The sequence below is a fragment of the Rodentibacter caecimuris genome, from assembly GCF_001019715.1.
GTDB classification, from domain to species: Bacteria; Pseudomonadota; Gammaproteobacteria; order Enterobacterales; family Pasteurellaceae; genus Rodentibacter; species Rodentibacter caecimuris.
In genome coordinates this window covers 1263643-1320921 of sequence record NZ_BBXJ01000001.1, presented here as the reverse complement: position 1 = coordinate 1320921, position 57279 = coordinate 1263643, and the positions used below count along the sequence as shown (strand labels likewise).

At 38.2% G+C, this 57279-nt stretch carries 58 protein-coding genes and 3 pseudogenes (1 of these 61 only partly in view); 37 read left to right on the top strand and 24 right to left on the bottom strand.

Features of this window, described 5'->3' with window-relative positions; all coding sequences use genetic code 11:
• Window positions 1–273: 273 nt before the first annotated feature.
• The 22 genes and pseudogenes from PNEUHYL_RS06510 (at window position 274) to PNEUHYL_RS06415 (ending at window position 18080) form a co-directional block, all read left to right on the top strand.
• On the top strand, window positions 274–921 hold the full coding sequence (locus PNEUHYL_RS06510) for a KilA-N domain-containing protein (protein ID WP_059366394.1): 648 nt from the start codon (window positions 274–276) through the stop codon (window positions 919–921).
• Window positions 922–1119: 198 nt separating this feature from the next.
• Window positions 1120–2943 (top strand): ClpP-like prohead protease/major capsid protein fusion protein, encoded by a 1824-nt coding sequence (locus tag PNEUHYL_RS06505; RefSeq protein WP_418066644.1) that lies wholly within the window; start codon window positions 1120–1122, stop codon window positions 2941–2943.
• Window positions 2944–2948: 5 nt separating this feature from the next.
• Window positions 2949–3200 (top strand): annotated as a pseudogene (locus tag PNEUHYL_RS06500) (capsid cement protein); the annotation flags it as partial.
• Entirely contained in the window at window positions 3193–3492 is a 300-nt protein-coding gene (locus tag PNEUHYL_RS06495; RefSeq protein ID WP_059366392.1) for a hypothetical protein, read from the top strand. The pseudogene PNEUHYL_RS06500 and the gene PNEUHYL_RS06495, both read left to right, overlap by 8 nt.
• A 3-nt stretch (window positions 3493–3495) precedes the next feature.
• Complete coding sequence (locus PNEUHYL_RS06490) at window positions 3496–4026, top strand: phage tail protein (protein WP_059366391.1); 531 nt, start codon at window positions 3496–3498, stop codon at window positions 4024–4026.
• Between the two features lie 8 nt (window positions 4027–4034).
• A complete protein-coding gene (gene gpU, locus PNEUHYL_RS13740) occupies window positions 4035–4259 on the top strand; it encodes a phage minor tail U family protein (RefSeq protein ID WP_255204540.1) in 225 nt (74 codons plus the stop codon).
• Between the two features lie 47 nt (window positions 4260–4306).
• The gene (gene gpU, locus PNEUHYL_RS13735) at window positions 4307–4444 is read left to right on the top strand and encodes a phage minor tail U family protein (RefSeq protein WP_255204539.1); all 138 of its coding nucleotides are present in this window, start codon (window positions 4307–4309) and stop codon (window positions 4442–4444) included.
• 3 nt (window positions 4445–4447) lie between these two features.
• Entirely contained in the window at window positions 4448–5104 is a 657-nt protein-coding gene (locus PNEUHYL_RS06480; protein WP_059366390.1) for a hypothetical protein, read from the top strand.
• 273 nt (window positions 5105–5377) lie between these two features.
• The gene (locus PNEUHYL_RS06475) at window positions 5378–5785 is read left to right on the top strand and encodes a hypothetical protein (protein WP_059366389.1); all 408 of its coding nucleotides are present in this window, start codon (window positions 5378–5380) and stop codon (window positions 5783–5785) included.
• 44 nt (window positions 5786–5829) lie between these two features.
• The gene (locus tag PNEUHYL_RS06470) at window positions 5830–6057 is read left to right on the top strand and encodes a DUF4035 domain-containing protein (protein ID WP_059366388.1); all 228 of its coding nucleotides are present in this window, start codon (window positions 5830–5832) and stop codon (window positions 6055–6057) included.
• 69 nt (window positions 6058–6126) lie between these two features.
• Entirely contained in the window at window positions 6127–6519 is a 393-nt protein-coding gene (locus PNEUHYL_RS06465) for a type II toxin-antitoxin system RelE/ParE family toxin (protein WP_059366387.1), read from the top strand.
• Window positions 6503–6805: a helix-turn-helix domain-containing protein gene (locus tag PNEUHYL_RS06460; protein WP_059366386.1), complete on the top strand. Its 303-nt coding sequence runs from the start codon at window positions 6503–6505 to the stop codon at window positions 6803–6805. Before PNEUHYL_RS06465 ends, PNEUHYL_RS06460 begins: the two co-directional genes overlap by 17 nt.
• Before the next feature lie 28 nt (window positions 6806–6833).
• The gene (locus tag PNEUHYL_RS13440) at window positions 6834–7010 is read left to right on the top strand and encodes a hypothetical protein (protein WP_157888082.1); all 177 of its coding nucleotides are present in this window, start codon (window positions 6834–6836) and stop codon (window positions 7008–7010) included.
• 55 nt (window positions 7011–7065) lie between these two features.
• Window positions 7066–10341, top strand: a complete 3276-nt coding sequence (locus PNEUHYL_RS06455; protein WP_059366385.1) for a phage tail tape measure protein — start codon at window positions 7066–7068, stop codon at window positions 10339–10341.
• A gap of 139 nt (window positions 10342–10480) precedes the next feature.
• Window positions 10481–10645, top strand: coding sequence for a hypothetical protein (locus tag PNEUHYL_RS06450; protein ID WP_255204537.1), 165 nt, complete (start codon window positions 10481–10483; stop codon window positions 10643–10645).
• A 55-nt stretch (window positions 10646–10700) separates the two neighbouring features.
• Window positions 10701–11315, top strand: a complete 615-nt coding sequence (locus tag PNEUHYL_RS06445; protein ID WP_059366384.1) for a tail assembly protein — start codon at window positions 10701–10703, stop codon at window positions 11313–11315.
• 251 nt (window positions 11316–11566) lie between these two features.
• Window positions 11567–15298 (top strand): TipJ family phage tail tip protein, encoded by a 3732-nt coding sequence (locus tag PNEUHYL_RS06440; protein WP_059366383.1) that lies wholly within the window; start codon window positions 11567–11569, stop codon window positions 15296–15298.
• The gene (locus tag PNEUHYL_RS06435) at window positions 15295–15675 is read left to right on the top strand and encodes a hypothetical protein (protein ID WP_059366382.1); all 381 of its coding nucleotides are present in this window, start codon (window positions 15295–15297) and stop codon (window positions 15673–15675) included. The genes PNEUHYL_RS06440 and PNEUHYL_RS06435 overlap by 4 nt, the downstream gene beginning before the upstream one ends.
• Window positions 15676–15678: 3 nt before the next feature.
• On the top strand, window positions 15679–16563 hold the full coding sequence (locus tag PNEUHYL_RS06430; protein ID WP_059366381.1) for a hypothetical protein: 885 nt from the start codon (window positions 15679–15681) through the stop codon (window positions 16561–16563).
• Between the two features lie 123 nt (window positions 16564–16686).
• A complete protein-coding gene (locus PNEUHYL_RS06425) occupies window positions 16687–16950 on the top strand; it encodes a hypothetical protein (RefSeq protein ID WP_059366380.1) in 264 nt (87 codons plus the stop codon).
• 189 nt (window positions 16951–17139) lie between these two features.
• A complete protein-coding gene (locus PNEUHYL_RS06420; RefSeq protein ID WP_059366379.1) occupies window positions 17140–17337 on the top strand; it encodes a hypothetical protein in 198 nt (65 codons plus the stop codon).
• A gap of 125 nt (window positions 17338–17462) precedes the next feature.
• Window positions 17463–18080 (top strand): hypothetical protein, encoded by a 618-nt coding sequence (locus PNEUHYL_RS06415; RefSeq protein ID WP_059366378.1) that lies wholly within the window; start codon window positions 17463–17465, stop codon window positions 18078–18080.
• A gap of 211 nt (window positions 18081–18291) precedes the next feature.
• Here the strand turns inward: PNEUHYL_RS06415 and PNEUHYL_RS06410 are convergent, their stop codons facing one another.
• The 3 genes and pseudogenes from PNEUHYL_RS06410 to PNEUHYL_RS06400 form a co-directional block, all read right to left on the bottom strand.
• Window positions 18292–18615 (bottom strand): HI1450 family dsDNA-mimic protein, encoded by a 324-nt coding sequence (locus tag PNEUHYL_RS06410; protein ID WP_059366377.1) that lies wholly within the window; start codon window positions 18613–18615, stop codon window positions 18292–18294.
• 87 nt (window positions 18616–18702) lie between these two features.
• Window positions 18703–19418: pseudogene (locus tag PNEUHYL_RS06405) on the bottom strand (ABC transporter six-transmembrane domain-containing protein).
• A 160-nt stretch (window positions 19419–19578) separates the two neighbouring features.
• Entirely contained in the window at window positions 19579–20808 is a 1230-nt protein-coding gene (locus tag PNEUHYL_RS06400) for an MFS transporter (RefSeq protein WP_059366376.1), read from the bottom strand.
• A 171-nt stretch (window positions 20809–20979) separates the two neighbouring features.
• Between PNEUHYL_RS06400 and PNEUHYL_RS06395 the strand changes: the two genes are divergently transcribed.
• From PNEUHYL_RS06395 to PNEUHYL_RS06385, 3 genes are read left to right on the top strand one after another with little or no spacing between them, the layout of a single operon-like run.
• Window positions 20980–21693, top strand: coding sequence for a FadR/GntR family transcriptional regulator (locus PNEUHYL_RS06395; protein ID WP_239689732.1), 714 nt, complete (start codon window positions 20980–20982; stop codon window positions 21691–21693).
• Window positions 21686–22756 (top strand): Gfo/Idh/MocA family protein, encoded by a 1071-nt coding sequence (locus tag PNEUHYL_RS06390; RefSeq protein ID WP_059366375.1) that lies wholly within the window; start codon window positions 21686–21688, stop codon window positions 22754–22756. Before PNEUHYL_RS06395 ends, PNEUHYL_RS06390 begins: the two co-directional genes overlap by 8 nt.
• 20 nt (window positions 22757–22776) lie before the next feature.
• Complete coding sequence (locus tag PNEUHYL_RS06385) at window positions 22777–23880, top strand: Gfo/Idh/MocA family protein (protein WP_059366374.1); 1104 nt, start codon at window positions 22777–22779, stop codon at window positions 23878–23880.
• A 299-nt stretch (window positions 23881–24179) separates the two neighbouring features.
• On the opposite strand, the gene PNEUHYL_RS06380 is transcribed toward PNEUHYL_RS06385, so the two are convergent.
• From PNEUHYL_RS06380 to PNEUHYL_RS06360, 5 genes are all read right to left on the bottom strand, one after another.
• Window positions 24180–25316 (bottom strand): IS1595 family transposase, encoded by a 1137-nt coding sequence (locus PNEUHYL_RS06380; protein ID WP_059366373.1) that lies wholly within the window; start codon window positions 25314–25316, stop codon window positions 24180–24182.
• A 314-nt stretch (window positions 25317–25630) separates the two neighbouring features.
• Window positions 25631–27133, bottom strand: coding sequence for a hypothetical protein (locus PNEUHYL_RS06375; RefSeq protein WP_059366372.1), 1503 nt, complete (start codon window positions 27131–27133; stop codon window positions 25631–25633).
• 2 nt (window positions 27134–27135) lie between these two features.
• Window positions 27136–29313: an HsdM family class I SAM-dependent methyltransferase gene (locus PNEUHYL_RS06370; RefSeq protein WP_059366371.1), complete on the bottom strand. Its 2178-nt coding sequence runs from the start codon at window positions 29311–29313 to the stop codon at window positions 27136–27138.
• A gap of 1 nt (window position 29314) precedes the next feature.
• A complete protein-coding gene (locus PNEUHYL_RS06365; protein ID WP_059366370.1) occupies window positions 29315–29560 on the bottom strand; it encodes a hypothetical protein in 246 nt (81 codons plus the stop codon).
• A 37-nt stretch (window positions 29561–29597) separates the two neighbouring features.
• Entirely contained in the window at window positions 29598–29933 is a 336-nt protein-coding gene (locus tag PNEUHYL_RS06360) for a helix-turn-helix domain-containing protein (protein ID WP_018356035.1), read from the bottom strand.
• Between the two features lie 106 nt (window positions 29934–30039).
• Between PNEUHYL_RS06360 and PNEUHYL_RS06355 the strand changes: the two genes are divergently transcribed.
• Complete coding sequence (locus PNEUHYL_RS06355; RefSeq protein ID WP_059366369.1) at window positions 30040–31056, top strand: IS1595 family transposase; 1017 nt, start codon at window positions 30040–30042, stop codon at window positions 31054–31056.
• A 180-nt stretch (window positions 31057–31236) separates the two neighbouring features.
• On the opposite strand, the gene PNEUHYL_RS06350 is transcribed toward PNEUHYL_RS06355, so the two are convergent.
• The 5 genes from PNEUHYL_RS06350 to PNEUHYL_RS06335 all read right to left on the bottom strand — a co-directional run bounded on the left by PNEUHYL_RS06350 (window position 31237) and on the right by PNEUHYL_RS06335 (window position 38069).
• Window positions 31237–32361, bottom strand: coding sequence for an IS1595 family transposase (locus PNEUHYL_RS06350; RefSeq protein ID WP_059366368.1), 1125 nt, complete (start codon window positions 32359–32361; stop codon window positions 31237–31239).
• A 983-nt stretch (window positions 32362–33344) separates the two neighbouring features.
• A complete protein-coding gene (locus PNEUHYL_RS13730) occupies window positions 33345–33995 on the bottom strand; it encodes a hypothetical protein (protein ID WP_239690359.1) in 651 nt (216 codons plus the stop codon).
• Window positions 33967–35961 carry a DEAD/DEAH box helicase gene (locus tag PNEUHYL_RS06345; protein ID WP_239690360.1) on the bottom strand — a complete coding sequence of 665 codons (1995 nt, stop codon included), beginning with the start codon at window positions 35959–35961 and terminating at the stop codon, window positions 33967–33969. Before PNEUHYL_RS06345 ends, PNEUHYL_RS13730 begins: the two co-directional genes overlap by 29 nt.
• 10 nt (window positions 35962–35971) lie before the next feature.
• The gene (locus PNEUHYL_RS06340; RefSeq protein ID WP_059366367.1) at window positions 35972–37591 is read right to left on the bottom strand and encodes a site-specific DNA-methyltransferase; all 1620 of its coding nucleotides are present in this window, start codon (window positions 37589–37591) and stop codon (window positions 35972–35974) included.
• Window positions 37592–37733: 142 nt separating this feature from the next.
• Complete coding sequence (locus tag PNEUHYL_RS06335) at window positions 37734–38069, bottom strand: helix-turn-helix domain-containing protein (RefSeq protein ID WP_059366366.1); 336 nt, start codon at window positions 38067–38069, stop codon at window positions 37734–37736.
• Window positions 38070–38175: 106 nt separating this feature from the next.
• Between PNEUHYL_RS06335 and PNEUHYL_RS06330 the strand changes: the two genes are divergently transcribed.
• From PNEUHYL_RS06330 to PNEUHYL_RS13435, 4 genes and pseudogenes are all read left to right on the top strand, one after another.
• Complete coding sequence (locus tag PNEUHYL_RS06330; RefSeq protein ID WP_059366365.1) at window positions 38176–39210, top strand: IS1595 family transposase; 1035 nt, start codon at window positions 38176–38178, stop codon at window positions 39208–39210.
• Entirely contained in the window at window positions 39210–39644 is a 435-nt protein-coding gene (locus PNEUHYL_RS06325; protein WP_059366364.1) for a hypothetical protein, read from the top strand. Before PNEUHYL_RS06330 ends, PNEUHYL_RS06325 begins: the two co-directional genes overlap by 1 nt.
• Before the next feature lie 236 nt (window positions 39645–39880).
• Window positions 39881–40468 (top strand): annotated as a pseudogene (locus tag PNEUHYL_RS06320) (zeta toxin family protein); the annotation flags it as partial.
• Between the two features lie 31 nt (window positions 40469–40499).
• Window positions 40500–40670 (top strand): hypothetical protein, encoded by a 171-nt coding sequence (locus tag PNEUHYL_RS13435; protein ID WP_157888087.1) that lies wholly within the window; start codon window positions 40500–40502, stop codon window positions 40668–40670.
• A gap of 92 nt (window positions 40671–40762) precedes the next feature.
• Here PNEUHYL_RS13435 and PNEUHYL_RS06315 read toward each other — a convergent pair whose 3' ends face one another.
• The gene (locus PNEUHYL_RS06315) at window positions 40763–41146 is read right to left on the bottom strand and encodes a hypothetical protein (protein ID WP_059366362.1); all 384 of its coding nucleotides are present in this window, start codon (window positions 41144–41146) and stop codon (window positions 40763–40765) included.
• 153 nt (window positions 41147–41299) lie between these two features.
• Here PNEUHYL_RS06315 and PNEUHYL_RS06310 point away from each other — a divergent pair, with 153 nt between their 5' ends.
• From PNEUHYL_RS06310 to PNEUHYL_RS13725, 3 genes are all read left to right on the top strand, one after another.
• Window positions 41300–41770, top strand: coding sequence for a hypothetical protein (locus PNEUHYL_RS06310; protein ID WP_059366361.1), 471 nt, complete (start codon window positions 41300–41302; stop codon window positions 41768–41770).
• 151 nt (window positions 41771–41921) lie between these two features.
• On the top strand, window positions 41922–42728 hold the full coding sequence (locus PNEUHYL_RS06305; protein WP_204378672.1) for a S49 family peptidase domain-containing protein: 807 nt from the start codon (window positions 41922–41924) through the stop codon (window positions 42726–42728).
• Window positions 42729–42788: 60 nt separating this feature from the next.
• A complete protein-coding gene (locus PNEUHYL_RS13725; protein ID WP_255204533.1) occupies window positions 42789–42911 on the top strand; it encodes a hypothetical protein in 123 nt (40 codons plus the stop codon).
• A 31-nt stretch (window positions 42912–42942) separates the two neighbouring features.
• Here the strand turns inward: PNEUHYL_RS13725 and PNEUHYL_RS06300 are convergent, their stop codons facing one another.
• The 3 genes from PNEUHYL_RS06300 to purR form a co-directional block, all read right to left on the bottom strand.
• The gene (locus tag PNEUHYL_RS06300) at window positions 42943–43446 is read right to left on the bottom strand and encodes a hypothetical protein (protein WP_059366360.1); all 504 of its coding nucleotides are present in this window, start codon (window positions 43444–43446) and stop codon (window positions 42943–42945) included.
• A 119-nt stretch (window positions 43447–43565) separates the two neighbouring features.
• On the bottom strand, window positions 43566–46205 hold the full coding sequence (gene ppc / locus PNEUHYL_RS06295; RefSeq protein WP_059366359.1) for a phosphoenolpyruvate carboxylase: 2640 nt from the start codon (window positions 46203–46205) through the stop codon (window positions 43566–43568).
• A 173-nt stretch (window positions 46206–46378) separates the two neighbouring features.
• Window positions 46379–47395 carry an HTH-type transcriptional repressor PurR gene (gene purR, locus PNEUHYL_RS06290; protein ID WP_059368832.1) on the bottom strand — a complete coding sequence of 339 codons (1017 nt, stop codon included), beginning with the start codon at window positions 47393–47395 and terminating at the stop codon, window positions 46379–46381.
• A 366-nt stretch (window positions 47396–47761) separates the two neighbouring features.
• Between purR and dapD the strand changes: the two genes are divergently transcribed.
• Complete coding sequence (gene dapD, locus PNEUHYL_RS06285) at window positions 47762–48589, top strand: 2,3,4,5-tetrahydropyridine-2,6-dicarboxylate N-succinyltransferase (RefSeq protein WP_059366358.1); 828 nt, start codon at window positions 47762–47764, stop codon at window positions 48587–48589.
• 74 nt (window positions 48590–48663) lie between these two features.
• Here the strand turns inward: dapD and tehB are convergent, their stop codons facing one another.
• From tehB to metG, 4 genes are all read right to left on the bottom strand, one after another.
• Window positions 48664–49524 carry an SAM-dependent methyltransferase TehB gene (gene tehB / locus PNEUHYL_RS06280; protein ID WP_059366357.1) on the bottom strand — a complete coding sequence of 287 codons (861 nt, stop codon included), beginning with the start codon at window positions 49522–49524 and terminating at the stop codon, window positions 48664–48666.
• 35 nt (window positions 49525–49559) lie between these two features.
• The gene (locus tag PNEUHYL_RS13575; RefSeq protein WP_239690343.1) at window positions 49560–50048 is read right to left on the bottom strand and encodes a multicopper oxidase domain-containing protein; all 489 of its coding nucleotides are present in this window, start codon (window positions 50046–50048) and stop codon (window positions 49560–49562) included.
• 84 nt (window positions 50049–50132) lie between these two features.
• The gene (locus PNEUHYL_RS13570) at window positions 50133–50498 is read right to left on the bottom strand and encodes a hypothetical protein (protein WP_059366355.1); all 366 of its coding nucleotides are present in this window, start codon (window positions 50496–50498) and stop codon (window positions 50133–50135) included.
• 226 nt (window positions 50499–50724) lie between these two features.
• Entirely contained in the window at window positions 50725–52773 is a 2049-nt protein-coding gene (gene metG, locus PNEUHYL_RS06270) for a methionine--tRNA ligase (protein WP_059366354.1), read from the bottom strand.
• A 154-nt stretch (window positions 52774–52927) separates the two neighbouring features.
• Between metG and apbC the strand changes: the two genes are divergently transcribed.
• The 3 genes from apbC (at window position 52928) to PNEUHYL_RS06255 (ending at window position 56053) form a co-directional block, all read left to right on the top strand.
• On the top strand, window positions 52928–54040 hold the full coding sequence (gene apbC, locus PNEUHYL_RS06265) for an iron-sulfur cluster carrier protein ApbC (RefSeq protein ID WP_059366353.1): 1113 nt from the start codon (window positions 52928–52930) through the stop codon (window positions 54038–54040).
• 100 nt (window positions 54041–54140) lie between these two features.
• The gene (gene add, locus PNEUHYL_RS06260; protein WP_059366352.1) at window positions 54141–55169 is read left to right on the top strand and encodes an adenosine deaminase; all 1029 of its coding nucleotides are present in this window, start codon (window positions 54141–54143) and stop codon (window positions 55167–55169) included.
• A gap of 176 nt (window positions 55170–55345) precedes the next feature.
• A complete protein-coding gene (locus PNEUHYL_RS06255; RefSeq protein ID WP_059366351.1) occupies window positions 55346–56053 on the top strand; it encodes an SIR2 family NAD-dependent protein deacylase in 708 nt (235 codons plus the stop codon).
• 112 nt (window positions 56054–56165) lie between these two features.
• Here PNEUHYL_RS06255 and PNEUHYL_RS06250 read toward each other — a convergent pair whose 3' ends face one another.
• From PNEUHYL_RS06250 to PNEUHYL_RS06240, 3 genes are all read right to left on the bottom strand, one after another.
• Window positions 56166–56465 (bottom strand): putative quinol monooxygenase, encoded by a 300-nt coding sequence (locus tag PNEUHYL_RS06250; RefSeq protein WP_239690344.1) that lies wholly within the window; start codon window positions 56463–56465, stop codon window positions 56166–56168.
• A gap of 80 nt (window positions 56466–56545) precedes the next feature.
• On the bottom strand, window positions 56546–57088 hold the full coding sequence (locus PNEUHYL_RS06245) for a KdsC family phosphatase (protein WP_059366349.1): 543 nt from the start codon (window positions 57086–57088) through the stop codon (window positions 56546–56548).
• Between the two features lie 9 nt (window positions 57089–57097).
• On the bottom strand, window positions 57098–57279 hold the 3' portion of the coding sequence (locus PNEUHYL_RS06240) for a KpsF/GutQ family sugar isomerase (RefSeq protein ID WP_059366348.1). The gene runs 754 nt beyond the window's last position; 182 of the gene's 936 nt are visible here — the last part of the coding sequence; its start codon lies off the right edge, out of view; it ends in the stop codon at window positions 57098–57100.

Here is a 57279-nt window from a genome sequence, read left to right as displayed (position 1 = left end):
TATTCTTCTCAAGCTCTTAAAGAGCTAGGTCTCAAAAGCCTTTATCAGTATCGGTATTCACCCCGTTAGCGTGATTTTTTTGTATCTAAAGCTTGTGATCTCTTTCTCTTTACCACAATATTTAACGATACAAAAACAACAATGTAATCAATGATCGACAGTGCGACTAATACAACACCCGAAAGGGGAATACGTCCGCTGGAATACTGACCAGTTTTGAGCTGTCGATCACCCTAACTCAAAATTAGGGCTTCTATTCAGAAGGAAATCAGTATGTCAAATTTAACTATCCTTAATACTAAAATTCGTTCCTTAGATGGTCTTTTTTCTTTAAATGATCTTCACGTTGTATGTGGTAACGATCCTAAACATCGTCCTAATCAGTTTATGCGCCTTGATACAACACAGGGTTTAATTGCTGAAATTGATCGTTCCGCAAATTCTCAAAACTCTAAAAATAGCGATGCGCAGATCTGCGCATCGGTCAAAATTGTCCGTGGCGGTCGCAACCCTGAACTTCAAGGAACGTGGGTGTGTGAGGCATTAGTCCTAGCCTATGCAACTTGGATAAGCCCTAAATTCCACCTAATCGTCTTGAGAGCATTTTTAGCAATGCACCGGAACGAGCCGAAACAGCTTGCCTTGCCGGAACCGGATTACCGCATTGATCATATTTCTCAAAGCGAAGAAGCATTAGCCCTATTTATCAGAATGTATAGCTTTTGTTTCCAAGCGCACGAAATGCAAGAAAAATTACGTGGCACGAACATTCCAAAACAAATGGAAAATGAGATTGGCGGGCAATATCTTTACAATTTCAAATATCCGCTTGAACAAACAATGGCGAAAGCCAAACAGTTTATTCAATCCAATACTGAACGATTGGCATTAGTCAAAGCCTTTCAGCAGTTACTAGATTAAAATTCAACCAAAACTGACCGCACTTTTATGTGTGGTTTTTTATTATCAGGAGAAAATAAATGAAATCTTGGTTTTCCATTAAAGCCGCTGCCAAGGATACGGCCGACATCTCAATCTATGATGAAATCGGTTTCTGGGGCGTAACAGCACAACAATTTTCTAAGGAATTAAAAGCCTAATAACCTGAAACAAATTAATTTGCATATCCACTCGCCCGGTGGCGATGTATTTGACGGTATTGCTATTTACAACTTACTGAAAAATCACCCGGCTAATAAGACCGTCTATATCGACGGTCTTGCTGCCTCTATGGCGTCTGTTATTGCCATGGTCGGGAATGAAGTCATTATGCCTGAAAATGCCATGATGATGATTCATAAACCGTGGGGGATTCAGGGCGGTGATGCCGAAGATATGCGTAAATATGCAGATTTACTCGATAAAGTCGAAAATACGTTGATTCCTGCGTATGCCGAAAAAACAGGTAAAACACCTGAAGAACTTGCAGAAATGCTTTCAGCGGAAACTTGGCTAAACGCAAAAGAATGTGTTGAACAGGGTTTCGCCGACAAACTCGCCGAGCCACTTGTGACAATGGCTTCTATTCAATCAAAAAAACTAGAGGATTACTCAAATATGCCAAAAGCAATGAAAGACATGTTGTTTAAGCCACAAGGCAACGCCAATACCCAAACAGTGGCAAAAAGCGATGAACCAAAACAAGTGCAAGCACAAGTCGAAAAACCGGCTGCTGCTGTCGATAATACGGCACAAGTACAAGCGGCAATGGCACAACGCAACCAAACTATTCAAGCGGTGTTTGCGCCGTTTAACGGACAATTTAACGATTTATTAGTGGAATGTTTGGGCGATGTCAATATCACCGCTGAACAAGCCAAAGATAAATTACTGGCAAAACTCGGTGAAGGCACCACGCCAAGCGTCCCACAAAGCCATATCCACGCGGGCAACGGAAATCTTATCAGTGATAGTGTAAAAGCCTCATTACTTGCCCGAGCCGGTCTTGAAGAAAACCAAAAAGACAACGCTTACAATGCAATGACCTTGCGTGAGCTTGCCCGTGCGTCATTGGTCGATCGTGGTGTGAGCGTACTCAATTACAACCCAATGCAAATCGTCGGCATGGCGTTTACCCATTCCACTTCTGATTTCGGACAAATCTTAATTGATGTAGCGCATAAATCCGTGTTGAAAGGTTGGGCTGAAAGCACTGAAAACTTTGAGCAATGGACACACAAAGGCACCTTAACCGACTTCCGTCCGGCTTATCGTGTGGGCTTAGGGGGCTTTGATAGCTTGCCAATGGTGCGTGAAGGGGCAGAATATACTTACGTGACCTTGGGTGATACCGGTATGCACGTTTCCCTTGCCACTTACGGTGGATTGTTCAGCATTACCCGTCAGACCATCATCAATGACGATATGAATATGCTGACCGCTATTCCGTATAAACTCGGACAAGCGGCACGCGCGACTATTGCCGATTTGGTCTTTGCCCAATTAACCGGTGATCCGGTAATGAGCTACGACAACAAAAAATTGTATGACGCAGCGCACAAAAACACGCTAACCGGTGGGAAAATTGATATTGCCACCATTGATAGCGCCATTCAGTTAATGAATGCGCAAAAATCCTTTGACGGCAAACAGCTTGCGATTGAACCGGATTTATTGTTGACACCGACCGCACTTTACACCAAAACCAAACAAGTGTTAGGTTCAAGCTCAGTAGAGGGGGCGGATATTAATGCGGGCATTATCAACCCGTTACAAAATATTGTGCCGGTCACTAAATCCCAACGTTTACAGGCACACAATGCCAAACAATGGTATCTCATCAATAAAGAGGCGATTGAGGTCAGCTACTTAAACGGTGTGGAAACCCCGTTTATCGACCAACAAACCGGCTTTACTGTCGATGGCGTTACTACCAAAGTACGTATTGATGCCGGTGTAAATGTATTAGACCACCGCGGCATTGTACGTGTAACCAACGCTTAACCCATGTCGTCGTACTGAACGATTTAATCGCTATTGCGGTAACGGATATTGACAACAAAGCAACCGGTACAGGCATTGTCGGCGGGGTATGGCGTGTTAAAGCCAAACAAGCGGATGACATCAAACAAGGTGCAGTGTTGTACTGGTCGGATGCCGACGGTGCAACGCTTACTGCAGGCGGTAACAAACGCCTAGGCATTGCGTGGACGGATTCTGACACGGCTTCGGCGGAAGTGGATGTGAAAATCAATGCCTAGCCCGTTTGATAATGCCCTAACAAAGGCGGATAGCGTGATAACGGAGGTTATGCTGTCCGTTTTTTTGATTAATGGCAAACGCTATAGAGCGGTATTGGATGAATCACCTAACCTAATGGGCGATAGTTATCGTGATGATCACCTGATAAATGGTACAACCCGCACACTGACGCTTTTTAAAAGATCGGGTTATAAGCCGAGATTGGGTGATGTGGTGACACAGCGAGGGCAAAGCTACATTGTGCGTAGTTTTAGTTTTGTGGACGATCTAATCGTATTGCAATTGGAGTAATAAATGGGTGCGAAAGTTACTGGACTTGAACAGCTTACTGCCAATATTCAACGCTTATCGAAACAAACTGTGCCAAAAAGTGTCGCCAAAAGTATTAATAAAGTGGCAAGAAAGGCGATGAAAAATGGCACTAAAACGGTTTCCAAGCAGGTTAATGCCCCGGTGAAATTAATCCGTAAACGCGTGCAACTTAAACAGAAAGCCACCTCAAGAATCCCTGTCGCTAAAATTAGTGTTAATCGGTCGAATTTACCGCTGATACGCTTATTGGAAGATCCAAGGCGAAAGGTGATCGCACGGCAGGGGCAAATCAAAATCGGCAAACATCGCATTCAACGTGGATTTATTCAAACGTTAAAAAACGGACGAATCCATGTCATGCAACGACAAGGCAAAGCCCGTTATCCGATTGATGTCGTAAAAATTCCCCTCTCAGGGCCTTTGACGCAAGCTTTTCATGATGAACTGAAAGATTATCAAGAACAAGTGAAAGTGGAACTGGTAAAAGAATTAAGCCGTGTTTTTCATAAATAGGAGAAAAAATGCTTGTTCATCAAAAAATAAGACATCAAATTGTTGAATTACTGAAACCTCAAATCACCGGTGTTCAACATTTTTATTCCGGTCGCCCGCTCTTTATTGACATTGATCAGGATAAATCGGCGATTGCCGTATTTATTGATGATATTCAATGTGATGAATTGACCCTTTGTTCGCACGAGTGGGAAGCGTCTTTAAATATCGCCATTTATCTTAAACATCGGTAGGCGAGGATGAATTAGATAATATTGCCGAACAAATCAAAAATCGTTTAATGACGGCGATCGAAAATGACGAATTGCCAAGTCAATTAAATGAAATCACCTTGTCAGGTTATACCTACGAGCAAGACCAAACCAACCGCACTTGGTTCGTCGCCAATGTGCGTTATCAAATTAAATATGAGGATTAAATTATGGCAACAAAAACCACGCCTTTCCAAGGCACAAAATTTTATCTTGGTGTCGGACACACCGAAGAAAAAGCGATTACCGCTTGTACCGTCAAACCCAATGCAACCATTACCGCTGCCGGACATGGTGCTAAAACAGGGGATTTTATCAAAGTAAGTAATCTTGGTTCGCTTGACGGTTACTATCCGGTTAAATCCACAACGGCTGATAAAATCACCTTAGCCGATGAGGTGAATTGGAGCGGAAGCGATCAACCGACTGATTTTACCTCTGCCAAAGTGTCAATTGTGAGATGGTCATCTAATTTCTGTGCGATTAAACAGATTGAAGGTGACGGCGACACCTTAACGGAAGAAGACATTACCACAATGTGTTCGGAAGGCACGGAAACCGAAGCGGGCGAAATTGAATATGGTTCAATTAAATTGACTTTCTTCTATGCGCCGGCAACCACCATGCAACAAGATTTGCGTCAAAAATTCTACGCTAAAGAAACGTTCCCGTGGATGATGGTGTTGAAAAATGAGCAAGGATCGCTTTATGGCACCGGGTTTATTCAAACCTCGCCAAATTTCAGTGGTGAAGTAAAAGGCAAATTTGAATCAGGTGTGACGATTAAAAAATCGAAACGTGATTATTTATTGCCGGTCAGTGCATAACCCAAAGTGCGGTTAAATTTGACCGCCTTTTACGAAAAATAAAACCCGAGGAGCAGCCACTCTTCGGGTTTATTCATTCCGATTAAGAACAATTTAAAAGGAATAATTTACAGTGGAAATTATAACCAACCTTCTTCCTTTATTCAAGGAGCAAGCTATGCAATATGGATTATGGGAAACGACCTTAGCCTATTTAGTGTTAGGTGTATGTTTCATTATCGCTTGGCGACTTCCAAACATTATTAATTCAATTAAAAACAAAGGTGAAAAACAATGAATTTACGTGAAAAACTTTTAGCCAATAAACCCAAAGTAAACAAAATCAAAATTAATGGTGATGATTATTATATCCGTGAGTTTACTGTTGGTGAGGCAAATCAAGCAATTTACGGTGCGCAACAAGAATTAATCAAAATCGCACGTACACAAGGGATTGAACTCAATTTTGACGATGAAACGGAACTTACAAAACAGCTTGCACAAGTTTACGATCCTTATCGTTTACCACGTGCTTTGGCTCAACGCCTATGTGATGAAAACGGCAATAACTTATTCAGTCCTCAAAATGAGGAAGATTTGAAAGCGTTATCTGAATTGGATAAGTCAGTGTATGAAGAGCTGAATAATGCAATTGCGGAGCTTGAACCAAAAAACTCACCAACCGAAGAAAGTTCCAAATAAACCTCTCGCTTTCTCTCGGTAAAACCCTAGAGGAAATTGAGCAAATGCCAGAACGCCATTTGGCAGAATATGAGCTTTTTTATCAAGAGCAGCCTTTCGGGCTTTGGCGCGAAGATTATCGCACTGCTCAAATATCCCATTTATTAGCCATAATAAACCGTGATTCAAAATCAAAACCACCCGAATTGTCAGATTTTATGCCGTTTTATCGGGATAAAAGTGAGGGTGAAAATGAAGATGACGGTACGGCGGAATATTTAGCGAATCGATAAATTATTCATTGCTTTTTGATTGTTTATAGATTGCAATTTATATAAGTAATAAGGAAAGGTAGTTACTGTATGAAGCAAGAATGGGAAATCATTTTACAAGACCCACTTTTGAATTGGTTTGAATCTTTAATAGAAGAGGATTTATTAAAAATCTACGCTGCACTTGAATTATTATCAACAGAAGGTCCACAGCTAGGAAGACCTTATGCTGATACTATTCAAGGCTCAAAATATCCCAATTTAAAAGAATTGCGTGTACAGTCTAAGTTATCGGTATTTCGTTTGTTTTTTATTTTCGACCCTATTAGACAAGCTATTGTGTTGTGTGGTGGATATAAAAAAGGCAAAAAAGGCAAAAAAGAAAAGCTTTTTTATAAAGAGATGATCGCTTTAGCAGAACAAACTTACGATAATTACCTTTCTACATTTTCACAGGAGCAAGAAAATGAGCGTAAAATTTAAAGAATTGATGAATGGGCTTCCGGCTGAAAAGCGCGCTGAAGTCAAAGCTATGGCTGAAGAAATGCGTATGGAGTTACAATTACATCGCATTCGTGAAGAATTTGAAATTTCACAACAGCAAATGGCAGAAGCGTTAAATATTAAACAACCGTCGGTTGTAGCTTTAGAAAAAAGAGGAAATGATATTAAGTTATCATCGGTTAAACGTTATGTAGAAGCGATGGGCGGTGCATTAAGTTTATCCGTTGAGTTACCTACAGGGAAAACGGTGACTTTCAATCTTTAAGGGTAGGGCGTGAACTAAGGAGGAGCATATGTACGGAGCATTATTAGAGCTACTAGATGTTGGCACCAATGTACGCTACTTCATTGGGGCGATTATTGCCGAACTGTTAATACTTACTTTCGGTGTTCCTTTCCTTATTCGAAAATTTGCTCCAAAGGATAAGCAACAGGCTATACTGGATTGGTATTTTTGGCGTAACCGTTAATTAATTATAAATATTTGAAAGCTCGCAATATGCGGGCTTTTTTATTGGAGTAAATATGTCCGATCAATTAGGAAAATTAGGCATTCAATTAACACTTGATCAAGTCCGTTTTCAGCAAAATTTAGAAAGAGCGCAAAATAAGGCTCGGCAATTTTCCTCACGAACAGTGCAATATTTAAATAATATTGAAAAAGCTGCCAAAAACTTAAATAACTTAAGTCGATTGAATTTTTGGAGTGGTCTTGCCGGCGGTCGCTTAGTTGAATTGAAAAATTACGCTGATAGTTATACGGAAATTAAAAATCGTCTGAATCTTGTTGAAAGTGCCGGCATAAATGCAAGCCGTGGTATGGAATCGGTTTTTGATATTGCATTACGTACAAACCAAAGTATTAGTGCAACTTCAACGGTTTATCAAAAATTTGCACAAAACGCCTCATCTTTAAAAATCAGTCAAGAACAAGTTGCCTCTCTCACTGAAACCGTTTCAAAAGCGGTGGCGATTTCCGGTTCAAGTGCCGCATCGGCAGAAGCCGCAATCACTCAATTTGGTCAAGCATTAGGTAGTGGTGTTTTACGTGGTGATGAATTTAATTCCGTGATGGAGCAGGCACCCGGATTAGCGCAAGCACTTGCCCGTGGGCTTGGGGTGACAACCGGTGAACTTCGTGAAATGGCTAATGACGGAAAGCTTACAATGGATGTGCTTATTCCCGCACTTGAGAAAGCAAAATCTACAGTAGATGCTCAATTTAGCACACGTGTTTTAACGATTTCTGCGGCATTTGAGAATCTGAATACATCTGTTACAAAATGGATAGGCGAAACGGATCAAATGTTTGGTATAAGCCGTCGCGTTGCAGATGTAATTAATGGTTTAGCAGGTCATTTAACCACTCTTGCGGCAGCTGCGACAAGTGTTGGTGCGGCATATAGTATTAATAAAATTCGTTCATTTATTTCTGAAAGCAATGCGCAAGCCAATGTTGCGCTTAAGGCTGCACAGGCAGAAGTTGCAAGAACAGCAGCGTTGAGACAAGAAGCGCAAGCTGAAATGAGCTTGATCCAAATTAAGATCGCTCACGCTCGTACAGAAGCAGAATTAGTTTCTGCAAAACAACTTGCTGAAGTTCAGAGTAGAAAATTGACGAATGCCATTAATATGGAAGCGGCAGCACAGCGAAATCTTGCTATTGCCCAAAAATCAGCAAATATCGGTAATCGGGCATTAGGCGCAGCATTGGGATTTGTTGGTGGACCTGTGGGCGCTACAATTATTGGTATTACGGCTCTTGCCGGCGCCTTTTATGAATATTCACAAAAAACCGAACAAGCACGACAAGATTCCCTCGCTTTTGCCGATTCGCTTGATGTAACGGCTGAATCACTCAAAGCAATGACGGGTGAGGTACTAGGCGGAATGAAAGCCAAGTTAGAACAATCAATCGGAGTGCAGCGTGAGGAATTAGCTAAGCTACGTGATGAATTGGCAAAACTCGAACAGCAGGCTAAAAATTCCGCTCGGTTAATGTCTGAACATGGTCTATCAGACAATAAGACTATCCTTGAAGCTTACAATAAGCTGCTACAAGAAGTTGCCATTAAAAAAGGTGAAGTATCCGCAGCAAATCAAAAGTTGGAAAAATCGGAACGGAACCTTGCAACAATTACGGAGCAAGTGCCGGTAGCCGAACTTAATTCAAAACTCAAAGAGTTATTGCCAAGCCTAGATTTATCAAAAGTAAATATTGATAACGTAGGTTTTTCTCTGGAAGATTTAAACCGTATTTTCCCCTCTGCTGAAAGCGGAACGGTGTCTATTACAAGTGCGGTTGAAAAAATGGGCGCAATGGCATTACTGGTTGCAGGGCAGTTTGATGCCTTAGGGTTATCAATCCAAACTGCATTAAGTGATAAAGCACAGAATATCATTGATCGCCAAAATCGTCAGATTGCGATTAATAATGCCAAAACACCGGAAGAAGCAAGACGATTAAAAGCTGAAGATGCTGCAATCAATGCCGGCTTTAAAAAAGGAACGGCTGATTATGATGCGGTATATAACAACTCTTATGAGTTGTTTAAGTCTCAAGAGGATAAAAAAGAGCGTGACAAAGCAAAGAAGAAAGGCGCTAAAACCGATTATGTAAAACAATACACCGAGCAGCTCACCCAAATGCAACAACGTTTGGCGGAATTAAAAGCCAATGCTCAAGATATTGCGCTATTCGGTCAGCCAAGCCAATATCAAGAGGTGAATAAGCTCACGCAAGATATTGCTGCCAACGGTGAAAAATATGCGCACTTTGGCACAGAGGGGTTAGCCAAACTAAAAGAAATGGCGGCAAAGATTGATTCAACCCAACAAAAAGTGGCAATTAATCAATTTACTTATGACAACACCGAAAAATTAGAGGCGATGGAGTTTGAATTAACTTTGCTTGGTAAAACCCGTCAAGAGCAAGAATTAATGCAATATAACCATCAACTCGATCTTGAAGCGGCAAGATTGAAAATTGGTATGAGTGAAGAAAACATTGCAAAACTTGATGAGGAAATTGCGAAATTAAAAGCACGCCGTGCGGAGATTCAAAAACAGAATGAAGAATCTCGAGGAAGTGCAATGATAGGATTTCAACAAGGTATGCAAACCATTGAAGATCAAGTTTCCAATGTCGCGGGTAATATCAGCAACCTCACAGTAACTGCTTTCAATAATATGTCGGATGCGCTTACTGATTTTGTAATGACCGGAAAAGCTGATTTTAGAGGAATGGCAGTATCAATCATGAGGGATATATCCAACATGATTGTAAAAATGATGTTATTTAATGCTATTAAATCAGCTGCTAACGCAGTAGGATTTGGTTTCTCTGGTGGTGGAGTTGTAGGTTCGCCGGATATGCGCTATGTCGGTGGGTTAGTTGGATTTGATGGAGGCGGATTCACTGGATTAGGTGGAAAATATACACCTGCGGGTATCGTTCACAAAGGTGAATATGTTTTAACGAAAGAGGCAACTTCTCGCATTGGTTTAGATTATTTAAATTATCTTAATTATGGGAATGCATTTCGTGGACGTGGATTTGCAAATGGCGGGGGAGTAGGCGTACCTCGTTTGCCTCAGGTCAATTACGAGGCGGGGCGTGCTTCCGGCAATATCTCGGTGAAAGTGATTAATAACGGTGAGCCGATGGATGCAAACGTAACGCAGAAACAGCGCAACGGACAGATGGAAATCACCGTCGAATTAATGCGTCAAATTGCCCGTGCCGAATCAAATGATGTGATTCAACAAAATATGCGTGCCGGCGGTATCTTTGCCCGCTAATTCAGCCACAAAAAACAAGCCCCGAGTAACCGTTAATTACTTGGGGCTTTTTATTTACCCATTAGTAGGAATGAGTAATAAATTACAATGAAGTATATCAAAACAAAGTTAAAAATTCATCTTTTAAGCCCACAGTATCGTGAGCGAGTATGGCTCAATGTTACGCCGACATCAACCGCTAATTCAAAAGCTCACTGCCGACTTTAAAGTCGAAATGTGGGGCGATGAAAACTGGAACCGAGTTCTTCCAACCATTCGGGATAACGATATTCTCAGACCAAAGCACCGACTAGGCGGATTCTAAAACTTATTCAAAACCGACCGCACTTTCATGTGCGGTTTTTTTATGGAGAGAAAAAATGGTCAAAGTTAGATTTTACGGTGCCCTTAAACAGTTTGGCACTGAATTTAATTTAGAGGTAAACAACACGGCAGAAATTGTCCGAGCATTAACAAGTCAAATTCCAAATTTACGCCAATTTTTACAACAAGGCTTATTTAAAGTGCGTATTGGTAAAGATTATCTTGATAGCCGCTATTTAGAAAAGGGGATGTTCTATCAGTTAAAAGAGGGAATGTCAGTTTGTTTTACACCAGTGCTAAAAGGATCGAAAAAAGCGGGATTATTTCAAACCATCGTTGGTGCGGTAATGGTTGTTGTAGGTTACGCAATGTCTTGGACGGGTGTCGGGGCAGTAGTAGGTAATCTTGGTGTTGGGCTTTTGCTTGGAGGGGTATCTCAAATGCTCACTAAAATGCCTTCAATGCCGGGCATGGGAAACGAACAAGAAAAGAAAAATTCAACATCATTTTCTAATCTATCTAATATGGTAGCACAAGGAAAACCAATGCCGTTGGCTTATGGGCGAATCAGAACGGGAGCATTGATTATTTCACAAGGTATTGAAACGATGGATGTTGATGTCGCACCGCCGGAGCAAAATCAAGGCAGACGCAGATTTGGCGTAAGGTAGACGAAAAAACTTAACTTAATATAAAACAAACCCCGAAAGTTTGCCGCTTTCGGGGTTTTTCATATCCACTTACTTACCCTAAGAGGACATAAACTTTGGATAATTTTACAACAATCATTCCTTTTATCAAGGAGTTTATAATGGAATATGGTTTCTTACAAACAATTCTAGGTGTTGCTTTTCTTATTTTTATTTGGCGTTTGCCGAATATTCTTGCCGTGATTAAAGATTGGAAAAAATAGGAGTGAATTATGGGTAAAGGCGGCGGTGGCGGACGTACACCGGTTGAAGCAAAAGAAAGCGGACGCAGTAAGCAGCTTGTCAAAATCGTTGAAATTATTTCAGAAGGGGAAATTGCAGGCTTAGCAGACGGGATGAAATCCGTCTATCTTGATAATACCCCTATTCAAAATCAGGACGGCTCTTACAATTTCAGCAATGTTCAACTTGAAGGGCGGGTAGGTTCACAGGTTCAGGATATTATCTCCGGTTTCAATACGTCAGAAAAAGAAATCTCGGTTGGCACACAAGTGCGGAAGACAACACCGATTACCCGCACGATAACAGATAGCAAAGTCTCCCGTTTACGTTTAACCCTTGGTGTTCAATCACTGTTCCAACAAAACGATCAGGGGGATACGAACGGTGCAAGTGTAAACTTAACGGTGTATATCGGCAATCAGCACTATCCAATAACGATTAGTGGCAAATACAGTTCACAGTATTTACAGCAACATACCTTTTCCGATTTGCCTGCGATGCCGTTTACGATTCGTGTTGAACGAAACTCAGAGGATAGCAAATCACAGCGATTGCAAAATAACACGGTATGGGCGAGTTACACGGAAATTATCGATACGGAATTTACTTATCCGAACACGGCGTTAATCGGGGTGAAATTTGATTCGGAATATTTCTCGAATATCCCGAATCGCACTTATGATGTCAAAGGGATTAAGGTCAAAGTACCGTCAAATTACGATCCGAAAACCCGACAATATCGCGGTATGTGGGACGGCACCTTTAAACTGGCGTGGTCGGATAATCCGGCTTGGGTGCTTTATGACATTGTGACCAACAAACGCTATGGCTTGGGACAACGTCTAGGGGAGTTTGGCGCAGATAAATGGGCGTTGTACCAAGCGGCGCAATATTGCGATCAATTGGTGCCGGATGGCTTTGGCGGTGAAGAACCTCGTTTTACCTGTAATGTGTGGTTGACTGAGCAACAGGCGGCTTATGATGTGATCAATGATATTTGTTCGATTTTCCGTGCAATGCCGGTATGGAATGGGCGAGAACTCATGGTCGTAATGGATCGTCCGTCCGATCCGGTGTGGACTTACACCAATGCGAATGTTGAAAACGGTGAGTTTACTTACACCTTTTCAGCCAAAAAAGCCCGTCATAATGCGATCCAAGTGGAATATGCAGATAAAGACAATGCTTATGAAAAAACCATTGAATATGTATCAGATGATGAGGCAATCCGAAAAAATGGTTTAAACGTGAAGAAAATCACTGCATTTGGTTGTACTTCCCGTGGCCAAGCACACCGTACCGGCTTGTGGTTATTACAGACTGAAAAACTGGAAACCAAAACCGTGACGTTTACTGTCGGAACGGAAGGGTTAATGCACATACCGGGCGATATTATCAAGGTGGCAGATATTGATTATGCCGGCACCAATATCGGTGGGCGGGTATTAAACATTGACGGTAGGAACGTCACGTTAGATCGTGAAATCGACATCACGGCAAATAGTTACTTTACCTACATCAATGCACAGGCAAAACATCAAGATATTAAAATTTTGTCAGCAAATGGGGCGGAAATCACCCTCGATACTGAACCGACAGGCTTGACGGAATATGGGGTTTGGTCGCTCACCACGCAACGAATCAATACGCAATTATTCCGTGCCTTAAGTGTGAAAGAGCAAGACAAAGGCAAATATACCATTGTTGCTTTACAACACGAGCCACAGAAAGAAGCCATCGTTGATAACGGGGCGGTTTTTGAACCGAAAGCGACCAGTATCCTTGTCGTGCCGAAAGTCAATGATATTCAAATCCTCACCAATCCGGACGGCAGTATTGGCATTAATGCTGATGTTAGCGGCGGAAACGGCTTGGTGAAATACGATGTGCTTATCTATAAAGGCGACAACCTCTTTGAGGTACGTCTTGGATTAAAATCACCGGAGCTTGATTTAAGCAACCTTACCAATGGCGAGTATCTTGTCGTGATTCGTGCAAGAAATGACAAGGGGCAGCTACTTAACGAACGTACACAAGAGTTTATTGTTGATCGCCCTCCTGCACCAACCGGTGTGCGGACAACAGGCGGTTTAGGCAATATCACGCTTGAGTGGGATTGGATAAATGACGCGACAGCTACAGAGATTTTTGCAGCAGAAACGGACGATATTCAAACTGCAAAACGTATTGCAAAAGTCACCGCTCGAATGTACACCCACGAAGTGGGCGCAAAACAAGTGCGTTACTATTGGTTACGTCATACCCGTGGCATTAATGTCGGCCCGTTTTATCAACAATCCGGCTTAAGGGCGGAAAGTGCGGTCGATATTGACGAAGAATTAGCGCTGCTTAATGAAAAGTTGTCACAAAATATCATCAATGACGTGATTGATACCGCATTGCCGGCACGCAATCTTGAGCTAATCAAAACGGTGACGGGATTAAACGTTAATGAGTTTGCAGGCTATAACCAAGTCCATAACACCACTGACGGCAAGTTATACACGTGGAACGGCACAAAATACGTTGATAATAGTGTGGATGTTGGAAAACTACAAATTCCCACTAAACAGCTCACAGGAACGATTGGCGCACAACAAATCGCTGCAAATGTTATCGGCACTCAGCACTTAGGTGCAAATGTGGTAACGGCTGACAAAATAGCAGCAGACTCAATTAGTGCCGCTGCATTACAAGCCGGTGCAGTGCGGGCGAATCACGTTGCAGCAGGTGAGCTAACGGCGGATAAATTGGCGATTGGGTTGGGTGGGAATCTCTTGTATAACCCGATTTTTGCGAATAATGGTAATGGTTGGACGATGTATGTTGATTCCGCCAATATGGATAATGCGGATTGGACTTTTAATAATCTAATCGGCGCATATCAAGGCGGAGCGTATCTACCTACCGAACTTAAATTTAGGTGGCAAAGAAACCGCAAAAATACAAACACAGGTAATGTTAGATTAGGTGGACTTTATCAAGATTTAAGATTGGTAAAAGATAAATACTATTGTTTCTCTGCCTATATTGGTGCGCATAGAGCTTTTATTGATTTGAACATTGAACAAGGTTCAGTACAAATTATTAAAAAATCGTGGAGTGGACGAGGTAAAAATGGCGGTTACGGTAACAACAATACTGAAACCGGTATTGAAGAAAACAGGCGTATCTATGTGATATTCAAAGCGACAGGTGATAATGCTACCTATCGTATGATTATCAATATGTGGGCGGAGGGTGCGCAAAATAACCCGGCTTTAATGATTCGCAGACCGATGCTTGAAGAGTGCTTACCGACCACCAAAGAACCGAATGTATGGCAAAATGCCGGCGTAACGTCTATTCACGGCGGATCGATTGTCACAAACACCATCACTGCTCAACAAATCGCAGCAAACACGATTACATCTAATCAGATTGCAGCCGGTACTATCGCCGCTCGAAATATGGCAGCAGGCAGTATCAATGCCTCGCATGTTGTCTCTAAGACATTAACTGCGGATAAACTCAATATATCAAGCTTATCTGCGATTAGTGCGAATTTGGGCAGCATTACTGGTGGCTCATTGAATATCAACAATCGGTTTAAAGTGAGCAACCAAGGGCAAGTTGAGATGAGAGCTAATCAAGGAAATGTAGGGCTTGTTATGAATAATGAATACATTGTTGTTTATGATCAGCAAGGGAACCCACGATTGAAAATAGGAAAATTAAGATGATTTATTTTTTAGTTATTGTTCTTATTGCCGTGGTTTTTACCACGGTTTTCTTTTTGAAAAAAAGAAAAAAATCAAAAAGAACAGGAGGTAATGATATGTACGGTGTCGAGGTCTATGAAAATGGTCAGACATTTGATATTGCAAACAAAACAGTATTGCTTGTTGATAGATTTACAATTCCCTACGGACAAAATGGGAGTAAATCTTATGATGATAATGTTTTGACTGCAGTATATACCGTGTCTGGTGGCTATATATTTGGAAATGACAGTTTATTACCGAAGTTCCGGATTGAAGGTAAAACTATTCATTGGGAATGGGTACGTTGTCGAAACAAACCATATGGAAACAATATTACAGTTTTAGTTTTGGGGTGAATTATGGATAAATATGGAATACATCTTTTTGGAAAAAATTTTTCAATGACAGATGAAAAATTACTTGTTTGTGTACATGATATTGATGTTTCGGGTCAATTAACTCAAGGGTGGTGGGATTTACCTAACACTGATATTTTAAACACTAATGATTATTCCGAAGATGAGGTGCTTGTTTTTGCAAATAGACATTTCATTACGTATTTTGAAGGCGTTAGACAAGCCTCGTGGGGCGGTTCAAAACATACAGGTGTATTTGGTTATTATAGACCAATTATCCGCAAAAAAGATGGGCATTTTCAAATACGAATTAGATCTAATTTTCCATTTGCTAATAATCATGATTGGGAAGGTGTAAAATTAAAAGATCCATATTTTTATGGGTTAAATGATCGTGCTAATCTTCAAAAGGCAAGACTTAGACTAAAAATAGTTGTCCCATTAAAGAAAATAAACGATATTCCTCAATACGGAATAGCTGTTTATGACGAAAATGGAAACTGCAAATATTGTAATGCTACGAAGGGTTATGCGAAACGTCTTAGGGTTCATAACTTAGGATTAAGCTCTTTCTCTAGAAACGATAGCAATCATTATGCTCAAGAGTTTAGAAATAAAACACAAACTATAACACTTGGGAATAATGAATTTATGTTAATTTCCCCGGTTGGATATTATGATATGTGTTATCCTACACCCGGCAACAGAGGTTACTTTGACGCTGGAGAAATTTTACCCACAATATCAGAAAAAGGAATGGTATCAATTACTTTAGTATCTGAATTTTATGTAGAATCCAGAAAAAAAAGAACATTTCCATCACAAGCTAGTGATTATTATACAAATTACAGTATTATAAACCCGTTAGTACTGATTGCCGAATTTTAACTGCATAAAAGGTCGGTTAAATTTAGGCGTTTTTTTAAACATAGCCTCGATAGTGAAAACTATCGGGGTTTTCTTTTATCTAAAACAAGGAGTTTTTATTATGACAACATTTAACAAAATCCAATGTATTCCGCCATTGCAAGTTACAGCACGCAAGAAGACGGTTCAATTAATGCCAAATATGTCATTGGTACCGGCACGGATAATGACGGTGTGGTAACTGATTTCACGCCTATTATCAGCGAGTATAAATGGATTGATGCCGAAGCAGCGAAAGCGATTAATGATGCACCTTTCACTAAGGAAGACATTGGTAAAACCCCAACACAAATTATGCTTGCGCGAATCTACAATCATTTGAAAGAAACGCAGCAAATTTACGTTTAATCATAGCCCTCAAATGAGGGCTTTTTTATTGGAGCGAAAATGGAACAAATCGACTTAGAGATGGTTTGAGGCGACGATGAAGGTTTTACATTTGAGATTGTAGAAGATGACGAGCAAGAAAGTGCGGTCAATTTTGATGGTTGCCGGTTTGATTTACACATTAAACCGAAACGAGGAGAAATCATTAAATTGTCATCCGAAACGGGTGAAATTGCAGTAGAAAATCACCTTATCTACATCTCAATCTCACACGATAAAACGGAAGGTGTGAAATGGGAATCTGCCAAATGGGATTTACAGTGTATCGACCAGTATCAAAAAGTGCGCACGATTGCCGGTGGAGAATTAACGTTAGTTCACGATATTACGATGGTTAATGATGAGTAGTCCTTTTACATATAAGAAATTGTACAAAGTGCGGTTAATCAAATCTCAATATATCGTCTTAAACCACAGAGAATATGACGAATCTCTCAACAAAATTTACCAACAAACAAAACAGGAGCTTAGAAATGGCGAGAATAAATAAAAACGAACCCGTCGATGCAATGTTTGCTTACAACGTGGCAAAAGATATAGTTAATCTTGAAAACGAGATTGAAGTATTAAAAAATCAGCCTGTCCCACGGGTAATGGAAGTAGAAAACAGATTGGTTGCAACAGACAATGCTGTGTACAGACAGGTAAAGAACTTGGCTAATATCAAGCTCGTTCAGACAGGGTATAGAGACGGTATTTTTTGGTATGGTGACAGACCAAATGATGGCTATTGGTTAGACCCTTTTACCCAGCGGGTCTATTTAAGACGTGACAATCAAGACAGTGAAGTGGAATTGCCAAGTCCGGAGCTTGTGCGCAGATTGAATATTAGTTACCGCGTTAGCCAATGGGGTGAGCTAATGGGTTATCCGCTCTCAGATGACAGTCACGTGCTGAATATGGATTTTGAAGAATTTAAAAAAATCTCGATTGAAGCGGGAATATTTGTTTTTGAAAATCTCAACAATAAATATAAAACAACAGGATTGTTTAATCTTACTTCTGCCGGTGAATCTTTTAAACTCTATTACCTCGGCGTGGAGGTTTATTCAGGCATAATAGAAGATGGCGGGAATGAGTCTGATCGTTAAAATAAATTTTTGATAAAAGCGCGGTAGGTTTACCGTGCTTTTCTTTGATAACTCAACCCTGTCACTTTGATTAAAAATAGCAAATTAACCTGAAAAAACGTTCCGAAATGAAATTGACGAATATTGATTTATAAAGAAAAATTTATAGCAAAATCGCAATAATTTTGGAACGTAAAACGGCTATAAAGCCTTTTAGAATCTGGATTTAATGTTATTTTTTCCAAACAACGTGGAATTCACGATTTTCTTCACTGTGAGAAATAAGGAATTTGGCAAAGACATCGTCCATTTCATCTTTATCATTGACTAAACCGATCCAGACTTCGGCAAAAGCCTCCGGATCGATTAATACCCCGATTTCCTGTTCCCAATCTTCTGCCGTTTCGACAAATTCCACGGCGCCACGATCTTCAAATTGGAGATTAAATAGCATAATATCCGCCGGATCTAAATTTTCTCCCGCCATTTCCAAGAAGATATCATAAGCAATGTCAATTGCGGCATCAGGATCAAGTTTTTGAAGTTCAGTTGTCATAATTTTGCCTCTTTTTCAATTATGGGCGGTATGATACTGAAATAAAAAGTGCGGTCAAATTCATTTGTGTTTTTTATCATTAAGAGCCTACACTTCAACCCGTTTGCCAATATCTCTCAAATTGGAAAATTGCTCAAGTAGTCTTGGTGCGTCATCAAGACTTGTGGCAAAAGTCCAAAGATAGGTAATCACCGCATAAATGTGCCCCGCTTGTACATTTTCTGTCATTGCCAAGCGAACGACAGTAACGCCAAATAAAATCGCAGAAACAATACCGATCCATAAATAGCCATCGGCTTCACGGTTTGATAATCGAATGCGTAATGTTGCTAGCCAATCATAGTGCTTATTTAAGTGATAATGGCTTTTTTGTTCAATCACATTGACTTCTTTTTCCAAATGGTCATTGAATTTCAAGTAGAGTAAATCGTTGGTTTTGCATATTTAGGGAGCATCAATCCAAAAAATATCAAAACGAAACAAGCTGTAACGCCGGACCAAAATTCCAACCACAATAACATAATTGCCACACCAATAATGGAAAAACCGGACATAATCAAGGTTGGTAAATGTCGCTCAAAGAAGTCCACAAATTGGCGTGATAGTGCTACACGCGCGGTGATTGCTGATTTATCTAATCCTTTATTTCGTTGGTTTAATATCACCGGTACGGCAAGTTCGGCATAAATGCGGGCAAAAGCTCGTGTATCTACCGCATGCCGTGCCGCACCAATTCCCCAAATAATTAACACAACGAAAGAATAGCTAAGTGATAACGTGATATTACCGCTCTTTGAAATCATTTGATTTTTTATGGACACCAGCGTGGGCGTCCCTACCTATGAGATAAAATCTAAGTTTATGAAACTGCTACATAATACCGAAATAATAAAAAAGTGCGGTTGAATTTGACCGCACTTTGAGTAACTTTCAAAAAGTTAGTCAGACAACTGTATTTGGTATCTAGTTACGTTTTACATATTCTTGGATTCGTTCCGGGATTCTTAATCCGACTAATCCTACCAATAGTAATGTCCAGAATAATGTGACATAAACCAATGATGAACCCAAACCAACGCGCTCACTTAAGGCGGCCGCTATGACCGGGGCAACTCCACCTCCGATAGCGGCAAAGTTATAAATAAAACCGATACCTGTGCTACGCATTTCTGTGGGGAAGAATTTCGCCATATATTTAGGGACTAAACCGGCAATCCCCAAATTTGTTGCGAGTAAAAAGAATAGTAATATACCAAGTGCAAACTGGTTATTTTCAGGTAAGTAGAATACAGGGAAAAGGAAACAGAGTGAAAGTAACAAACTATAGACGAAGGTTTTCTTTTCACCCAATGTATCTCCGACAAAACCTGTGATTAATGTTCCTATGAGAATGCCGAATCCGGCCCAAAACATTAACGATTTGACATTTTCAGCATAACCGTTTTCTTTGAGATAAAGGGGGAGTAATCCTACTACCGGCCAGTTAACGGAGAAAATAGAATAACAAACAAGAAAAATGATGAGTGTTATTGGTAGTTGTTGTTTTGAGAAAAGCTGTGTCAGCGGAACTTTTTGCACTTTTCCTTCTGATTTTGCCGCTGCCCATTCTTCACTTTCCGGTGCATGACGACGAATATAAAGCACGAGAATCACTGGCGCTAAACCGATAAAGAATGCAATTCGCCAACCGTATTCTTGTGCTACCCAAGGGATAATTTGCGAGGCTAAAATATTCCCGACAGAAAAACCGCTGACTAAAAATGCACTGGCTTTTGTACGTAGATGTTGCGGCCAACTTTCGATTGCATAGGAAGAAGAACAAGCATATTCCCCCGCCATTCCCATACCAACAATCATTCGGAATATAAAAAGCCAAATGTAGCTAGTCGATAACCCACATAGGAAAGTGCCGATAGAATAGACTAAAATTGAAACGATCATTGCTAATCGGCGCCCATATTTATCGGCAAAGCTACCAAAAATAGCACCGCCTAAAGGACGGGCGACGAAAGCGGCTAATAATAGTGTTGAAGTTTCCGTTGTACTCATGGCAAATTCTTTTTGAATATCCAAAAGTACATAGGTGATGAGCATATAATCAAAACCATCGAAAACGTATCCTAACCAAGCGGCAAATAATGCTTTTTTCTGAATAGGGCTGACTTCTTTGTACCATGGTAATGTGGTTGCCATAGTAACCTCCTTTATATGTTGATAAAAATTTGTGAAAGAGATCACAGTATTTTAAATTGCTACAAATTTCTGCTTGCATAAACAAAGATAAGACGTATGATGTCTTATGTCAATTAGGTGGAATTAAGAAGAGTGAGACGTAGATCACAAATCTGAAAGAAAATACTAAAAATGCAGAAAATGAAAATAAACAAGAAAGAAGCCAGTCTTGAATTGCAAGACAAAATCAAAGCGTTAATTATTAAGCGTAATTTAAAATCCGGTGATTTAATGCCAACAGAAAACGAGTTGATTGAATTGCTTGGGGTAAGTCGGTCTAGCTTACGTGAAGCCATAAAATCTCTTGAAGCGTTACATATTTTAGATATTAAACATGGTGTCGGTACATTTGTGAGTGAATCTTCTTTGATTCCGATGATCCGAGGATTGAGCTTTCATACCCAGTTGAATCTACATTCCGAGAGCAATCAATTAGGAAATATGCTGGATATTCGTGAAATTCTTGAATATGGGTTTGCGCCAATGGTGCTGAGTAAAATAACCGATGAAAAAATCACCGCACTTCAAAAATACGTCGCAAACATGGAAAAGTGTGCAAAAAATGGGAAATTCTCACCGAAGGATGAATATCGTTTACACGTTGAATTGTATGAGCCATTGAATAATCCCCTGTTATTGCAATATTTAGATGCATTTTGGCAAATTTATCACAAAGTGGAGAAAGATTTAGCGGAAATGCAATGCTCGACCACTCAAATGGCGATGTACCATAAGGAGCTCATTGATGCCGTAGAAGCCCGTGATCTCGTGCGAATGCAGCGCGCCATTTTGCATTATTTCCAAAGCATTAGACAACGTTTATCACAAGGAGAAAAAAATGACTAAGCCTCTCAATATTGCCTTAGTGGGGTGTGGATTTTTCGGTACTCAACTTGCCTCCGCCTTCCATAAAGCCGACGCAAATTTAATCGCGGTGACCGACATCAATCCTCTGCTTGCCGAGAATCTGGCCAAACAATATCACAGTCATGTTTTTCAACATATTGAAGATTTGCTCAATGAAACCACCCCTGATCTTGTGATTATCGCAACGCCAAATTACGCCCACTATGCACCGGCAATTCTTGCACTTAATGCCGGTTGCGATATTTTTATTGAGCCCCCTTTCGTTTTAAGTTCGGCACATTGCCGGCATTTAATCACATTGGCAAAAGAGAAAAAACGCCAAATTTTTGTTGGTCATTTAGAACGCACTCTACCTGGTTTACGGAGAGTGAAACAAGTATTAGACAATCAACAACTTGGGCAGCTCACCGTTATTCGTGCCGTAAGGCAACGTTGGATCGAAAATTTAACGAATAAAGAGTGGTGGAAACTTGATACAAATTTAACCGGTGGCGAACTTTTCCATTTAATTCACGAATTGGATTTACTCTGTTGGCTTGTAGGGAACATTGAATCGGTTTATGCCCAATCAACCAATATCGCTCATCAAGATATACCGGACACAAAAGATATTATCCAATTGCTCTTTCATTTTGAAAATGGTGCTTTGGGTTCGCTAGAAATGGGCACGGCTTATCGCCAACATCAATGGGGAATACAAATTCACGGCGAAAAAGGGATGATAGATATTAACTTTTTTACCTCAAGTGTGACATTCACCTATGCAGAGGAAAAAATAGAACACTATGATTTGTATGAAGAATTTGAAGCGGATTTATCATTACGGGATAGTGCAAAAGGCACGCAACAGTACAATCAAACTCATACCCTTTGCCCATTTTGGTTAACCCGTGCAGCAGAAATTGAAGCGCTTGATGTGGTGAAACATTTACGATATGAGACCGTTACCCCATTAAGCCAATGTCTTTCTGATGCGATTAAAATCGCAGAAGCGGCAAAATATTCAATGATCGTTGAAAAACGAATCGCCCTCAAACATTAACTCAAATTAAGGAGATAAATATGATTAATTATGGTGTAGTCGGTGTCGGTTATTTTGGTGCGGAGCTTGCCCGTTTTATGAATGATTTAGAGGATGCGCAAATTACGGTTGTGTATGATCCTGAAAACGGAAAAACTATTGCAGAAGAGCTACAATGTGACGCTGCCGATTCACTCGAAGCATTGGTTACTTCACCTAAAGTCGATTGCGTGATTGTCGCCACCCCGAACTATTTACATAAAGAACCGGTTTTGTTAGCGGCAAAAAATAAAAAGCATGTTTTTTGTGAAAAACCGATTGCGTTAAGTTACCAAGATTGTGATGAAATGGTGCGTGCGTGTGAAGAAAACGGGGTGAAATTTATGGCGGGTCATGTTATGAATTTCTTTAATGGCGTTCGTCATGCCAAAGAACTCATTAACCAAGGTGTCATTGGTAAGGTGCTTTATTGTCATACGGCACGCAATGGTTGGGAAGAAGAGCAACCTACGATTTCTTGGAAAAAAATCCGTGAAAAATCCGGCGGGCATTTATATCACCATATTCATGAGCTTGATTGTGTTCAATTTCTTATGGGGGGAATGCCAAAAACCGTTACCATGGCTGCGGCAAATGTCGCACACAAAGGGGAAAAATTTGGCGATGAAGACGATATGATTTTCGTCACTATGGAATATGAAGACAACCGTTTCGCTGTATTGGAATGGGGCTCGGCTTTTCGTTGGGGAGAGCACTATGTGCTAATTCAAGGTGAAAAAGGGGCGATTAAAATTGATATGTATAATACCAAAGGCACATTGCGTGTAGATGGCAAAGAAAGTTATTTCCTTGTTCATGAAAGCCAAGAAGAAGATGATGATCGTACCCGTATTTACAACAGTACCGAAATGGATGGGGCGATTCAATATGGTAAACCGGGTAAACGTACACCGATGTGGTTAAGTTCAATTATGAAAAAAGAAATGCAATACTTGAATGATATTATGCACGGTATGAAGCCTACGGCGGAATTTGAAAAGCTCTTGACCGGCGAAGCGGCACGAGCGGCTATTGCTACCGCAGATGCGTGTACGCGTTCACGTTATGAACATCGCAAAGTCGCATTATCAGAAATTATAGGTTAGCTATATTCGCTATAAGAAAAAGTGCGGTCAAAAATATAAATAAATTTCGGCATTATGTAGCAGTTGCACAAAGTCCGAAAATTGACTAAAACCACACTTCAAATTAAATGCCTTTCCGAGATGATCTTGCGAAAGGCATTTATTTTTCCTGAAATTTTACTAACAACATCATCATTTTTCACGCAAATTTTCCATTTTCCGCTGATTTAGGCGTAACAAGTCCGCTCGACCGTGATTTAGGTAAGCTAGTTATACCGTTCTATTTAAATCTGATGAAATATATCTAAGTCAGTTGCAAGTTACGCAGCCAACAGTATTTCATCGTACTTCATTTGCTCTTCTAGTCGCTTGAAGTAGTTTTGTGAAATTTCTTCAGGCGCAAAGGCTTTCATTCCAATTAACTCGCCTTGTCGGTGATTCCCTTGCCAGTAACCGACCCATTCTTTGAGGGGTAATACCCATAGACAGCGTTGAAGTACATCAGAAAATAAGTCTCCGTTCGATTTTCTACGATTATCTGACATAAATGCCGCTTGATTGGCGTAATGCAGGGCGTATTTATTATCGGTTTTGTGATGTACGCCACGATGTAAATCACGAAAACGAGCGTTAAAGGATTCCGCAAGATTGTTATTTATGCCTTTGGCACTAAAGGCTTCTTGATGATTGACCGACCAGCGTGTGTAATGAAAGTCAAGGTTGTTATAGGCTGGGTTTTCATCGCACATAATATCGCTGCCAGCGGTGACAAAGCGTTGATTCAAGGCAAACACCGTATCAGCGTTTTCGGTGTAATCTATTGCAACAATGGTGCGGTTTGAACCCCACATTTGTTCATCATTGGCGGAACGTTGATTCAAGCTGATAATACAGCGTTTAGTCGGTCTAAATTTGGGAAATTTCCGTCCTTTTTCGTCCGCTTGTTGGCGTTGTTTATAGTTGTTTTTACGGTAGTTAGGCTTGCGTAGCGTGAAGTTAATCCACGCACCATCTTCGTGAATTTCGCCTTGCATCTGGCGTAAATCACGGGTTTTAAACAGGGTTTCACGCAGCTTATGACATAGCACGAAAGCCGTTTTGTAATTAGTGTTGAGGTGGCGGCTAATATCAATAGCACTAATGCCTTTTGAGCTATTTACCATCAGCAAAGTAGCGGCAATAATATCGACCAACGGGAGCTTGTGAAAAGCGAAAATCGTGTTGGTGGTAACATAGAAATGACGTTGGCAATGCTTGCAGCACCAACGTTTGCGAGATTCAAGAAAATAGGCGTGGTGGCGAATGCCGCAATGCGGGCAACAAACATCGCGAATGTTATCAGGATTGCCCCAGCGTTTTGATTTGAGCAGATGAAAGGCTTCGCTTTCGGTTAAACGGAAAATGTCTTTTAGAGCGATATTTTTTGATTTACTTGCCAATAAATGATGTTGAGCCATTGTGAATTTCCTTGTGTAGTACAAGGCATTCGAGAGTTTGCTAAACGCTAGACATAAAAAATTGCCCACTTGAAAATTCAAGTCGGCTCAAAGCGTTTATGCCTCGAATACCGTACTGTCACAAGAAAACTTGTGAGCTAAACTCCTAGATAAACTCATTGCGACATTCGCCACATAATGTGCGAGATGCTCAATTTTTGCGGTTTATCTATCTTCCCCATTTGAAGGAAAGCTAAAGACAAAATAATAAGTTTATTAGCTTAATGGGAAGGTAATAAAGATAAGTTATATTTCCTTTTTAATAAGTAGCCCAATCATCTTATATTAAATCTAATTTTGATAGGATTATCGTTTATAATATTTTCGATAGTTTGATCTAATATGCTTTGTAATATTTTAGCTGTTTTATCTAATTCATAGATACCTGCTTGATTATTAAATTCATCATCTAATTTAAGAAAATTATCCAGAGTGGTTCTTTCTACATCATAATTGATGGGGTTATGATATAGTTTAGCTATTTCTTCTTGTTTTTCTGTTGGGAAATTTGGGAAAGGAATCATACTCCAGTATTTTTGAGCTAAACTTCCACCATTACCACCAACGGCATAAAGATCAATTATTCCTTTGCTTCTAAAGTAATCTAAGATACATTTTACGAATATTGCTTTATTAGCATTATGCTCTTCTTGTTGTATTGTAATGCCATGAATATTTGTAATAACCTTATCCTGTTCTTCAATAATTACTATGGATCGTCCTTTTTCAAATCCTTCAGCCCCAAAAATTAGATCTCCTTTTTTGAGGGTTTTCAAAGAATTTGGATTGCCCAAATATTCTATACTATCAACGGTTCCATATTTTGAGATAAATTTAGGTAATATCAAAGTATAGAAATTGTCATATCTATTTTTGCTATAAATACTATTTCCTATATTTGACACTTGCAAATTCTGTCCGCGAGAAAGCGAGAATCCAAATTCGTGAATGGTTTTATAACCATTTATATAATTTTCTATTGTAAAAACTATATTCTTAAACTTTTTACGATAAATGTTAGTATCTAATCTACATATATTTTCAACTTCTTTTATCGTTGGCAGATTATAAGAAAATACAGCATCACCTTGATTATCTAATAACTCTTTTTCAATTAACGATAAAATAGTTTGATGACGTTCTTTAATCAAACGTTGTTTATTCACAATTGCTTGAGTTAAATTTTCTACAAATTTAATTACATTATCCACATTATCATTAGGTATAGGAATTTTACAATCCAAAAATAATGTTTTAGCGTGGCGAATTGTTGCACCTTTGGGTACAATAAAATCCAGCTGTTCACGAAAAATAGAATGTTTCATCATTGCAAGCAAATAATATTTATGCTTATTGACAGGTAGTTTATATAATGCTCCTGATAGCATATAATTGGGGTAATCTTTATCCAAAATGACAATTTCACCAATATTGCTATCTTTGGAAATAATTAGATCCCCAGCCTTTAAATTCATTTCCACAAAACTACTTGGCATAATAGGTAATGCAGTTTCGGAACTGATTTCCGGCAAGTAAGAATGCTCCTGCAAGGCTTTGGTGCGTAAAAAATAATGGCTAGATTGACTTATATAATTCGCAGAGCCAACTTCCTCGCCCAAATCTCCGCGAGTTAAATCACGAGCTAAAAAATCTCTCACTAATTTACAGTTTTGATTGGTAATTTCAAATCTTTTATGTTGTGATGATGATAAGCTAAAGCTATTTTCTACAATATCATTGTAGCTAATTATTTTAGGAGTATGAATATAATTGCTCATAATTATTTCTCCTTAATAAACATATCTTGCAATACCTGTTCTTGCGATACACACCACTGTTTAAAATCAGTAATTGTTTGGGTAAAATCTTCATCTAACATTGGATTACCGCCATTATCAATCTGTACTTCAAAAGTTTTATAATCAATCTTGTAAGTTGGTACAAACTGTTTGACACGTTTATTAGTTTTAACTTCATAACCCACTTTTTGAATATCTTTAGCAAATACTTGATAATTTTGCTCTTTTAGTTTGTCTAATTCATCAGCTGTTGGTTTATATGCAACAATAATAGATGTATTTACCCCTGTTTCAGCAAATACATTAGCGGGCAAATCAAAAATTGCCACAATCCGCATCTTATCCATTAACCATTGACGAGCGATTTTATGGCTATCAATACTGGCAATAGAATTAGATAGTACAATTCCCATTCTGCCACCTTCTTTTAAAATACGATAGGCGTTCTCAAGAAAAATGACTCCTAAGTCAATTTTTGTAGCTTGCTTTTTAGATGATTTCTTTTTACCACCAGTATCACTATTGTTGTCACCTTTATTAGAATACAAATTCCATAATTCATAACATTCAATTACAGCTTTATCTGTATCATTATCCTTTTTGGGGGTAAAAGCACGATCTTCTCCAAAAGGCGGATTAGTTAATACTACATCAAATTTTTTTAATTTTTTTTCATCTGGGCGGTTATCCCAATTTCCATTTTTGTTCATAGATGGTATTAACTCTAAGATACCTCCCTCATTATCAAATTTGGATAATAATGAGCCATACCCTGATTTCGCTTCTATTTTGGCATTTCCATCACCATTTAGTAGCATATTTAAAGTAGCAAGCATCACCATTTGTTCATCAATATCCATACCAAAAATATTGCCGTCATCTAGCTTACTATTTGAATTGACATAAGACACAGATAAAAAATCTGCGATACCAACTGTTGGGTCAATGACGGTTTCACCATTTCTAGGGTTGACAACCTTAACCAAGAAATCAATTAGTGGTAAAGGGGTAACAAATTGAGCATTATTTTCTTTAGAAAATGGTGTGGCAAACTTATAAAAAACAAGTTGATAAAGGTCTGTTTTATGTGAACGTACAAATGAATAATTTTGAAATTGACTAATAACTTCAATCAAAACTTTAACGTGATTTTCATTTTTACTATTAAAAACATTGTTTTTTAAAATTCGAGTATATGCACCAGATGCATCACCTCTTAACTGATTTATCCGTTCAATAAGTTTTTGTACATTTTCATCGGCTAGTGACTCATATTTCTTTTCACTAGGGGTAATATAAAAATCAAGATAACGGTTGTTATTCTTTTCATTTCGTTTTTCATCAAAGATCTTTAATGATAAAATTTGAATTAAAATTTCAAATCCGCGCTGATTAGTTAAACCTACTTTATCCATTGTACGCAAGATGTTACTCATTACATCATTGATTTGCGTTGAATGAACGCCCGAAATAATATCCAAATCAAAAATAGTACGGCTCGATAAGTCTTTTTCTTTTAAGTTTTCAATATCTAACAAATATTGAAAGCTAGGAATGTTTAAATAAGGATCAGTTAAATGCAAGCAAAGTTCTTTAGTTTTGCTATCTTCACCTTTTGTATTATATTCATCACTAAAACGTAATAATTTATTATTTTGTTTTTTAAATAAGTACAATCTACCAGTGTCATATAAAATACCTAAACAGAATTTTCGATCACTTTCTCGTAAATAGGCTTTTAATTGCTTATCCCACACTTCAGGAATATTTTTCTTATCTTCTTTCTTAAATTCTATGACAACAATTAAGTGTTCTCTTAACCATTCTAAACTGTCTATATCACCATTCTGGTGGTAGTTTTTATAATGTTCAAACCACTTCTTATCATCAAAAATTGCTCCATCAATTTTTATTGGTGCAGATGATTTATTTCCTTTTGGGAAATGAACTTCTGTTCCAATATAGTCTTTTGGAACAAGCCCAGAATTTACTAATGAATATAAAAATTGCCATTTGTAAAATTCTTCATTAGTTGATCCATCTTTCTTCTTAAAAATAGTCTTTTTATTATATGTCAAATGGACAGGAAGAAAGCAATCATACTCAATTGTATTAATGTTTTCTTGATCAAATTTAGCTTTAAATTCAGAAAAATTCATTTTAAACCTCCAAATTGTCTTGAAGATTTAAAATAAAATGCAATACTAGGCTTGTAGGCTTGTAGGCTTGTAGGCTTGTAGGCTTGTAGGCTTGTAGGCTTGTAGGCTTGTAGGCTTGTAGGCTTGTAGGCTTGTAGGCTTGTAGGCTTGTAGGCTTGTAGGCTTGTAGGCTTGTAGGCTTGTAGGCTTGTAGGCTTGTAGGCTTGTAGGCTTGTAGGCTTGTAGGCTTGTAGGCTTGTAGGGACATTTTTTGTTCCTTATTGAGTTAATGTCAAGTTAAATATTTATTGTTTATTGGAAATTTCTTTGAAAGAAATTGAGAAAGCATCTTTTAAGTTTTCAGGCATAGTGCGATAGTCAGCAATCAATTTTTCTTCTTGTGCCGAAATTTTACTTTCTTGTGTTGCTGCTTGAAACATTGCTCCATTTCCTGTAAGCAACCAAGTTATACTGATTTCAAGCCCATTATGAATTTTCACTAAGGCATCTACATTCGGATCACGCCCTTCATTTAAGTAATTCATAGCAGAACGATACGAAATACCAGTAACATTAGAAAACTCTGTAACGCTCATATTTTTAGCATCTAAAACCTGTTTTAAACGTTCTGATATGCACATTGTTTCACATTCCTATTGAAAAAAGTGAACGATTATGATACATTATACACAATCAATATGAATAATGTTTCATATTTTAGTTTAATCAAGGTGTGATCTCAATACTATGGCACAACATTTTCTCCTCTCCAGCAAGGCTCGTACAATTTCTTCTCGTGAAGTGGCTCAACTTTCCGATGAAGAAGCCTTTAGCTTGCTTTGCGAATTGCGTTGGGGAAGTAAAGAAGTGGTTGTTTGTCCGAAATGTGGTGTACAGCACAAGGCTTATTGGATTGGAACGCGTAAACAATGGAGATGTAAACATTGTCATCATACTTTTAGTGTGACATCTGGAACTATCTTTGCAAATCGCAAATTGTCATTTCAAATCTATCTCTATGCCATTGTCGAATGGATAAATGCCGTAAAAGGTATTTCTTCACTTCAACTTGCAAGAAATACGGGAATTAATCCGAGAACGGCATTTGTACTTTCTCATAAATTCCGTAAAGCGCTATTGGAAAGCCGTGATATGAAACCACTTTCAGGCATAGTCGATATGGACGGTACTTATGTGCATTCTGCGCCACGCAAAGCGAATAAGAAATCTGACCGCATTGACTATCGTTTAAAGGAAAATCAAAATCCTAATAAACGTTGTGTGATGGTTGCTCGTGAACATTACTCACGAGAAGAAAAAACATCAAATGTGTTGCATTGTGGTGCAAAACGTTCGCACGTTTTCGTGGCTCATACTGAATCGCAATCGGTCGTAAAAAGTTTTGCTGACAAATTCATTAAGCCTAATACACGAATCAATACCGATGAAAGCACGGCTTACGATGTTCTATTACCTTACTATGACTTGAGAACAGTAAATCATAAGGAAGAATATCGCAGTGATTTCGGTGTGACAAATAATCAGGCGGAAAGTTTATTCAGTCGCTTTAAACGTATGTATTACGGACAAATCCATAAAATCAGCAATGAATACTTACTAAACTATGCGAATGAAATTGCATATCGTGAGGATAATAGACGTGCCTCAAACAAAGCACAGTTTATTGATGTCTTGAGTCGGTGTTTGAAAACGACCAACGATAACAATGAATCGGTATTATGTAGCAGTTGCACAAAGTCCTAATATTGACTAAATCGCAAACTATGTGAATGCCTTTCGGAAATGAAAGGCATTGCTTTTGGTGCAAATTCTACCGAAAATCCCTTAAATTATCATGCCATTTTTGTCTTTTTCTGTGAATAAGGCGAGTCAAATCAACCTAACCTTATAGAAGTTAAGCTGGTTTTTGGCATTTTATATCATTTAATACGTTGTGAGTGCCATCATCTCCTTGAGATGTTTAAAATAGGTTTGAGAAACCTCTTGAGAACTAAATGCCGCCATACCAATTAGCTCTTGTGTGCGATGATTGCCTTGCCAATAGCCTACCCATTCTTTTAACGGCAGTACATATAAACAACGTTTTAGCATATCGTGGAATAACTCGCCGTTCGATTTACGGCGATTATCAGACAGATAAGCGGCTTGATTGGCATAGTGTAAGGCGTATTTATTATTGCACTTGTGATGTATGCCTCGATGTAAATCACGGAATCGGGCGTTAAAGGATTCAGCGAGATTATTATTGATACCATATTTACTGTAACATTCTTGATGATTGACCGCCCATCTTGTGTAATGAAAATCTAATCCGTGATAGGCGGGATTTTCATCACAGAAAATATCACTCCCTTGTTTCACAAATCGGTGGTTGAGTGCCAATACCGTGTCTGCACTTTCGTTGTAATCCATTGCCACAATGGTTCGGTTGGAACCCCACAGAGTTTCATTATAAGAAGCTCGTTGATTTAAGCTAATAATGCAACGTTTGGTAAGGCGGAATTTGGGGAATTTTCGCTTTCGTTTATCGGCTTTTTGTTGCTGTGTATAGGTGTTTTTACGAAAATTTGTTTTTCTCAAGGTGTAATTAATCCAAGCGCCATCTTCGTGAATTTCGCCTTGTAGCGGTGTGAAATCACGCGTTTTAAACAACGCTTCACGGAGCTTATGGCAAAGGACAAAAGCAGTTTTGTAGTTGATATTCAAATGGCGACTCAGTGTTATCGCTGAAATCCCTTTCACACTGTTGATAAAAAGGGCAATAGCAGCCAATAAATCTACTAAAGGCAATTTATGAAAGGCAAATACTGTATTAGTGGTAAGATAGAAATATCGTTGGCAATATTTGCATAACCAACGTTGGCGAGAAGGTAGAAAATAAGCGTGGTGGCGAGTATGGCAATGGGGACAACAGACATCATTAAGGCTATCGGGATTACCCCAGCGGTAGCCTTTTAACAAACGAAAAGCCTCTGTGTCAGACAAACGGAAAATGTGTTTCAAGGAGAGAGTGCGAGAGGCAGACGAGAGTAAATAATGCTGGGGCATAAAAAATCCTTTCACGGGCGATAAACCGTGAAAGGCGTTTAAAGGGAACTATGCCCAGATGGATGTATTGTACGTTTTTTAGGCTTTTGTCAAGTAAAACTTACATTGAGCGATAGGTTCTATTTTCTAATTCAGTTAGGATAAAATCCTTTCGTTTTTCAAATGCCTTTCTTTTTTGTTTTGATAAGAGTGAGGTTTGATAAACAGTTGCTTTCATATTGAGCAAATACTGTTTTTCTTTTTCGTTTCTTAAGCTTTCAATTCTTCCGATAATATCAGAAAAGCCCCACAAAATGCCAAACGAGTAGAAAATAGACCAGACAATAGTTGCCAACCTAATGGTAGATAAAGAGAGCTTGTGACAAAGATAACATTTGACATGAAGAAGTAAGACATCCTGAAATGGATAGTTTTTTCTACCAAATAGCTTGAGGCTAAAACAGATAAGGTTAAAAGGAGAAAGTCTGACATTGCTTTGAAATCAAAAAAGTTAATATATTGATCATTATCGTTTAATTTGGGTGTTAATTACAACAGCAGTAGTTTGGTTCTAGTCACTTTTTTAGAGATATTGTGTCGCTTTTAACTGAAAACGAGAAGGGTAAAAGTAAGCTTTGTAAGTAATTTTACAAATCAGACATTCAACGGTATAGAAACAATGAGAATTTCCTCAACAAATATTTTTCAAAAAGATGGGAGTTTCAGCATAGATAAATCACGGATCTCAGAAAAAGGGAAATTGCGATATGCAAAGAGTAAAAGTGGAGATGTTTTTTGCTTCTTTTTCATTTATTCGTTCTATATATAATTAACCTCTGGATTATTGCTTTACGCCGAATAAGTCCAGTTTCTCTTGTTAAATTAGTTGAACAAATTAAATATAAAAAAACAAACGAGAAGATTTGCTCAAAAATAGAAACATTGTAGAATAAATTTTGAACAATTTGTAAGAAAAAATAGCGAGCTGGCACTCGCTAAGGCTTCTAAAAATAAGATATTGTTTCAATTAGTTCATCTAGTGATCTAGCTCCTTCCATAGGTTTAGTGATAAACACCATAAAGTATCTAAATTTATGAGGTAAACCAAGTTGGTTTGCAAGAGACTCCCACTTTTTTCCTAACTCTAATTTATTTTTAGATTCATGATTGGCTAATTGCTCTCCTTTTACTTCAACTAAGATCAAGGTGTTTTTCTTAGTTAAAATCAGGAAATCAGGATAATGATTAATAAATCCATTTATTTTAAAACTATATGCTTTTCTTTTATCATCAATCCGATGCCACCAAACGATATTATCTAAACTAATAACACGAGAAATTACATTGAATTCATAATTATTCATACCCGACTCTCTCTCATATAAGCTACGACTTAATGAATCAGCAAAGTTTTGTGGTGTAATTTCTATTGGGAGTTGATATTCGGCTTTAATTTGAAAACGTTCCTGATCAACCCATTTTAAAAATTCTTCTTTAGAGAAATCTTCTTGTAATTGTCTAATTTTCTTTTTGATCTTATCAAAAAATGGTGAAGGTTTAATTAAACAGCTTTCCATATCAGTAAGGCTCATTTGTTCAATGATTTTTCTAAAGTAAACTCGAATTTCAGAATCTGCAATAGGAAAAAAAGGCATTCTTTCCAGCAAAAGTTAGTAAACTAGTTACAAGATTTTCTTTTTTTTGTTCTAACGAATAATTTCTAAATAATTTTAACAACTGTTCGGATTTTTCTTTGTTTAACGGTGAGAATTTAGCATTCTGTTCATTTTCAACATCAATACTATATAATTCTGGATCTAAATCTGAAAAAGAAATATTTGTATCACACTTATTTAACTCAAAATGTGTTAGTAGGTTATTTTTATCAAATACGACTTCATCCTGAAAAAGTCCTGAAATTATTTCAAAAAACTGTGGTATATATATTTTTCTAACTGTTTCAATAAATTCTTGATTAATCTTCGCAATGTTCATATTTTCACTTAATTCTTTAGGAATGGAGGAGCGACTATTTTCTATCTCCAAATTAAAGTTCGTACTTTGTGTTATGACTTCTTTTGTAAAATCACTAGATGTAGTACCAAGATTAATTTTGTTAATATTTTGATTTTTTAATCTATTTTTATTAAAATCAAACTCTTCCTTTTCTGTTATATCTTCTTTAAAATCTGAATCTAGCTGCAATTCAAGAGGCTTATTATCTGAAACTGGCTTTATAGATTCTTCATTCTTGATTATAGTGGAATTAATTGCACGATAGTCCTTTGGACTAAAACCTGCCAAAGTTAAACCTTCTACAATATTACCTAATACTGTTCTAAATTGAGCTGAAGCAGTGAATATATAGCTCATATTAAGCAATGGATTACTAAATAGTTTCGCATTTGGCTGGCGTAAAATACGCCCTACAATTTGAGTCACATCAATTTCAGAGTGTTTATTTGCTAGGTTAGCTAGAATATATGCAAACGAGCAATCCCAACCTTCTTTTAAAGCATTTACCGTAATTATAAAACGAACAGGACAATCAGAAGAAAATAGATTCATATTTTTTAATTCATCTATTTCTGCTGTTTTAATCTTAATTTGTTCTGCTGGAATTTGTAATTCTTCTACTAAGGTTTGTTTTACTTTTTCAAAAGTCGTATTATCTCCTTTAGTTTTAGCTTCAGCTTGAAATAATACAATAGGTCGAACATAAGGTTCGCCATTTTCAAAGGCTTGTTTGGCTACTTTCTCCAAATAATGTTGGAAAGTAACTGCGGAAATCAACACATCTTCTTTGTTTGCCTGATTAGAAGCATTAACAGGCAACTTAACCATATTTTCTTTCTTTAAAGAAAGTGAACTTACATAAGAAATAATATTACTATTCTTTCTTGGTGTTGCAGTCAAATCTAAAATAAATTTCGCATTCAGATTACTCAGCATTTCTAATGATAAATCAGATGTTGCATTATGGCTTTCATCAACAATCACTACAGGCTCAAGACTACGAATCACGTTAATTAGCGAAGTAGCATCACTCTCTGGTAGCGCTGTTGTTTTAGTATCAAAAGAAGCTAAATAACCATTTTCACGATAAATCAAACGCCCTTCTTTATTTCTTGTTCTAAATGCGTCAAAAGTCATTATCACAATAGAAATACCGCTTTTTACCGTGTCAGCGTCAAATCCTCGCCCAAGCAGGACATCATCTTTTTCATACACATTGACTCGTCCATTGAATAATACATTCAATTTTTGGCGATAAGGATGTTCGGGATTTTGTAAATTTGTTAATGTTTGTTCTAAAATTGCAGTGGAAGGTACAAGCCAAACAGTAAAACGAGGTTTTCTTTCTCCGTGATATTCCACTGCATCATAAATAGAACGTAAAGCATTGACCGCAATGAAGGTTTTTCCTCCAGCCGTAGGCACTTTCACGCAAACGTGCGGTGTATTTGAAATTTTTTCTATATAATTTTGGTTAGACACACCTTTTTTTACCCAATAACTAGCAAAGGATTGATTTAACTTCTTACTGCCATATTTATTTAATTCTTCCAGATAATCATTAAGATCGAGGATTACTTTTTCTTGATAACTATTTAATTCCATTCTTCTTTCCTTATAACTTGCTAATATCTCTTGGTATGCGTTTGAATCTAATCTTAAATTGTGCTAACTGTTCATCACTTAATGTACATTTATCAGCATAAATAATATAATCTTGTGGTTTTTCAGAAAGGAAATCAGCGTTTAAATAGCGTAAAAATTCTAAACTTAACGTGGTGATTTGATCAGACTCATAATAAAAAACATAAGCGGTATAGTAATTTTTCCCTAAAAAATAACCGCTTATTTCTTGATTAAATACAGTCTCTAGTTTCTCACTATGTGCAATATACTCACGAATACTGTGTAAATCAGCTTGATTGTTTAAATTACCATCTGAATCAAATAAGGTTTCACCAATGGTATAAAAACTAAACCCACCTCCTGTACCTTTTTGAGTTTCAGCTTTTGAACCGTAGCCATTGATAACGCGGCGGATTCGTTCAGCAGTAATACTTTCAGCATAATCCATCATTTCAATGCCAATAAACTGGCGGCTACCTCCATCTCTGGTGTTAAGATTTAAAACAGCGTGGGCAGTTGTGGCACTACCAATAAAGCTATCCAAGATTAAAGATTTTTTTGATGTTGCAATAGTTAAAATATGTTCAAGAACTGAAACAGGCTTTGGTGTATCAAAAACTTTTTTATTAAAAATCTCTTTTAATTCTCTAGATGCTTTCTTATTCCCATCAATCTTTTCACCATCCAATTCGGTCCATAGATTAGAGGGTCTCTTTTTTCGACCTTCCAAATAGTATTTGTAATAAACTTTCCATTCACTATTATCATTTTTAAAGTAAATTTCATTGTTTTCTAACATTTTCTGGTAAGTATCTTCACCAACTCTCCAACGACTTTCATATCCAGTTGGTCCTATTGGATAAATTGGCGTGTTATCAGGAGACATAATAGGATAATACATTGAAGGTCTATCTTCTCTTCGATCCTCTGCCCCAGTCCGTCTTAATTGTAGAATGGAAAATTTACCATTCTCATCTTCTAAGTTATATCTTTTCTCATCATCTTCGGATAATTCAATACCATTTATCAGAAAACTGTTTGTTTTTGCATAAACCAAAATTGAATCAAAAGCATTTCCTAATTTATTGGTATCTTGAACTGTTGTTCCTGTTGCTCTAGTTATATTTCCTACAAAATTTCCATATCCAAAAATTTCATCGCAAATTAATCTTAAATGAGCAATTTCTATATCGTCAATGCTAATAAAAATAACCCCATCATCAGCTAACAAACGATGTAATAATTTCAATCTAGGATACATCATACAAAGCCATTTATCGTGACGAGATAGATCTTCACCTTCTTTACCTACTATTTCACCTAACCATTTTTTGATACGAGGATCATTTACATTATCGTTATATACCCATTTTTCATTACCTGTGTTATATGGAGGATCAATATAAATACAATTAATTTTACCTTCGTATTTAGGCAAAAGACTTTTTAAAGCTAATAAGTTATCCCCCTGAATCAACATATTATTTTGACTATTTTCAGGTTTTCCATTATCGGCTTTAAAATCGTATTCTTTTTTTAGAAGATGAAAAGGAATATCGTGATGATGATTTTTGACTTTATCTTTTCCAATCCAAGTTAACTGCGGCATACAGCCTCCTTGAATTTTTTGGATAAAAAAGATGAGAATATATTGACAAAAGTTAAAGTTGGGCTAACGTTGCGTTGCGTTGCGTTGCGTTGCGTTGCGTTGTTCATTTTTTGTTCCTTATTAAGTTAATGTCAAGTAATATTTACTGCTTATTGGAAATTTCTTTAAAAGAAATTGAGAAAGCATCTTTTAAGTTTTCAGGCATAGAGCGGTAGTCTGCAATTAGCTTTTCTTCTTGTGCTGAAATCGTACTTTCCTGTGTTGCTGCTTGAAACATTGCTCCGTTTCCTGTAAGTAGCCAAGTTATACTAATTTCTAACCCTTTATGAATTTTTACTAAGGCATCTACATTCGGATCTCGTCCTTCATTTAAGTAATTCATCGCTGAACGATACGAGATCCCTGTTACGTTAGAAAATTCAGTGACGGTCATATTTTTAGCTTCTAAGACCTGCTTTAAACGTTCTGATATGCACATTATTTCACATTCCTGTTGAAAAAATTGAATGATTATGATATATTATGCATAATCAATATGAATAATGTTTCATATTTTAGTTTAATCAAGGTGTAATCTCAATACTATGACCCAACATTTTCTTCTCTCTAGCAAAGCCCGCACGCTTTCGCCACTCAAGATAGCACAGCTATCTAATACCGAAGTGCGGGCATTGCTCTGCCAAATTCGGTGGGGAAGTGAAGAAAATGTGGTGTGTCCAAAATGTGGCGTACAACATATTGCTTACCGTATTCCTGCTCGTCATCAATGGCGATGTAAACATTGTAAGCATACCTTTAGCATTACTTCAGGTACAATTTTTGCTAACCATAAGCTGCCGATTAAAACTTACTTATTCGCTATCGCTTTATTTGTGAATGCAGTAAAAGGCATTTCCGCTTGCCAGCTATCTCGTGACTTGAATGTACAGTACAAAACGGCTTTTACGCTTGCGCATAAAATTCGTGAGAGCTTAATTGTACAACGTGAACTCTTTCCGCTGTCAGGCGAAATCCATATTGATGGCACTTACATACATTCCGCTCCACGTCCAAAGAATAAGAAAGCAGAGCGTGTGGATAGACGTTTAAAAGCCAATACCAATCCAAACAAGCGTGCAGTATTGGTCATGCGTGAACGTTATTCAGAACAAGAAACGACTGCTAATCCACAATTAGTGGGAGCAAAGAAAACCATCACGTTTCCTATTCTCTCAGAGAATACCGACACCGTAAAGAAATTAGCTACGGCGTATATTGAGCCAAACAGCCGTATCCATGCGGACGAAAACGCAGCCTATGATGAACTGATGGTCAATTACGATTTGCAACGAGTAAATCACCAACATGAATATTGTAGCGATGAAGGGATTACGAACAACCTTGCGGAGAGTTACTTTGCACGATTCAAACGTATGTATTATGGGCAAGTCCACAAGATGAGTAACGTCTATCTTGATAACTATGCGAACGAAGTCGCCTATCGTGAAGATACTCGTAAACTGGATAATTTAACTATTTTCAATGATGTGACCAGTAAATGCCTCAGCACTTCATCAGATAATGCTTGGAAAGGCTACTGGCAAGGTAATCATAGACAAACAGAAAGATTGGTAATGTGATGGCAAAGAAAATCTATCTCAGTCAAATTCAGGCAAAAATTGACCGCTTGCAACGTGAGCGTAAACAAGTGTTAGAACACCTTACATTAGTGGAAGACAAACTCGATAAGCTACAAGCTGCCATTGAGATTATGCAAGAAGAAGCCCTAACTGATAAATACAATACAGAACTTTATACCTACCGCACTTATCAACATCGTTTCAAGGGAAAACTACGCCAAATGGTACTAGCCGAGATGAAGGCAAAACCAAACCACGAATTTACCGTTAATGAATTGATTAAGCTCGTCCTTATTCGAGATGGACAAAACCCCATCATTCAACCGCAGCATACTGTTTCCGTGCGTGGTGCATTGAAGCATTGGTTTAATAAAGGCGTACTAGAGAGAATAGAATTAGGTGTTATGGATATAAGATGGAAATTGAAAGTCTAAATATCGCGTTCAGATACCTTTCTTTTATGCAGAATTTTAAGGCTTTTTCTTGCTTTTTCCCACTAACGGCACTATAATCCAAGCATCCAAGTTGAAAATCACATACCATAATAAAATCAAAAATGCAAGATATTATTTCCACCTTAGATGATTGTAGCGAAGAACAAGCTCAAATTATAGCATCTATTATTGATAAATACATAAAAGAAACTACGTAGCCATTACAGTCTAGGAATGTAGCAATTTTTATCGGTGGTGGAAGTGGTGCAGGGAAATCAACAATCCGAAAACTGATTCAACAGCAATATGCTGGTTTTTTAATTATTGATCCCGATGAAATAAAAACATTAATTCCTAGTTATGAAAAATTACAAGCTGAACATGGCTATGAAGCCTCAGCTATAGTTCACGCGCAAAGTAGCGAAATAGCTCGAAAGTTGATTCAGCTTGCTCAGAAAGAGCTTTATAGTTTTATGTATGATGCTACATTAAAAAATGTTCATAAGTTTGAATTGATTTTTAAAGAATTAAAACAATTGGATTATAACATATCATTGGTTATTGTAGATTGTGATATAGAGCTTGCAATTAAGCGAATTAAAGGTCGAGAAATTCAGGAAAACAGAAGTGTTCCTGAAGATATAGTAAGACAGAGCCACAAAATGATTCCAGTTTCATTTCGAGCATTAAACAAGCATTGTTCTGAATGGGTCATTTATAATACAGATGAAGAGCAGCCTAAGCAAATTGCTGTAAAGCACAATAATAGTGTAAATATTGATTCCGATCTATATACTAGATTCATGAGTAAATCTGAAGATTAAATATGGTGAGTTTAACATTAGGAGGGTATTTATGAGTATTATTTACGAAATAGATCAAATCCTTGTGAATAACAAAGATTATTTTATTTTGAAAAGCAAGGAATTTGAAGAAAATTATTTGAGATTTGAAGAAAAACATCTTTCAGATAATGAAAAATTTCCATTATATTCAAAAAATAAAAATTATGAATATGAAGAGTAATATATTAGCTAAATAGCTCCTATATGTTAATAGGAGCTGTTTTATTTATTTCTGTCCTATATACCAAGTATAGTAGTAGATTACTGTTGTTTTCACGAATGGAATAACTTTAATGGCTTCAATCGCCAATGAAACCCTGTACGCTCAATCAATCCTTGTTTCTCCAACCGCAGTAATATTCTCTTAACCGCCTTATAATGGTTATCGCCCACATCAACAAATTGTGGCTGACCTTGTAAACTCAATACCGCTTCAGCAATTTCTCCACATTGCATCAAACCACTAGATTCTCGTAATACTTTTGCTATCAAAGAAGTTGTGATGAGTGGTGGAGCTTTAGGCTCAGATGCAAAGGGCTGTGCCAGTTCATTAATTTCTTGTGTTAATACATTAATTTGTTTTGCTAATAACGCTTGTTTTTCTTTCAGCAGCAATAAACGTGCACCTAGCTCTCGTTTCGATAGTTTTTGTGTCATAATAAAAAAAGTCCTTACCTAATCTAATAAGTAAGGACTTTAACAATTTCTAATAATACGGTCTTTGTGCAACTGCTACATAATACCGCAATGAATGGTGCGGTTATTGGCAGCGTAAGATTATTCATCAAGAAGTGATTTGGCAGTAGATATATGGCATATAACCTAGATAAAAAGCTCAAAGAGTTTGAATTTGAACGTAAACAGGTGTTGCATCACCTTGCGTTGCTTGATACGAACATTGCCACATTAAAACGCGCCATTGAGCTTACTCAACAAGAAAGTGATGTTACACTTTATAATACGGAAAATTTTGTGTACCGTCGCAAATTCAAACTCTTTAAAGGGAAAATCCGTAAATACATCGTACAGATAATGCGAGAATCTCCCCATAAGGGCTTTACTATTGCAGAACTCACGCAGCGTATTTTCGATATTGAACAAAATCCTGATACACCGTCCGAAAAACATCTTGATTCCGTTCGTAAACAACTGAATGAGTTTTATAAAAGAGAATGGATTAATAGGACTCAAATCAGCCGAAATGAGGTTCACTGGCAATGGAAAACAAAAATAGCAGATGTACTCATATCTTTATTTAGTAAATATTGTTATTTAAATTGATTATCTTTGTTTTCTCTATTATTATTCAATCAATTTTTATAAAGATATGTTTACAATGAGTGCACTAAGTAATCAATCTGTTAACTTTATAGCTTAGCAACTAGGTAGTTTCGTCGAAAAATACTTTAAAGAGTGCGATATAATCTCTTACATGGGAAACATTAACGAATCTAGTATAGATTATTGGAAAACAAGAATTCAGGAAAATGGTAGAACAGCTAGAAGTAATGGAATATCAACTCTAGTAGTATTTTTATCTACAAATGGTGGTAGTGCAAGTGCTGTCGAAAAAATGGTTGAAATTACTAGACATTTCTATAACGAAGTTTATTTCGTTATTTTAGATCAAGCAATGTCTGCTGGAACTATTTGGGCAATGTCTGGTGATAAGATTTACATGAACTATGCTTCATCTCTAGGTTCTATAGATCCACAAGTAGAAACTCCTGAAGGAAGATGGGTTCCAGCTTTGGGTTTTTTAGATAAAATAGATGAACTTGTTCGTAAATCTAAAGAAGGCACTCTAACACAAGCAGAGTTAATGTTGTTAAAAAATCAAAACTTAGGTACTATTAGATCATACGAACAAGCTGCTGAGCTATCTAAAGCACTATTAAAAACTTGGTTAGTTAAGTATAAATTTAAAGATTGGCTCAAAAAAGAAACATCTGGGAAGGATGTAACGAAAAAAGATAAAGAGGTTCGAGCTAGTGAGATAGCAGAAAAACTTGGTGATAACAAGCGATGGCATTCTCATGGTCGTTATATTGGTATAAAGACTCTTACAGAAGAGTTAAATATAAAAATTGATGACTTTAGTGATAACATAGAAATGTGCAACGATTGTGAGCAATTAAGAAATAGTTTAAGAGAATTTATGAGAATGTTTTCCCAAGAAATTCTTATAGTTTTTGGTTACAGAAGACCTAAATCCATTGAGGAAAAGGGGGGAGAATGAGCTATACACAACAAGACTTAGAATATTTACTTTCTAACGATTGATTTAGAACAGGATAATATGAGTAATGAATTAAACTCTAAATTTTCTTTTACTGACTCTAGTTATGATATTGCAACACCACAGGAAGTATTTCTTTTAGGGCTACAACAGGAAAAAGGTTATACCTATCAATCGCTATAAATCTAAATAGCGGTATCTCTACCGCTATTTCTTATTCCTGCGCTAAAGGTTTTAATCGCCATTCAGAACGCCTGAAAAATCTTCGCTTTATTGTCCGTTTATGTAATTCAACTTCTTTCCGTTCAATAATTCCTTTCTTATACAGTTCTTTTAATACGCGAGCAACAGCTAATTCATGTTCTCTTTGGGGTGGAGGATAATTTTTGCCAGTGTCTAATTCCAACGCCGCATCTGTAATAAAGTATAATGTTTTCCAACTATCACTTTGTTTGAATACTCTTGCAACCAACAATTGAAGATTTTGCTTAAACAATCGAGGTTTTATTAGCCTTGAAACATTAAATTGTGTGTTGATTTGCCTTAAATCGAAATTAGGTTCAATGTATATCAAGGTATTCTCAAAACAAAGTATTTTATCCTCTAAATCTGATTTCTGTTGTTTTAACTGATCAAGTTGATGTTCAAGAATTGCTTTTTCTTTATAGCTACTTTCGATTAATTTGGTAAGTTGAGAAATAAGGTGGGATTCTGCCATAATAAAAATCTCCATTGAGTTAAACTTTCAATGGAGATTTTAGTATTTTCAAGCGGTTAGGTCTTTGTGCAACTGCTACATAATACCGATAAATTTGACCGCACTTTTATTTTTATCGACTAACCGGTATTACGCATTCCTGCAGCGATACCGGTGATGGTGATCATCAATGCTTGTTCTACATCAGGATTTGGGTGATCCGGATTTTCGCGGAAACGGTGGAGGAGTTCCGCTTGGAGAAGATTGAGCGGATCGGTGTAAATATTGCGTAATGCGATAGATTCGGCGATCCATGGCAAATCGGACATTAACTCACTGTTATGGGAAAGTGAGAGTACCGTTTGAATATCAGCCTGTAATTGTTGGCGTAAATTTTCGCCCAAATACCAAAGTTCTTTTTTCACCAAACGTTGATCGTATTGTTGTGAAAGCCAGCTATCCGATTTGCTGAATACCATCTCTAACATACCGATTCGAGTGGAGAAAAACGGCCATGTTTGGCACATTTCTTGAATAATATCGCTCTTGCCGTTTTCAATTACTTGACGCACCGCTGCACCAGCTCCCAACCATGCCGGTAACATGAGTCGATTTTGCATCCAAGCGAAAATCCAAGGAATGGCTCGAAGACTTTCTACACCACCGTTTGGATTACGTTTGGCAGGGCGTGAACCTAGGGGTAATTTAGAGAGTTCTTGTTCCGGTGTGGCACTGCGGAAGGACGGTACAAAGTCTTTATCACCCCGTACGACATCACGGTAGATTTTGCAAGAAATAGTAGAAAGTTCATCCATTATTTTGCGCCATTCCGCTTTAGGTTCCGGTGGCGGTAAGAGATTTGCTTCTAAAATAGCGCTTGCATAAAGATCGAAGGTTTCTACCGCGACAGCCGGTAAACCGAGTTTGAAGCGGATCATTTCGCCTTGTTCTGTTACGCGTAAGCCATTTTTCAATGAACGTGGCGGTTGAGAAAGTAGCGCCGCATGTGCCGGTGCACCGCCCCGACCGATTGTTCCGCCACGTCCGTGGAATAATGTCAGTTCAATACCGAGTTTTTCAGTTAAATTCACAAGCGCCTCTTGTGCACGATATTGTGCCCATGAAGCAGCCATCATTCCCGCATCTTTGGCTGAATCCGAATAGCCAATCATCACCATTTGGCGGTTATTAATTACGCCTCGATACCAACCGATATCGAAAAGTTGGCTCATGACATTTTCTGCGGCATCCAAATCATCTAAGGTCTCAAAGAGAGGAACTACCGGTATATGGTAAGAAACCCCGGTTTCTTTTAGTAATAAATGGGCGGCAAGTACATCGGATGCACTACGTGCCATAGAAATAACGTAACAAGCAATGACCCCTTGTTTTTGTGCCGCAACAACTTTGCAGGTATCAAGAATTTCTTGTGTTTCTGCAGATGGTGTCCAATTTTGCGGAATTAATGGGCGGCGTGAACTTAATTCACGAATTAAAAAGGCTTGTTTATCTTCTTCTGTCCACTGTGAATAATCACCTAAACCGATATAACGTGTGATTTCCGCAATGGCATTGGTATGACGTGTACTCTCTTGTCGAATATCCATTTGTGACAAGGTGACGCCAAAGCAGCGGATACGATGTAAAATATCAAGTAACGAGCCGTTTGCAATAATACGCATACCACACGCCATAAGTGATTGATAACAATCATAAAGCGGTTCCCAAAGTTGGTTATCCTCTAAAATAATCTCACTTTCTGTTACACGAGGCAGACGATCGGCAAGGAGATCATCAAAGTAGGAGAGGGTTGTGGTGAGTTTTGTGCGTAAGCCTTTTACGACGGTGCGATATGGTTCTAAATGATCGCCATATTTTGTTCGGAATTCATCGGTACATTTCACCATGGAAAGTTCATCAACCAGTTTGCAGATGTCTTGTAGGAATAAATCTGCCGCTTTCCAACGGGCAAAATTCAGAACTTTTTGGGTAATTGGGGCGGTCACAAACGGGTTTCCGTCACGGTCGCCGCCCATCCAAGAAGAAATGCGTACCGGCTTTAAACCTACCGGCAAATCATAACCTAAGAATTCACGTGCATTTTCATTTAATTGACGAAGAAATTCCGGCACAGCTTGCCAAAGGCTGTTTTCTAACATTGCAAATCCCCATTTCGCTTCATCAAAAGGGGTTGGGCGAACGGTGCGAATTTCATTGGTGTGCCAAGCTTCGGCAATTAAACGAAGGAGTAAACGTTCAATAATGCATCGTTCTTTTGAGGTGAGATCGCCGTGTTCTAATTTACTTAAACATTTGTTAATTTCAACATGCTTATGGATCAGTGAACGGCGCGTGGTTTCTGTTGGATGTGCTGTTAATACAAGTTCGATTAATAGTTTTTCAATGGTGTTATACACCTCGTCTTTTGAGGCATTTTCAGCTTTCAAACGCGTGAATAGTGTGTGTAAAGAGCGTTCTGAAGGGGCTTTTTGTGAATGTTCTCGGGAGATGGTTTGATATTGTTCTGCAATATTTGTCAGGTTCAGAAATTGACTGAATGCACGAGCTACAGGAATGATGTTATCCGTTGAAATATTCGCGAGGGTTTCGAGTAATGCTTGACGTGCGTTATCGTCCCCAGCTCGAGAATCACGGGATAATTTGCGGATATTTTCGATGAGTTCAAGAATATCGGCACCTTGTGCATCGTTAATGGTTTCTCCGAGAAAGCGCCCTAACATATTGATGTTATTGCGCAGAGTAACATACTCTTGTGTCATATAAACTCCTAAAAAGTAAAATAAAACTGGATATAGATATAACTAAAAATAGGTGTAGGGTCAAACTCAACAAGATAAAAGATTGATGAAAAACAGGAAAAATAAATTTTTCTAAAAAAATAACCGCACTTTTTAACTAAAACATAAAAAGTGCGGTTATTTTTTAGTATGTTTTATAACATGGTTTTAACAGATTTTCTGATAACCAATTCAGGATGAATATCAATGCGACTTTGCTTATGTAATAAATTATCTTTATCTTTCTGTGAAATGCGTTCAAAGAGCAAATTAACCGCTTGTGCACCTAATCGGGATTTTGATTGGTGAATCGTTGTAAGTGGCGGAGCATAAAAACGTGATGAATGAATATTGTCATAACCAATGACCGAAATATCATCCGGTACACGTAATCCTTTTTCTGTGATGGCTGAAATAGCACCGAGTGCCATGACATCATTACAACAAAAGACTGCCGTTGGTAGCTCGGTTCGGGCAAGAATTTTATTCATACATTCATAGCCGTCTTCCGGTTCAAAATACCCCTCCATTACCCAATCTTGATTAACCGCCAGATTTGCCTCGGTCATCGCTTTCTCAAAACCTTCGTAACGGGTTCTTGCCGTAGTTTTACTCTGTTCCCCTGCGATAATACCGATTTTTTTATGACCGCAATCAATCAAATGTTTGGTTGCAAGATAGCCGCCCATAAAGCTGTTATCTTCGATCACATCGGTGTCACTGTTAGGTCCCCAATCCATTACCACTATCGGTAAGCTGGAAACATTGGAAAGTAAATCAAGGGAAGTTTGGGTATATTCGGAACACATCACAAGCAAACCGTCCACCCGTTTTTTAACTAACATTTCTAAATGATTTTTAATTTTTTCAGGATCATTTTGCGTGTTGCATAAAAACAGGGAATAGCTTTGGCGATAACAATGTTCCTCCACGGCATGAATAATTTCGGCGAAGTAGGGGGCTTCACTGGTCGTAACGATCATACCGATAGATTTTGTGGTATTGACTTTCAAACTTCTTGCCACTGCACTAGGAGAATATTTTAGGGTTTTAATCGCATGCTGAACGGCTTCTTTCGTTTCTTTTGCAACAAATCGGGTTTTATTTATTACATGGGAAACGGTAGTGGTGGATACCCCCGCCATTTTTGCCACATCTTTAATTGTTGCCATAATTGGATTTTCTCTAAAAAAAATTTTTCCCATTATAAGGATTGTTTAGGAATAGTTAAGTAGGTAACAAAATTTTTTTAAAAAAGGTCGTTTTTTTTCTTTTTCTTGTTAGAATAACAGCGCATCAACATCAATTTAAGGAGAAAACATGAGTGATTTTGGTTATGCGATGATTGCAGTTGTGTTAAGTATGTCTTTTATTGTTGGCTTAACACTTGCTATCTTGTAATTAAGATAGGTTTTTATCATCACCGCACTTTGGGTCTCACAAAGTGCGGTGATTTTTTTCGGTGTTTTTTGCTTGATAGTTAGAAATATGGTAAAACTAACACCGTTTTATTCAGTTAACTAACATTAGGAAGTACCATGTCAAATTTACAAACAATTATTGAATCAGCATTTGAAAAACGCGCAGATATTACGCCAAAAACCGTGGATGCGGAAACCCGTCGCGCGATTGAAGAAGTGATTGAAGGGTTAGACAGTGGAAAATATCGTGTTGCAGAAAAAATTGATGGTGAGTGGGTCACACACCAGTGGTTAAAAAAGGCAGTATTGCTTTCATTCCGTATCAACGATAACCAAATTATTGATGGTGCGGAAACAAAATACTATGACAAAGTCGCATTAAAATTTGCAGATTATACTGAAGAACGTTTCCAACAAGAAGGTTTTCGGGTTGTACCATCTGCTACGGTTCGTAAAGGGGCGTATATTTCTAAAAATTGTGTCCTAATGCCGTCTTATGTGAATATCGGTGCCTATGTTGGCGAAGGTACTATGGTAGATACTTGGGCAACAGTGGGATCCTGCGCTCAAATTGGTAAAAACGTTCATCTATCGGGCGGTGTAGGTATCGGTGGAGTATTAGAGCCATTACAAGCTAATCCGACCATTATTGGTGACAACTGCTTTATCGGCGCCCGTTCCGAAGTAGTTGAAGGCGTTATTGTTGAAGATGGCTGTGTGATTTCAATGGGAGTATTCATTGGTCAATCTACCAAAATTTATGATCGTGAAACCGGTGAAATCCACTATGGTCGTGTGCCTGCCGGCTCAGTGGTGGTTTCAGGTTGTCTTCCGTCAAAATGCGGTAAATATAGCCTTTATTGTGCAGTTATCGTGAAAAAAGTGGATGCGAAAACCTTAGGGAAAGTCGGAATCAACGAATTATTGCGCTCAATTGAAGAATAATTAAAAATTCTTATGAAAAATAAACCGCACTTTGTTATCACAAAATGCGGTTTTTTATTTTATAAATCAAACTATTATTTCTTTTTGGCTAACATTGTCACAAATTTCATTTTAATGCGATTGCCGTTTTCATCGGTTTTGTGCAATTCACCCATTTCTTCATTATATTTAATGAATTCCCAGCCTTGGTAATAATCTTTCAATTCATTCTCTTTAAAAGTGAAAGAGAAAGGCATTGGGCAAGGCACGTCATGAGTGGACATGGCGGCAACAATTAAGTTGTACCCGCCGATATTGGTATGTTCCTGCATATTTTTGATAATGTCCGGGACACGTTCGCGGTTTAAGAACATAAATACGACCGTAGAAAGAATAAAATCGTAGTGTTCTTGAATATTCGCCGTATTGATATCGTAAAGTGCGGTCGAAATTGTCAGATTTTCTTTTTCTTTCGTTTCATTTAAGAAAGTCAGGCTGTTTTCATTATGATCCCAAGAAGTGACATCATAACCAAGTAAACTGAGAAAGAGCGAATTTCTGCCTTGCCCGCAACCAAGATCGAGGGTTTTACAAGGGCTAATTATTTTAACCGCACTTTTCACTTCGGAATGGGTTGCCGTCATATTGTATTTTTTGCTGAAGTAATCTTCTTTTTTACAATAAAAGCCAAGAGTACATTCCAAATCATCTGTTACGGCTTCCACCCGATGCCAAGCTTGCGGTTCAACAAATGGGGTGTCCGTTTCAGGTGTAAAAATATGCTCAGCAAGTACCTCACCTTTCTCTGTTAATTCATAAAATTTGAGTTTACCTTTTAATACGGTTATCTTTCCCCAAGTGCCCACTTTGGTATTATGTTTTTCTTGAAACATTTGAGGAAGCTTATCCTTTGTCCAAACGGGCATTTGTTTATAACAGACTAATTCGTTTTTCATTGTTGTTCTCCAATAACTCGTTCAGTTATTTACCATTATTTTTCAACGGTAAATGCCAACATCATACCGGTGTCTTCATGTTCCAATAAATGACAATGAGCCATATAAGGGGCTTGGTTACTGGCTAAATAATTAAATTTAACGAGTATTTCGCTGATCGCACCATTCACGCTTACCGTATCTTTCCAGCCTTGACAGTGTGCGGCAGGTGGTTTTCCGTTTTCGCTTAGGATTCGGAATTGTGTGCCATGCACATGAAATGGGTGTAACATCATATCACTTTCTCCGGAAATTACCCATTTTTCATATTGTCCCTGTTTGGCACTAAATACAGGGGGATGATGGAAACTTTGACCGTTAATTCGATTTGCCGTCCAAATATCTAATGCTGCTTTTTTAGGCGCATTCATATCTCCATCGTGTGGCATATGTGACATATGGGTATCGTGCGACATCGGCATAGTGTGTTGCGGCATATGCATATGATGCGTCATGTTCATACCTTGATGACCGTATTTTTGCATGAATAATTGCATTCCTTGGTGATCTAATTCCGGATCCATGCTGAGCTGAAAATGGCGGACTATAATATCATTCGGTGTTTTACTTTAGATAAGTTTGCCAATTTTGTCGGTAAATTGCCTTGTCCTTTTTGTAACGTAGTTTCTAGACTTAATACCGGTAGTTTTTGATTGAACGGAGGTAATCCCATGTCCATTTGATCTGACTAAATCCACCGCTTTACCATCACTCAAATCAATCAGAACCTCAAAACGTTCTCCTATAATCATTTCTAATTCATTGACTTTTATCGGTTCATTCAAAAATCCGCCATCACTTGCGATAACATACATTGGCCGTTCATCGCTGGTTGCAAGTCTGAGTGAGCGGGCATTACAGCCGTTGAGTAAACGTAATCTTACCCAGTCTTTTGGAGTGATATGTTTAGGATATTGCGCGCCATTTGTTAGCATTGTATCGCCAAACCCATTTCATCGGTATCCCTGCCATTGCAATGAAAAGCGCACTGTGTTTTAAGAAATTTCTCCATTGCATAATAATTTTCTCTTTAAGTTGTTGAGTAGAGTCGCAAGGATAAAGCTTGACCTTAGGTAAAGATCAAGTGGGAATTGTATGATCTTGAAGAAATTTTTGATAAAGAAAAAGGCGACTAATGCCGCCTAATTCGTATTGAATGAATTATTTCACCTGCATACCGGCTGTTACGCCACTATCTGCAGAAAGTAAGAATAAATCACTGCCACCACTGCCGGCGGAAAGAATCATCCCCTCCGATACGCCAAACTTCATTTTACGTGGTGCAAGATTTGCTACCATAATCACGAACCGACCTTCTAATTCTTCCGGTTTACTATAGGCTGCTTTGATTCCGGAGAACACTTGACGGGTATGATCACCAAGATCCAATTCAAAACGTAAAAGTTTATTGGATTCCGGCACGGCTTCGCATTTCAACACTTTTGCCACACGTAGATCTAGTTTGGCAAAATCATCAATAGTGATGGTGTCGGAAATGGGTTCTACGTTAGAAAGTGCGGTTGATTTTGCCGCTGTTTTTTCTGTAACTTTGTTTGATTCGGCAAATAATCTCTTGGTTTCTTCTACCACCGCGTCAATTTGTTTTTTCTCTAAACGGGAGAATAAAGATTTAAACGGAGCGATTTGGTGATCAAATAAAGGTCGGGTAATGTTATTCCAACGCAATTCGCTTTGTAAAAAGGCTTCTGCACGTTCTGCTAATTTCGGTAATACCGGTTTTAAGTAAGTCATCAACACTCGGAATAGTTCAATGCCCATCGAGCAGACGGTTTGCAGTTCAGCTTCTTTGCCTTCCGCTTTTGCGATTAGCCAAGGCGCTTTTTCATCGATATATTTATTAGCTTTATCGGTGAGAGCCATAATTTCACGAATCGCTTTATTGTATTCACGGGTTTCATAATAAGTCGCGATTTGTTCTGCTTGTGCGGTAAATTCAGCAAAAAGAGCCTCATCTTCTAATTTGGAAGCAAGTTTTCCGTCAAAACGTTTGGTGATAAAACCGGCATTTCGAGAGGCTAAATTGACTAATTTATTAACAATATCGGTATTTACACGCTGCACAAAATCATCAAGATTGAAATCAAGATCTTCAATACGATTATTGAGTTTTGCCGCATAGTAATAACGTAGGCATTCAGGATCGATGTGATTCAAATAGGTGCTTGCTTGAATAAAGGTGCCGCGAGATTTTGACATTTTCGCACCATCTACGGTGACATAACCATGGGCAAATACATTGGTCGGTTTGCGATAGTTGCAGCCTTCCAACATCGCAGGCCAAAATAGACTATGGAAATAGACGATATCTTTTCCGATGAAATGGTAAAGTTCCGCCTCGCTGTTTTCAGCCCAAAACTCATTGAAATTAATGCCTTCACGATCACAAAGATTTTTGAATGACGCCATATAGCCAATAGGGGCATCCAACCATACATAGAAGAATTTATCCTTTTCTCCTGGGATTTCAAAACCAAAATAAGGCGCATCGCGGGAAATATCCCATTGTTGCAAACCGCTTTCAAACCATTCTTGCATTTTATTGGCGATTTCAGGTTGAAGCGAACCGGAACGCGTCCAGTCTTGCAACATATTTTCAAATGCCGGCAAATCAAAGAAAAAGTGCTCGGATTCTTTTACAATGGGGGTTGCACCGGATACGGCAGAACGCGGATTAATTAAATCCATCGGGCTATAAGTGGAAGCGCAAACCTCACAGTTATCGCCATATTGATCTTCCGCTTTGCATTTTGGACAAGTCCCTTTTACAAAACGATCCGGCAAAAACATATTTTTTTCGGGATCATAAAGTTGAGCAATCACTTTGCTTTTTATGAAACCGTTTGATTTTAACTTGTTATAAATTTCTGCTGTGATTTGTTTGTTTTCTTCACTGTGTGTGGAGTGGTAATTATCGAAACTAATATTAAAACCGGCAAAATCACGAATATGATCCGCTTTCGCCTTCGCGATTAATTCTTCAGGTGTGATGCCTAATTTATCGGCATTCAACATAATTGGTGTGCCGTGTGCATCATCCGCACAGACAAAATGGATTTTATTGCCACGCATACGCTGAAAACGCACCCAAATATCCGCTTGAATATGTTCTAACATATGACCTAAATGGATCGCACCATTGGCATAAGGCAAGGCGCAAGTCACTAAAATTTTACGGGGTTGAGTTGTCATTTTTATTCTCTTTTATTTACACAAAAAATTGTGCGCTATCTTACCCGATAAACGGTATTTTTTCTAGTTCGGTCACATTTTGTCTTAACAGAATAGCATTAAAATGGTTAAATACGCCTGATGAATTTACTCTATTGTTTTAGTAGGATTTTTTATGGCAATCTTTTTTTCTGAAAATATCAGCGCGGAGCAACAAGCCGATCTTCTCCAACTTTTTCAGCATTTTACTCATCCCAGTCTGCAAAAAGATCTCATTGCTCTTAATGTGTTAAAAAAAATAGAAAAGGGCGGTGAAACATTACGTATTGAATTGCAGTTCCCTTTTGCTTGGAACACCGGTGTCGAGCAACTTAAACAAGCGTTATCCGATGCCTTGTTGCAAGTAGCGGATTGTAAGGAAATCAAATGGTCGGTGAGTTATCAAATCGCGACATTAAAGCGTGCCAATAACCAACCTGCCGTAAAAGGTGTGAAAAATATCATTGCGGTGACATCAGGCAAAGGTGGGGTGGGGAAATCTAGCGTTTCCGTGAATTTAGCCCTTGCGTTACAAGCTCAAGGGGCGCGCGTAGGTATTTTGGATGCGGATATTTATGGCCCTTCTGTACCGCATATGCTCGGTGCACCACATCAACGCCCAACATCGCCGGACAATCAGCATATTACACCGATTAAAGCACACGGATTGTCGGCTAATTCCATTGGTTTTTTAATGGATGAAGATAGTGCGACCATTTGGCGCGGTCCGATGGCAAGTAGTGCATTGAGCCAATTATTGAACGAAACATTATGGGACAGCTTGGATTATTTGGTGATAGATATGCCACCGGGTACCGGCGATATCCAACTGACCCTGTCACAACAAATTCCGGTAACCGGCGCTGTAGTGGTAACAACACCGCAAGATATTGCATTACTTGATGCAGTAAAAGGGGTTTCAATGTTTGAAAAAGTATCTGTGCCTGTATTAGGTATTGTAGAAAATATGTCAATGCACATTTGTGGCAAGTGCGGTCATCATGAGGCTATTTTTGGTACGGGCGGGGCAGAAAAAATGGCTGAAAAATACAATGTGAAAGTGTTAGCTCAGTTGCCTTTACATATTCGTATCCGTGAAGATTTGGATGTTGGTAATCCAACAGTGGTTGCCGCACCGGAAAGTGAAATCACACAAGCTTTCCTACAACTGGCAGAGAAAGTATCTACCGAACTTTACTGGCAAGGTTCGGTGATTCCAAGCGAGATTTTGTTTAGGGAAGTGAAATGAAGATAAGGGCTGTAATTGACAGCCCTTTCTTGTTCCCTTTTTCTTTTAGGATTAAATACCGTGCAATTTTTTTCACTTTTCTAACTAATTGAGTATAATAATGAAAAATTTTACTAAATATAGCCTGATTGATTTACACCTTCACCTAGACGGCTCACTTTCTCCTGAATGGATGTTTGAATGGGCAGAAAAGCAGAATATTGCCTTATCAGCCCAAAATATTGAACAGCTTCTTTCACTAGTTTCCGCTCCCCAAGATTGTACAGAACTTAATCAATATCTTAACTGTTTTGCGATTCCCGTTTCTTTACTGCAAAGCTCGCAGGCGATTACTTCTGCGGTTGCTGATTTATTAAAACGCTTAGATCAACAAGGGTTAGCCTATGTTGAAATTCGTTTTGCTCCACAACTTCACACGCAAAAAGGTTTAACCCAATCACAGGTGGTGGAAGCAGCCTTAGCAGGTTTACAAGAGGGATTAACGGAAAGCCGATTATTTAAAGCAAATTTAATATTATGCTGTTTGCGTGGTATAGGTTCGCAAGAAGGGAATTTAGAAACCGTACGAATGGCAAAAAAATACCTTTCAACAGGTAAAGCGGGGGTAGTTGCCGTGGATTTAGCCGGCCCTGAAGCCGATTATCCTACCATAAATTTTGCAAAAGAATTCGAACTTGCCAAATCACTTGGTGTACCTTTTACCATTCATGCCGGTGAAGCAGCAGGAGCGGAGAATGTTCAACAAGCGATTGACATTGGTGCAATCCGTATCGGACACGGTATTCGTGCGGCAGAATCAGAATCGGTTATGCAATCTTTAATCGATCGTCATATTGCTGTGGAAATGTGCCCTTGCAGTAATTTACAAACCAAAGCTATTGATCACTTAAAGCATTATCCACTTAGAATATTCCTTGTGAAGGGAATTATTGCCACATTAAATACCGACAATATGACTGTTTCTCAAACTAATATTCAGCAAGAATTTAATTTATTGGCACGAGAATACCAATTAAATGAAAACGAAGTACAACAGTTGCTTGAAAACGCTATCCGTGCCGCTTTTCTCAGCGATGAAGAAAAGCGTGAGTTGAAAAGCGATATTGAAAAACGGATGAATTGTTCCTAAATGAGGGAATCATGTCTAAATCAGGCTAGCTTGGATAGTGCCGAGCAGTTGAATATGCCTCTATTGCTCAGACAAGGATCGGATTTTACTTCTTATCTTAACTAAAAGCCTATGAACTTCGTAAACAGGCTTGAACAGATAAAATTCATCGTTGTAATAAAATAGAGAAAGATATTATGAATAAACCAATTTGTGTTGTTTTAACCGGTGCAGGTATTAGTGCTGAGAGTGGCATTCCAACTTTTCGTGCGGAAGATGGTTTGTGGGCAGGGTATAAGATTGAGGAAGTTTGTACACCTGAGGCGTTGAAAAAGAATCGGGCTAAAGTGTTGGAATTTTATAATGAACGTCGTCGTAATGCTCAAGCGGCGCAACCGAATGCGGCACATCTCGCTTTAGTAGAGCTTGAAAAGGCTTATGATGTACAGATTATCACTCAAAATGTTGATGATTTACACGAACGTGCAGGCAGCCAGAATGTATTGCATTTGCATGGTGAGCTGAACAAAGCTAGAAGTAGTTTTAATACGGATTACATCGTTCCTTGCTTGGGCGATCAGCATATTGACGATAAAGATAATCACGGGCATCCAATGCGTCCACATATTGTCTTCTTTGGGGAAAATGTGCCAATGCTGGATCAAGCGGTCAAGTTAGTGAAAAAAGCAGATATTGTGATCGTGATTGGTACATCGTTACAAGTTTATCCCGCCAATGGTTTAGTCAATGAAGCACCTTATGGCGCAACGATTTACCTTGTTGACCCAAATCCTAATACCGGCTTTATTCGTAAGCATGTCATTGTGCTGAAAGAAAAAGCTGGCGAAGGCGTGCCGAAAATTGTGGAAGTATTGCTCAATAAAGCTGCCGGTTCTAGCAACTAAGTGCGGTCAAAAAATCCGATAAATAATAAAAAGGCTGTGTTTACAGCCTTTTTCTGTTTTATTAGTCCTGAACTAATTTAATTTTTAGATAGAGGGAATAACCTCCGATAATTTAGATAAAATTCACGACATTAATATCTAGACCATTTTCCAACATTTCGATTAATTTAGGTGCATTTTGTTGAAAGAATGGAGAGGCTAGGTGAGCATCTAAGTCGGTTTGCGCTGTCCAACGTTCAATAAAACAGTAAGTTCGAGCTTTTTCTGTCACTGCACCACAGTCATAGTTTTGACAACCTTGATGAGTTCGGCTTTCAGTGATGAATTGTTTGACTAAATCTTCAAATTCGGTTTCAAAACCCTGTTTTACTTGGCAAGTAGCATAAACGCCTATCATATCTGTCTTCTCCATTGTTACTGTTATAAAAGAGCGGTTAATAATACCAAAAATTAAATTATGAAAGTGAATTCCCTTTCTTTTTCTAAATTTAGTTATTGCGCCATATTTTTAACAGATTTTAAAAATCCCTGTGCACTGTTAAAGACGGCGGATTTACCTTGGGCGGTTAAAATCATATCAGACATTTCACGAAATGCGCCTTTGCCACCAGCAAGAGACAGCACATAATTTGCGGCATTTTTTACATAAGAAGGCGAATCTGCGACCGCAAAGGAAAGCCCGCTGACGGCAAACGCGGGGAGATCCACACTATCATCGCCAATATAAGCGGTTTCTTCCGGATTGACGCCGGCTTGTTTCATCAATTCAAAACAGGCACTTTCTTTCTCTAATTTGCCAAGGAAGAATAATGTTATGCCGAGATCGGCAATACGACGACGCAAAATAGCAGAATCTCTACCTGAAAGTACCGCAACTTGAATGCCGGACTCCATCAACATTTTAATGCCTAAACCATCACGCACATGGAAACTTTTAATGGCCTCACCATTTGCGTCATAATAAAGTTGACCGTCAGTCAGCACGCCATCCACATCGGTGATAACCAATTTAATTTTTTCAAGTTTTTGTTGCATTTGTTTTCCTTAGCTTGAAAATTCGATTAAACCCACCACGTTATTTTCATCATCTACTGCCACCAGAGAGTGAATTTTTTTCTCTTTCATGAAATCTTCCGCTTTTGATAAGAATTCATTTTGGTTAATAGTTTTTGGTGAACTTGTCATAAAATCTTGTGCCGTTTTCTTAAGTGTTTGTTCACCATTAG

Excerpts from the sequence above, each read along its gene's own strand:
- PNEUHYL_RS13435 (WP_157888087.1), top strand. The coding sequence starts at position 40,500 with ATGAGTATTATTTACGAAATAGATCAAATCCTTGTGAATAACAAAGAT.
- PNEUHYL_RS06315 (WP_059366362.1), bottom strand. The coding sequence starts at position 41,146 with ATGACACAAAAACTATCGAAACGAGAGCTAGGTGCACGTTTATTGCTG.
- PNEUHYL_RS06305 (WP_204378672.1), top strand. The coding sequence starts at position 41,922 with ATGGGAAACATTAACGAATCTAGTATAGATTATTGGAAAACAAGAATT.
- PNEUHYL_RS06355 (WP_059366369.1), top strand. The coding sequence starts at position 30,040 with ATGGCACAACATTTTCTCCTCTCCAGCAAGGCTCGTACAATTTCTTCT.
- PNEUHYL_RS06510 (WP_059366394.1), top strand. The coding sequence starts at position 274 with ATGTCAAATTTAACTATCCTTAATACTAAAATTCGTTCCTTAGATGGT.
- PNEUHYL_RS06360 (WP_018356035.1), bottom strand. The coding sequence starts at position 29,933 with ATGTGCATATCAGAACGTTTAAAACAGGTTTTAGATGCTAAAAATATG.
- PNEUHYL_RS06395 (WP_239689732.1), top strand. The coding sequence starts at position 20,980 with ATGCAGAAAATGAAAATAAACAAGAAAGAAGCCAGTCTTGAATTGCAA.
- PNEUHYL_RS13725 (WP_255204533.1), top strand. The coding sequence starts at position 42,789 with ATGAGTAATGAATTAAACTCTAAATTTTCTTTTACTGACTCTAGTTAT.
- PNEUHYL_RS06495 (WP_059366392.1), top strand. The coding sequence starts at position 3,193 with ATGCCTAGCCCGTTTGATAATGCCCTAACAAAGGCGGATAGCGTGATA.
- metG (WP_059366354.1), bottom strand. The coding sequence starts at position 52,773 with ATGACAACTCAACCCCGTAAAATTTTAGTGACTTGCGCCTTGCCTTAT.
- PNEUHYL_RS06475 (WP_059366389.1), top strand. The coding sequence starts at position 5,378 with ATGAATTTACGTGAAAAACTTTTAGCCAATAAACCCAAAGTAAACAAA.
- PNEUHYL_RS06425 (WP_059366380.1), top strand. The coding sequence starts at position 16,687 with ATGTATTCCGCCATTGCAAGTTACAGCACGCAAGAAGACGGTTCAATT.
- PNEUHYL_RS06445 (WP_059366384.1), top strand. The coding sequence starts at position 10,701 with ATGGTCAAAGTTAGATTTTACGGTGCCCTTAAACAGTTTGGCACTGAA.
- gpU (WP_255204539.1), top strand. The coding sequence starts at position 4,307 with ATGACGGCGATCGAAAATGACGAATTGCCAAGTCAATTAAATGAAATC.
- PNEUHYL_RS06465 (WP_059366387.1), top strand. The coding sequence starts at position 6,127 with ATGAAGCAAGAATGGGAAATCATTTTACAAGACCCACTTTTGAATTGG.
- PNEUHYL_RS06375 (WP_059366372.1), bottom strand. The coding sequence starts at position 27,133 with ATGAGCAATTATATTCATACTCCTAAAATAATTAGCTACAATGATATT.
- PNEUHYL_RS06300 (WP_059366360.1), bottom strand. The coding sequence starts at position 43,446 with ATGGCAGAATCCCACCTTATTTCTCAACTTACCAAATTAATCGAAAGT.
- PNEUHYL_RS06435 (WP_059366382.1), top strand. The coding sequence starts at position 15,295 with ATGATTTATTTTTTAGTTATTGTTCTTATTGCCGTGGTTTTTACCACG.
- PNEUHYL_RS06365 (WP_059366370.1), bottom strand. The coding sequence starts at position 29,560 with ATGTCCCTACAAGCCTACAAGCCTACAAGCCTACAAGCCTACAAGCCT.
- PNEUHYL_RS06345 (WP_239690360.1), bottom strand. The coding sequence starts at position 35,961 with ATGGAATTAAATAGTTATCAAGAAAAAGTAATCCTCGATCTTAATGAT.
- PNEUHYL_RS06385 (WP_059366374.1), top strand. The coding sequence starts at position 22,777 with ATGATTAATTATGGTGTAGTCGGTGTCGGTTATTTTGGTGCGGAGCTT.
- PNEUHYL_RS06400 (WP_059366376.1), bottom strand. The coding sequence starts at position 20,808 with ATGGCAACCACATTACCATGGTACAAAGAAGTCAGCCCTATTCAGAAA.
- PNEUHYL_RS06440 (WP_059366383.1), top strand. The coding sequence starts at position 11,567 with ATGGGTAAAGGCGGCGGTGGCGGACGTACACCGGTTGAAGCAAAAGAA.
- dapD (WP_059366358.1), top strand. The coding sequence starts at position 47,762 with ATGTCAAATTTACAAACAATTATTGAATCAGCATTTGAAAAACGCGCA.
- PNEUHYL_RS06455 (WP_059366385.1), top strand. The coding sequence starts at position 7,066 with ATGTCCGATCAATTAGGAAAATTAGGCATTCAATTAACACTTGATCAA.
- PNEUHYL_RS06430 (WP_059366381.1), top strand. The coding sequence starts at position 15,679 with ATGGATAAATATGGAATACATCTTTTTGGAAAAAATTTTTCAATGACA.
- apbC (WP_059366353.1), top strand. The coding sequence starts at position 52,928 with ATGGCAATCTTTTTTTCTGAAAATATCAGCGCGGAGCAACAAGCCGAT.
- PNEUHYL_RS06330 (WP_059366365.1), top strand. The coding sequence starts at position 38,176 with ATGACCCAACATTTTCTTCTCTCTAGCAAAGCCCGCACGCTTTCGCCA.
- PNEUHYL_RS06370 (WP_059366371.1), bottom strand. The coding sequence starts at position 29,313 with ATGAATTTTTCTGAATTTAAAGCTAAATTTGATCAAGAAAACATTAAT.
- PNEUHYL_RS06470 (WP_059366388.1), top strand. The coding sequence starts at position 5,830 with ATGCCAGAACGCCATTTGGCAGAATATGAGCTTTTTTATCAAGAGCAG.
- PNEUHYL_RS06325 (WP_059366364.1), top strand. The coding sequence starts at position 39,210 with ATGGCAAAGAAAATCTATCTCAGTCAAATTCAGGCAAAAATTGACCGC.
- PNEUHYL_RS06390 (WP_059366375.1), top strand. The coding sequence starts at position 21,686 with ATGACTAAGCCTCTCAATATTGCCTTAGTGGGGTGTGGATTTTTCGGT.
- ppc (WP_059366359.1), bottom strand. The coding sequence starts at position 46,205 with ATGACACAAGAGTATGTTACTCTGCGCAATAACATCAATATGTTAGGG.
- PNEUHYL_RS13575 (WP_239690343.1), bottom strand. The coding sequence starts at position 50,048 with ATGCAAAAATACGGTCATCAAGGTATGAACATGACGCATCATATGCAT.
- PNEUHYL_RS13570 (WP_059366355.1), bottom strand. The coding sequence starts at position 50,498 with ATGCTAACAAATGGCGCGCAATATCCTAAACATATCACTCCAAAAGAC.
- PNEUHYL_RS06335 (WP_059366366.1), bottom strand. The coding sequence starts at position 38,069 with ATGTGCATATCAGAACGTTTAAAGCAGGTCTTAGAAGCTAAAAATATG.
- PNEUHYL_RS13730 (WP_239690359.1), bottom strand. The coding sequence starts at position 33,995 with ATGCCTTTTTTTCCTATTGCAGATTCTGAAATTCGAGTTTACTTTAGA.
- PNEUHYL_RS06480 (WP_059366390.1), top strand. The coding sequence starts at position 4,448 with ATGGCAACAAAAACCACGCCTTTCCAAGGCACAAAATTTTATCTTGGT.
- PNEUHYL_RS13440 (WP_157888082.1), top strand. The coding sequence starts at position 6,834 with ATGTACGGAGCATTATTAGAGCTACTAGATGTTGGCACCAATGTACGC.
- purR (WP_059368832.1), bottom strand. The coding sequence starts at position 47,395 with ATGGCAACAATTAAAGATGTGGCAAAAATGGCGGGGGTATCCACCACT.
- tehB (WP_059366357.1), bottom strand. The coding sequence starts at position 49,524 with ATGAAAAACGAATTAGTCTGTTATAAACAAATGCCCGTTTGGACAAAG.
- PNEUHYL_RS06310 (WP_059366361.1), top strand. The coding sequence starts at position 41,300 with ATGGCATATAACCTAGATAAAAAGCTCAAAGAGTTTGAATTTGAACGT.
- PNEUHYL_RS06490 (WP_059366391.1), top strand. The coding sequence starts at position 3,496 with ATGGGTGCGAAAGTTACTGGACTTGAACAGCTTACTGCCAATATTCAA.
- PNEUHYL_RS06415 (WP_059366378.1), top strand. The coding sequence starts at position 17,463 with ATGGCGAGAATAAATAAAAACGAACCCGTCGATGCAATGTTTGCTTAC.
- PNEUHYL_RS06255 (WP_059366351.1), top strand. The coding sequence starts at position 55,346 with ATGAATAAACCAATTTGTGTTGTTTTAACCGGTGCAGGTATTAGTGCT.
- gpU (WP_255204540.1), top strand. The coding sequence starts at position 4,035 with ATGCTTGTTCATCAAAAAATAAGACATCAAATTGTTGAATTACTGAAA.
- PNEUHYL_RS06245 (WP_059366349.1), bottom strand. The coding sequence starts at position 57,088 with ATGCAACAAAAACTTGAAAAAATTAAATTGGTTATCACCGATGTGGAT.
- PNEUHYL_RS06250 (WP_239690344.1), bottom strand. The coding sequence starts at position 56,465 with ATGGAGAAGACAGATATGATAGGCGTTTATGCTACTTGCCAAGTAAAA.
- PNEUHYL_RS06340 (WP_059366367.1), bottom strand. The coding sequence starts at position 37,591 with ATGCCGCAGTTAACTTGGATTGGAAAAGATAAAGTCAAAAATCATCAT.
- add (WP_059366352.1), top strand. The coding sequence starts at position 54,141 with ATGAAAAATTTTACTAAATATAGCCTGATTGATTTACACCTTCACCTA.
- PNEUHYL_RS06460 (WP_059366386.1), top strand. The coding sequence starts at position 6,503 with ATGAGCGTAAAATTTAAAGAATTGATGAATGGGCTTCCGGCTGAAAAG.
- PNEUHYL_RS06410 (WP_059366377.1), bottom strand. The coding sequence starts at position 18,615 with ATGACAACTGAACTTCAAAAACTTGATCCTGATGCCGCAATTGACATT.
- PNEUHYL_RS06350 (WP_059366368.1), bottom strand. The coding sequence starts at position 32,361 with ATGCCCCAGCATTATTTACTCTCGTCTGCCTCTCGCACTCTCTCCTTG.
- PNEUHYL_RS06380 (WP_059366373.1), bottom strand. The coding sequence starts at position 25,316 with ATGGCTCAACATCATTTATTGGCAAGTAAATCAAAAAATATCGCTCTA.